The following is a 57,153-nucleotide window of genomic DNA, read 5'->3' as shown; positions in this document are numbered from 1 at the left end:
ACCCGATCCCGATGCGCCAGAAGGAAGTGGAGGCCATGCTGGCCCAGGTGGGCGACAAATCCGAAGGCGCCGTGCCCAAGATCGCCTTCAGCCTCGGCGACACGGTGCGTGTGGCCGATGGTCCGTTCGAGAGCCAGAACGGCATCGTCGAAGAAATCGATCCGGAACGCGGCGTGCTGCGCGTGTCCGTCAACATTTTCGGACGCTCCACCCCGGTCGATCTCGAATACTGGCAGGTCGAGAAGGCATAAGCCGACCCGCCGCCCCCCCTGAATCTCAACTCAAGCAAGCAAGGAACAAAAAGACATGGCCAAGGAAATCATCAAACTCATCAAGCTCCAGATCAAAGCTGGTGCCGCCAACCCCGCACCGCCCATCGGCCCTGCTCTCGGTCAGGCCGGTGTGAACATCATGGCCTTCTGCAAGGAGTTCAACGCCGCCACCGCCAAGGCGGGTGGTGACGTCCTGCCGACCGTGATCACGGTTTACAAGGACAAGAGCTTCACCTTCATCACCAAGCAGCCCCCGGCTTCCAACATCCTCAAGAAGGTGGCGAACATCGCCAGCGGCTCCAAAGAGGCGAACAAGACCAAGGTTGCCAAGATCACCAAGGCGCAGCTGCTTGAAGCCACCAAGCTCAAGATCGCCGACCTCAACCTCAATCTGAATGTTCCCGTCATGGCGGCAGCCGCCAGATGGTCGACATCATCGACAATTCCACCTAACAGCAGAGGAGAACGTCCTGGTTCATACACTCACCACCTGCAAAGAAGCAAACGGTACAGAAAGCAGCCGAGATGGTTCCGGCAGGGGTAAAGGCATTCACGCTTGAAGAAGGGCCGAGCTCCTGCGCAAACTCCCATGTTCCGTTCAACCAGGACCGTCACCCTGTCGTTCGCGGGTGCCGATCCGAAGAAAACGACCAGATGGTCCGCGGCACCTGCCCGCTGTCTCATGGCCCGCAAGACGATTTCGCGTCGCCGTGTTCGCCCAAAGTCCACGCTGATGCCGCCAGCGCCAGCGCAGACATCGTCGGAAATGAAGACCTTACGCCAGGTGAAGGACGGCTCGACGATCGTCGCCATCGCCACTCAAAACGCGATGAATGAAGTGCGCAAGCCGGTAAACAGCTCGGACTCCGCGGTTTGATGCCCAACTCCTCGCCATACGGCACCGCGACCAGCGCCGCCGCCGCCGTCAAGGCCGTCAAGGCTGGTCATGCCCCAGACTTCAAACTCGACAAGAATCGGCAACATCGCCTCCTCCGTGGGCAAGGCTTCTCGAAGTGGCCCAGCTCGCCGAGAACACCACCTCGCTGATCAGAAGCCGTGGTGCGCGCCAAGCCCGCCTCCGTGGTCGCTGGTTGAGACCATCACCCTCGCCGCCACCATGTCGCCTGGTGTTCCGCATCGACGTGTCCAACAAACTTTAAATTCTAGAAGCACATACCATGAAAACTCAAAACATTGCTCATTGATGACCTGCTGAAGGGTCAACGCCTGTTCCTGTTCGTCGTCGACTACACCGGCCTGAAGGTGGACAAGTTTGCCGAACTGCGCAAGCGCCTCTCCGGCATCGGTGCGGAGATCCACGTCTTCAAGAACAACCTGGTGAAGAAGGCCGCTGAAAAGGCCGGCTATCCGGGTGAACTCGGCGACCACCTCACAGGCCAGAGCGCCTTCGTGACGGGTGCCAAGGACGTTTTCGGCACCGCCAAGATCCTCAAGAATTTCCAGGCCGAATTCGAAAAGCCGGTGATGAAAGTTGGCGTCCTTGACGGCAACCTGCTGGACACAGCGGCCATCAAAGTTCTGGCCGATCTGCCTTCCCGCGAAGTGCTCTATCCCAGCTCCTCGGTGTGCTCCAGGCTCCGGCTTCCGCCCTCGCCCGCGTGCTCAAGGCCAAGGCCGACAAGGAAGGCGCTCCTGCCGAAGAAGCCGCTCCGGCTGCTCCTGCGGAACAACCCGCATAACCCATTTGATCAGATGGCCCGTCACACGGCCTGAATACCCCAACACTCAATGGTCCCTCTCCGGGGCGAAAGCTTTCGCTCTTAAATCATCCGATGCTTCGGATCGCGGCGACACCGACAAAATAATATGGCTGACCTGAATAAAATCGTTGAAGAACTGAGCACACTTACCGTCCTGGAAGTTGCCGAACTTGTGAAATCCCTCGAAACGAAGTGGGGCGTTAGCGCCGCTGCTCCTGTTGATGCCGCCGGTGCTGGTGGTGGTGGTGCTGCTCCTGCAGCCGCCGCTGAGGAGAAGACCGAGTTCGACGTCATCCTGACCGACGCTGGTGCCAACAAGATCGGCGTCATCAAAGAAGTCCGCGGCGTTGTTCCCGGCCTTGGCCTTGCAGAAGCGAAGAAGCTTGTCGAAAGCGCTCCGCAGACTCTCAAGGAAGGCTGCAAAAAGGAAGAAGCCGAAGAGATCAAGAAGAAGATGGAGGCCGCTGGCGCCAAAGTCACGATCAAGTAGTCTCTCGTTCCTCCCGCTCCTTTTCCGCGTGGCGTCTGCCGTCAAACCGCAGCGCCGCGCGGTCAGGAGTCTTAAGCTAGTGTCCGTTTCAATCCCCCGTTCGTTACGTTCCATCGCATGCCCGCAACCGCCCGTGATCCCCGCCTGAACCTCCGCAGCAAGAGCTACGGTTCCGGGGCGGTAGAGGCGTAGCATTCCATTTTCATGGCCTGAATTCTGGCTCGCTCCAGGGTTCCGGCTGCTTCGTTTTCGCGACAAGCGTATGCATTGTTGGGCTGGCGCTGTTTGCTGGTTGCTTCGCGGAATTTCCACTGCATCGATGCCACCGCCCATCGCCCTAACCGCCTCATCGCTGCCTTATGTCCCAGCGCACCAACTTTGGCAGCACGAAGTCGCCAAGCCCGCCAAATCTCATTGAGATCCAGCTCCGCTCATACGAGTTTCTCCAGAAAACATCCTGCCTCGAAGCGCAAGGACCTTGGCCTTCAGGCCGTGTTCGGGAAGTATTCTCGATCACCAGCTATGAGAAGATGACGCTGGATTTCGTCATGTATGAAATCGGCAAGCCAGTGCTCAGCTCCCCGAAGCCATCCGCTGGCCGAGGACCTACAGCGCACCGCTTTACGTGACCTATGAGCTCAAACAGCAGGGCGCCAAGCAGGAGCGCGTGTATATGGGGCGAAATCCCCTCATGACGGTGCGCGGCACCTTCGTGGATCAACAGCACTTCAAGCGCGTGGTCGTCTCCCAGCTGCGCTCGCATCTGCTGCCACCAGCACCAATCGCTCCCGGCATCATCCCTGCTTGGAAGTGAAACCACCCTGGCTACGTTTACCTCGACCGCCGCCGCCGCCGCCGCGATTCTGGCCACCGCATGCGCGTGATCGGAGCACATCCTCAAGCTCTTCCGCCTGAAGCTGCGCACGTACCAGATTCTCTTCAAGGACATCCTCGATGGCGAACTCATCGTCGCTCGTGCTTACGAGCCGCTGACCTCCGGCGTGGTGCGCCAGCTCATCCAGCTGGGCCACAAGTCCATCAAAGGTCATTTCTCAGACGATCTCATCACCTCCTGCGCAGGACACTGCCAGATGAAGACGAGGCGCTCTCACGAAATCTACCGTCGTCTGCGTCCGGGAGATCCTCCCCACCACGCCAAACGCACGTGCTCTAGTGAAGCGCCTGTTCTTTGATCCCAAGCGCTATGACGTCACCCGCGTGGGCCGCTACAAGATCAATCAGAAGCTCGGCCTCAAGATCGACACCGAGATGCGCATCCTCACTGCAGAGGACGTGATCTCCGCTCTGCGCTACCTCTTCCACCTGCGTGAAGGGCAGGGCATCCTCGACGATATCGACCATCTCGGCAGCCGCCGCGTGCGCGCCGTGGGCGAACTCCTCGCCAATCAGTGCCGCGTGGGCCTGTCCCGCACCGAGCGTCTGGTGAAGGAGCGCATGACCCTGTTCGACGTGAACATGGACACCATGACTCCCGCCAAGCTCGTCAATCCGAAGGCGCTCTCCGCCGTCGTGCGCGACTTCTTCGGCCGAAGTTCATGGACCAGATCAATCCTCTGGCTGAACTGACCCACAAGGCACTCGGCCCAGGCGGTCTGAACCGTGACCGGCAGGCTTCGGTGCGTGACGTTCATCCGTCCCACTACGGCCGCATCTGCCCGATTGAGACCGAAGGTCCGAACATCGGTCTGATCAATTCCCTTGGCTCCTATGCCCGCATCAACGAGTTCATCGAAACGCTCCGTAAGGATTGCGTGGTCGCCGCGACAAGACTCACCGCTTCGACCAGGAAGATCGACGAAAACGGCCGCTTCAAGGCGCCAAGATCACCGTGCGTTACCGTGGCGACTTCAGTCGAGCCGAGCATCGTCACGCTCATGGACGTGTCTCCCACGCAGCTCGTTTCCGTGGCTGCCGCGCTGATTCCGTTCCTCGAACACGATGACGCCAACCGCGCTCTGATGGGTTCCAACATGCAGCGCCAGGGCGTGCCTCTCCTTGAAGGTGAGTCTCCGCTTGTCGGCACCGGCATGGAAGGCAAGGCCGCACGCGACTCCAGCTCCGTGATCGTCGCTGACGCCAACGGCACCGTCGCCGCTGCGACAGCCGACGTGATCATCATCTCCAAGGACGGCAACCTTCCTGTGAAGGATGACAAGTTCCTGGAAAACCCGCTCAAGTCCGTGCAGACGGACGAAGACAAGGGCATTCACGTGTATCCGCTGCGCAAGTTTGGCCGCTCCAACGCCGGCACCTGCATCAACCAGAAGCCTCGGTGAAGCGCGCAGAAGATCAAGAAGGGCGACGTCATCGCCGACGGTCCTTGCACCGACCAGGGCGAACCTACACGGCAAGAACATGCTCGTGGCCTATGCCATGGAACGGTTGGCATTGAAGACGCCATCACCATCAGCCGCCGTGGTGAAGGAAGACATCTACACCTCCATTCACATCGAACTTTGAAGTCATCGCTCGTGACACGAAGCTGGGGCCAGAAGAAATCACGCGCGACATCCCGAACGCTGAAGAATCTCGACGCAGTGTCGTGCGCATCAAGTGTAGCTCCGCTTTATCCTCGTTGGCAAGATCACGCCGGTCCGAGACCGAACTCGCCCCTGAAGAGCGCCTTCTGCGCGCCATCTTCGGTGAGAAGGCTGCTGACGGAAGGATGCCTCCCTGCGAGTGCTTCCGGCTGCACCGGCATCATCATGGACGTTCGTATCGCCCAGCGTGGTTCTTGCCCGACTCGAGAAGGAGAAGCTTTCCGCCGCCGAGCGCAAGAAGCACATCAAGCAGATCGAAGAAGACTACCGTGAAGACCTGACCGAGCAGCTCACCGAGCGCGCAGACATCCTTCTCAACGAGAAGATCCGCTCGACATCGTGAACAGTCAGACTGGCGAGCCGCTCCGTAAGGAGCGCGAACAAGAAGATCAACAAAACGATGCTGCGCCACGTGGCCGAAAGCTACGACACCATTCCAACACCCGAGCCCGATCAAGATCTTCGACATCATCCAGACCTTCGAACAGAAGTTCAGCGATGCCGACATGGAACGTGAGCGCAACCTCGACAAGATCGAGTCCAGCGAAGACACCGCCGACAGCGGCGTGGTCAAGCAGGTGCGCGTCTTCCTTGCCTCAAGCGCAAGCCAGTCCGTGAAACCAGATAAACCCGACATCGCAGCCGCCGAGGGCATCGTCGCCAGCATCGTCGAAGACATGCCGTTCGCAAAGCGGCTGCTGGTGGACATCGTGCTCAATCCTCTCGCTGATACCTTGATGAACGTCGATCCGGTGCGAACCCTTGGCGCCTCGCCGCCAAGGCTCTCGAGACGAAGATCGCTACCCGGTGTTCGACGGTATCCCACAGACCAAGATCAGCAGACCATCCAGGACGCCAAAGAAGTTCCAGGTTACCGTGGACCTGGACCTCAACGGCAAGTCAAACTGCTACGACGGCCGCGCGGTAGGCGCTGCTTCGCCCTCGATGTCGTCGTCGGCTACTTACGTAACGAGCTGTTCTGCGCCATGGCGGACAAGATCCACGCCCGTGCGGTCAGGACCTTGCTCGCTCATCACGCAGCAACCTCTGGGTAGGCAAGCCAATACGGCGGCCAGCGCTTCGAAATCGTGTGGGCGCTCGAAGCTAAGCGCCGCCTTCCTGCTGCAGGAACTCCTCACCGTCAAGTCGGCGACGTGCAGGGCCGCACGCGCATCTATGAGCAGATCGTCAAAGGCGACCACGCTCTGGAAGCCGGCACGCCTGAGTCCTTCAACGTGCTTATCAAGGAAATGCAGTCCTCGGTCTGGACGTCAACGCGCCGGCGCCAATGCCGATGCGGAAGCTCTCGACGGCTTCGTCTCCACGGTGGGGTAACCTGCCTTCCCCTAGAAACCCAGCGCATAACCTGCCACGCCATTTCCACATCATGAATGCTGACGCGAGCGAAGAAATCTTCGAGGAACTCAACACGGCGAGGAGTTCGACTATGTGTCGGTCTGCATGCTCGGCGGACCGCACCCGCTCTGGTCCTCCGGCGAAGCAAGAATCCAGAAAACCATCAACTACCAGGGTCAAGCCGAAGGGCGGCCTTTCTGCGAGCGTATCTTCGACCCGGACCACCAGACTGGGAGTGCGCATGGCCCAAGCGCATCAAGCACAAGGGTGTGGTGTGCGACCGCTGCGGCGTCGAAGTGACTTCCGCGTCCGTCGCGAGCGCATGGGCCACATCGAGCTCGCCGTGCCGGTGACGCACATCTGGTTCTACAAGTGCATGCCTTCCCGCATCTGGCGTCTATGCTCGAGCGATCGCCTGCCCGCTGGCGCGTGACTACTGGCGAGGACTACATCATCGATCCAGGCAGCACCAAGCTTCAGCGCGGCCAGCTTCTGGACCGAAGTCGACCTTCGTGAAGCCGAAGAGCAGCATGGCGCAGACGCCTTCATGTCGGCATGGGTGCTCATCCGTGACATCTTCGCCCAGCTCAATCTGGCCGAAGTGACCAAGGAGCTCGAAGAAGCGATGACCAAGACGCGCTCCAAGCAGATCCGCAAGAAGTCGCCAAGCGCCTCAAGCTCTGCCAGGGCTTTGCCGAAAGCCACAGCCGATCCTGGAATGATCCCGGCCATCCCAGACCTCTCTCGTTCCCTCTTTGCCACCTGACTTGAACGACTGTCGCGTCATCAACCGCAACAACCGTCTCAAGAATCTCCTCCGCTGCGCACGCCGGATGTCATCATCCGCAACGAAAAGCGCATGCTGCAGGAAGCTGTGGACGCCCTCTTCGACAACGGCCGCCATGGCCGCCCGGTGACCGGCGCAGGCAACCGCCCGCTGAAGTCCATGTCCGACATGTCGCGCAAGGGCAAGTCTGGCCGCTTCCGTCAGAACCTTCTCGGCAAGCGCGTCGACTACTCCGGCCGTTCTGTCATCGTTATCGGTCCTGACCTCAATCTGAACCAGTGCGGTCTTCCCAAGAAGATGGCGCTCGTGCTGTTCGAACCCTTCATCATCCGCCGTCTCAAGGAGATGGGCCTGGTGCACACTGTGCGTTCGGCGAAGAAGATGATCGAACGCCGCACGCCGGAAGTGTGGGACATCCTGGACGAAGTGACCAAAGGTCACCCAGTGCTCCTCAACCGCGCTCCGACGCTCCATCGTCTTTCCATCCAGGCTTTCGAACCGAAGCTGATCGAAGGTGAGGCCATCCGCGTGCATCCCCTCGTTTGTACGGCCTACAACGCCGACTTCGACGGTGACCAGATGGCCGTGCACGTGAAGCACAGATGGACAGCTCGCTTGGTCGCTTGCGCCGAACAACCTGTTCAGCCTGCCAGCGGCAAGCCGGTGATGAACCCCTCCCAGGACATTCCTCTGGGCTGCTACTTCCTCACCTACCTGCGCGAATTCCCGGGACACGAGAAAGGCAAGAAGGGCGATGTGGACGGCCGCGTGCCTCTCTTCAACGACGCTTCCGAAGTCGAGTTCGCCATCTCCGAAGGCGGCCTGACGGTGAACGACAAGGTGCGCTTCCGTAATCCTGACCACAACCATGGCGGGCCAAAGCGTCCTTATGGAGATCCTTCCAAGGCGGTGATCGAAACCACCGCGGGTCGTATCCTCTTCAACGAAATCTGGCCTGAAGGCCTCGGCTTCATCAACACCACTGTTGGCAAGAAGCAGGTGTCCGACATCATCTGGCGCTGCTTCCAGACCTTTGGTCAGAAGGAGACCGTTTACGCGCTGGACCGCCTCAAGCAGCTCGGCTTCCGCGAAGCGACCCGCCCCGGTTGCTCCATCGGTATCACGGACATGGTCATCCCGACCGCCAAGGCCGGTGGTCTTGAGAACGCCTACAAGCAGATCGAGGAAATCGAGAAGCAGTATCGCCGTGGTATCATCACCAATGGTGAGCGCTATCAGAAGATCGTCGACATCTGGACGGTGGTGGCACCGCCGCCGACGAACTTTCCGCACCTGGAATACAACGAGGGCAAGAAGCACCACAACCCGCTCTACGTGATGGTGAACTCGGGCGCCCGAGGCAACCGTACGCAGATCAAGCAGCTTGCTGGTATGCGCGGTCTGATGGCCAAGCCTTCCGGTGAGATCATCGAACGTCCGATCACCTCGAACTTCCGTGAAGGTCTGAGCGTGCTCGAGTACTTCATCTCCACGCACGGTGCTCGTAAGGGCCTTGCGGATACCGCTCTGAAGACCGCTGACTCCGGTTACATGACCCGCAAGCTTGTGGACGTGTCCCAGGACGTCATCGTCACCGAGGAAGACTGCGGCACCGTCAACGGCATCACGCTGTCCTCCATCTACCAGGGCGACGAAGAAATCGTCGATCTCAAGACCCGCGTCTATGGCCGCGTGTCCTGCGAAACCATCCATGACCCCGTGGACAAGAGCGTCATCATCAAGGCTGGCCAGCTTGCTTCTGAGAAGGAAGCCGCGCACCTCGCCAAGATCGGTGTGGAGCGTCTCAAGATCCGCTCCGTGCTCACTTGCGAAAGCAAGCGCGGCTGCTGCTCGAAGTGCTACGGCCTGCATCTGGCCACGCACCGCATGGCCCGCATCGGCGAGGCCGTCGGCATCGTCGCCGCACAGTCCATCGGTGAACCCGGAACGCAGCTCACCATGCGTACCTTCCACGTGGGTGGTGCTGCTACGAGCCACTTCAAGCAGCCCTTCATCAACGTCAAAAACGCTGGTACCGTCAAATACACCGACATGCGTGCGGTGCAGACCACGGAAGGCACTTGGATCGCCCTCACCAAGAACGGCGTCCTCTCCATCCATGACGACGACGGTCGCGAACTCGAAAGCCATAAGCTGGTCACGGGTGCCGTTATCGCTGTCGAAGACGGTGGCAAGGTCAAGAAGGGCCAGCAGGTCGTCACCTGGGATCCGTATAACGTGCCGATCATCACCGAGAAGGCCGGTAAACTGGAGTTCCGCGACATGATCTCCGGCATCACCATCACCAAGGAAGTCAACCAGAGCACCGGCAACGAAGAAACCGTCGTTATCGAGCACAAGGAAGACCTCCATCCGCAGGTGGTCGTGGTGAACCCGAAGACCCACGAAGTCCTCGCCAGCTACACCATTCCAGCCGGCGCTCACTTGAGCGTGAAGAACAACGAGAAGGTCGAAGCTGGTACCACCATCGCCAAGACGCCTCGCAAGGCCTCCAAGACGAAGGACATCACCGGTGGTCTTCCCCGTGTGGCCGAACTCTTCGAAGCCCGCAAGCCGAAGGATGCCTGCGAAATCGCCCGTATCGACGGTGTGGTTGAAATTGGCGGCCTCGTCCGTGGCAAGCGCCGCGTGATCGTGACCGACAACAAGACCGGCCAGCAGGAGGAGCACCTCATCCCCCGCAGCAAGCACATCCTGCTGTTCAATGGCGACCACGTCAGCAAAGGCGACCAGATCACCGAAGGCCCCGTCGTGCCGCATGACCTCCTGGAAATTCTTGGCCCGCAGGCGCTCCGCGAGCACCTCGTCAATGAAGTGCAGGAAGTGTACCGCGCCCAGGGTGTGGAAATCAACGACAAGCACGTTGAGATCATCATCCGCCAGATGCTGCGCAAGGTGAAGGTCACCGACACCGGCGACACCGAGTTCCTCTGGGGCGACCAGATCGACCGCGGCGAGTTCGAGAAGGAAAACGCCCGCGTGTCCGAAGAGGGTGGCAAGCCTGCGGAAGCAGAGCCTGTGCTCCTCGGCATCACGAAGGCCTCCATCGAGACCGAATCCTTCATCTCGGCTGCTTCCTTCCAGGACACCACCCGTGTGCTCACCGAAGCTGCCACCCTTGCCAAGTCCGACCTTCTGCGCGGCTTCAAGGAAAACGTCATCATGGGCCATCTCATCCCGGCCGGCACCGGCTTCATCAGCAACCGCAACTTCGAACTCCACGAAACCGAGCGTCCTGCTCTCCCTTCCGTGGACGAAGACGCCGCCTAAGCCAGCGCTGTATAGCAATCCTCACCCCGCCTCCTTCGGTGCAAGCCGTCGGAGGCGGTTTTGCGTACGGGCACGGCATGAGCAGCTTCTTTAGAGCGTTTTAAATAATACTATAGCCACAAGAGGCAAACCAGCCCGCGGCGTCTTTTTCTGTGATTTTTGAGAATGCCTGACTGATCGCCGCATCGAGCTCGGGTGGCGTGCGCGCCTCCGCAGTGCGCAGCAGCGCTTTGATCTTGCTCCACATCTTCTCAATTGGGTTGAGGTCGGGCGAGTAGGCCGGCAGAAATCTCACCTCCGCTCCTGCACCTGCCACCAAGCGCTGCACTTCCGGGCTCTTGTGCACCGCGAGATTGTCCATCACCACGATGTCGCCCTGTTTCAGCGTGGGACAGAGCACCTGACCGATGTAGGCCACAAAGGCTGCTGTGTCCGCTGCTCCTGAGAGGTGCATGCAGGCCGTGGTGCCATCAAGCCGGATGGAGGAGATCATCGTGGTGCTCTGCCAGCGGCCGCAGGGAGCGGCGGCGTGCAGTCGCTTCCCGCGCGGCGCTCTGCCACGCAGGCGCGTCATGTTGGTCTTGGCGCCGCTTTCATCGAGAAAGACCAGCCGCCAGGGCTCTAATCCTCCTTGCTTGCGCTTCCAGCTGCGGCGTGCTTTGCGGACGTCCTCCCGGTCCTGCTCGGCGGCGCGGAGCGTCTTTTTTTATATGTCAGCCCCATGTCCGCAAGCACGTAGTGGATCGCCGGCAGCGTGCACTTCACCCCCAGGGCCTCGCGCAGTTCGGCCAGCGTCATGTCAGGCTTGCCCTTGAGATGCCGGCGCATGGCGATGCGATGCTCTGCCACGATGGTCTTCTTGCGTCCTGCAAGATGATGCCGGGACTTGATGCAGCCAGTCTTGCTGCGCTGCTGAAGCAGCTTTTTGACCATGCCCAGGGAGACGCGAAAGCGCCGCGCGATCTCATCACGGGTGCCTTCGCCTTTGTCATAGGCACTGACAATCCGTTCACGTAAATCCAGAGAGAGTGTTGCCATGCCGTTTGATAGCATGCCTTGATCCCCATGGCTATATAATTATTTAAATTGCTCTAGCCAACCTTCAGGCATCCGCCTCATGGGGTGGAATCGAAAATACTTTGGTTAACTTAACAATCCCTGACCATGAACACCATCTTACTCCGAGGCGACTGGAACATCCTCAAAGGCAAGCTCAAGCAGGCTTGGGCGCTTCTCACCCGGGACGAAACAGAGTACCACGAAGGAAAGGCGGCCGAATATCTCGGCCGCGTTCAGAGAAAGACCGGCGAAAAGCGCGCGGCCTTGAAGAAAGCCAGGCGTGAGTGTGATGAACTGCGCATGCAGATTGATCAGTTCCCGAAATCGACTTCGCAGTGCGACCAGCCTCGCAAGCCATGGAGCATGGAGCGGAAGATGTCTGACTGCAAAAAACTGCCCGGTTGCTGGCACATGCAGCCCTCCATCACCATCTGAACCTCATTTTGCAGGGCTGAGGCTCTCCAAATCTTTCTCCAGCATGCTGCGCTCTTCAGCATCGGAGACTTGGGGGACGAGCGCCTGCGCTTCGTTGTGATGGCGCAGCATGCGTTCTTCATCGCCTGAAATCATCGCTGCCCGTGCAGCAGCCTCATGGGCATACGCGAGAAAGAATGGCGGTTCCTGCATGCTCACACGGAGGCAGCTTTCCGCAAAACGCCGCGCATTTTCAGCTTGCCCCGAACAGCGTACACACGTGAGACCTGCCAGTAGCCGATGGACCGGTGGCGCAGCGTGCAGTCTTCACGCTGCGTCCAATGCCAGAGTGACGCCATGGCGAGCAGGAGCATCTGTTCATCGTCTTCAGCGGTGCGGTCAGGCTTCTCAAGCAGCTGCCATGTCCGGTTGAAGCAATCGGCAGAGAAAGCCCGGTGGAGGGATGCTGAGTCAGCGGTCATGGGGACGAATGATGAGAGATGAATTCCGCGAGGCCAATCCAAAACAGCAATTCATCCAACTTCTGGAGGATCAAAGACGACTCCCGGTCCGTGCTATCGCGGCACGATGCCGATGTAATTCCTCACCGTGCTCCAGCCTGGGTGCGCATGCTCGTGGCCGTCCGATGTGCGGTAGTAGAGGGCGGAGGAGTGGCCGCCGTCGAGATTGAGGGCGCGGTGGATGCGGAAGCCGTCGGGGAAGGGGGCGCTGGCGAGCGCGTCGGCGAGTTCGCCGAGACTGGTCGAGTGGGCGATTCCCATGATCCAGCGGTGGCCGCCATCGGTGGCAATGAAGGTGCGGGTGGTCTGCTTGCGGCGCTCCAGATTTGGCACGGCGTGGCCGGCATCGACGAGGCGTGGGCCGGCTTGGATGAGATGCTGCGCATCGCTGTTACCCTGCACCTCGGCATTCCAGAGAAGCCGGGGCTGATGGTGGACGACGACAGCGCCGGAGAGCAGTTTGTTGGACTGCCAGGCGCCAATCTTGTGACTGCTGGCAATCATGAGGCCCATGGGGGCAAACTGCGGCGTGAAGAAGCCGCCATTCACACCAGCTGCGGCATTCACGCTGCGCATGCATTCGCTGATTTTTCCACCCCCGGACCAGTCGACGGGCTGGTCGATGACCTGCAGGGCGTAGCTGCGGCTGTCGAAAAGAACATACTGCACCGCGATGCTGCGGCCGTTGAGATGCAGCGTTTCATCGATCAATGAGGCGCCGCCGACGAGTTCTTTTCCGTGGCTGCTGGATTCAGGCGACGCTGCCAGGGGCTGCGCATGTGCACGCACTTCATCCCACGAAGGGTAGCGTGGCGCGAGGTCCGGCTGCTGCGGCTGTGCCTGCGGACTCTGGGACGCGAGATCGTCCTGTGGCTGCGGATGATGTGGCGCAGGCGGTTGCGCGCAGCTGGCGAGTGCGAGTGCCGCGATGAACGCAAGATGGCGCATGTGGATCAGGCCAGCGAGGCGAGTTGGGCTTTCATGGCTTCCAAGGCGCGGGCGCGATGGCTGAGGCCGTTCTTCGTTTCAGGGGAAAGCACGCCGAAGGAATCGCTGAAGCCTTCGGGAACAAACAGCGCATCGTAGCCAAAGCCACCCGAGCCTTGCTCCTGCGTGAGCAGATGGCCTTCGACGCTGGCCTGAGTGATCTGCAGCACCACGCCATCGCGTGCGAGTACCATGCAGCACTGAAAGCGTCCGCTGAAAGGAGCGGTTTGCTCCAGCTTGCCGAGTTCGGCCTTGAGTTTCGCACGGTTGTCGGCGGCGTTCGCAGTCTCCCCGGCATAGCGCGCGCTGCGCACGCCGGGGTGGCCGTCCAGCGCATCCACTTCCAGGCCGGAATCATCTGCCAGCACCAGCATGCCGGGCACGCCGCGGCTGCCGCTCACGGCTTTGATGATTGCGTTCGCTTCAAAGGTGTCGCCGGTTTCTTCATCGAGCGTGACGCCAGGATGTGCGCGCAGATCCTCCACCTCCCATGCGCTGCCCAGAATGGCGGCGACTTCTTCGGTTTTGTGAGGGTTGGAGGTGGCGAAGACGAGCTTGGGCATGGGGAAGGGGAAGTTTACGGTGGTTGACCGTTGTTTACAGTGGTTGACGGTTGTTCCGATCCACTGTCAACAACAGTCAACCATCGTCAACAACCGTAAACTCAGACGCCTTTTTCACCGCATCAGCGGCTCCAGCAGCCTCTCCTCGGTGATCAGCCCGACGGGCTGTTGGCGTTCATCCAGCACGATGGCGAGGCGGCGGCCGGATTTGCGCAGGCGCTGGAGGGTGTGCAGGGCGGAGAGGCTGGCGGGCATGGCATCCAGAGTGCGCATGTGGTGGCGCACGAGGCGGTCAGGAGGAAGCGTGGCGGGGAGATCGGTGGTGTCGAGCAGGCCGATGAAGCTGCCATTGTCTCCCAGCACGGGCAGCAGGGTGCAGTTCTGATCGCGCGCGACGATGAGTGCGGTGCTCAGCGGGATCTCCGCCGCCAGAGCCATGCTGCGCGCCAGCGGCTGCATCACGTCTGAGGTGCGCAGCTTCTTATAGTCCAGCACACGCTCGATGAGGTGCGTGGCATTGGGCGAAAGCTGGTGCTGCCTGGCCAGCTCCTGCGCGAGGGCTTTGAGGTCATCGCGTCCGCGTGTCTGGCGCGCCTCGCTGGGCGCCTCTCCGGCATCCGCCTTTTTTTTGCCCGCCATCACGCGGAAGAGCGGACGTGCCAGACCCACGAGGTGGACGAGGGGGGAGACGCTGCGCAGTGAGCGGAAGGGATAGCTGCGAAAGATCTTCTTGGGCAGAACTTCCAGGCCGATGAGAAACACCGGCAGCGCCAGAGCAAAGGCCAGCACGTAACCCCACAGGCTGGCATGACGGATGACGGGAAAAGCAACCAGGAGAAACGCGGTCAGATTGGTGAGGTGATTGGCCACGGTGATGCAGCCGATCAGCGCATCGCGATCTTCCAGCAGGGGCAGCAGGCTGCGAGCGCGGCGGTCTCCCTCGCTGGCGGCGTGGCGCACGCGGACACGGCTTACGGCCATGACGGCGCTTTCCAATCCGGAGAGCATGAAGGAAAGCGCAAGGCAGAGAATGAGCAGGAGCCAGGTCATGCGGGTGGTCGGGGGTTAGGCGTCTGCGGCGTCTTCATCGGGCTTGGGTTTGAGGCGGAGCTCCACCTCCTGAATGCGGGCGCGCACGATGCGGCGCACCTTGATGTCCGCATCGTTGATGCTGATGCGCTCGCCGGGCTTGGGCACATGACCGAGTTGGTTGAAAACGAGTCCGCCGATGGTGTCGATGCCGCCGACGTCCAGATCGAGGTTGAGGTCGAGCGCGAGTTCTTCTCTGAGATGATCCAGACGTGTGCCGCCATCGAGGAGGTAGCGGCCGTTGCCGAGGTCGCGAATTTCTGAAGTTTCACCGTGCCAGGGGGCGGCTTCGTAAAGCAGCCAGTCGGCGATCTCGCGGCGGGTGATCATGCCTTCGAGTCCGCCGTATTCATCGGCGATCAGCACCGGCTGGTCACTGCCCTGCAGGTGATGCTCCAGCACCTCGAGCACGGGCATGGTTTCCGGCACAAAGGCGGGCGCGTGCATGAGGGTGCGCCACTCGGGGCGGTTGGCCAGCTTCCAGGCGGCGGTGTCCAGCACGCCTTCCACAGAGTCGGGGGTCTCCCCGTAAACGATGACGAAGCGGCTGGCGGATTTTTCCAAAATGGCGGCGGCTTTCTGCGGCGCGTCCTCGCTGCTCATGAGGGCGAGATCCACCCGCGGGATCATGCAGTCGCGCACGGTGAGGGCCTCGATGTCGAGCGCCTCGTGGATCATGGCGCTCTCGTCGCTGTCCAGCAGGCCCTGCTCCTGGCGCATTTCCACCAGGGTTTCAAATTCATCCCGCGTCACCGGCATGCGCGTCTTGATGTGGCGGGTGACGAGTTTTTGCAGCAGGAAGTCGGTGGTGCGATCGACGAGGGAGGCCAGGGGGTCGAGCACGTTGCGCAGCGGGTGCAGCAAACGCAGGCTGCCGAGCAGAACCACGGAGGGATTGCGTGCGGCGAAAAATTTGGGGGCCATGTCTCCTAGCAGGACGGTTGCCAAGAATAGGACGGATGATGTGAGCCAGGCATTCCACCCCAAAGCGCGCAGCGGACCGGTGACGATCCACAGGCCCAGCGCTGCGAGCGCGAGGTTCAGCGCTGCCGAGAGCAGCAGGGTGTGGTGGAGCTGCGCAAAGGGATTGGCGGTGATGGCCCGCAGTTTTTTGGCCACCGCCCCCTCGCCGGCGGCGAGCAGCTGGGCCTCCATGTCCCGCGCGCTGTGGATGGCGGTCTCCGTGGCGGAAATAACCGCGAGCAGCAGAAGCAGCGCCAGGTAGAGGAGGGAGGAAACAAGCAGGGACATCTAAGGGGGGAGACAGCTCAGTGAGGGAGTAGCACAGCCGGGGGTCAAGGTGAATTACATACCTGCACATGGGTTCGTTCTTGCCAAAACTGCCCCCGCCTGATAGCAACGGGCCTTCCAACCATGCGCTCTCTCTTCCTTGCCCTCCTCGTTTGTGCAGTCACCAGCCTGCAGGCCGCCGACAAACTGAAAGTCCTCATCGTGGACGGCCAGAACAACCACAAGTGGGACATCACCACGCCGGTGCTGCGCAATGCGCTGGAGACCAGCAGCGCCTTTACAGTGGATGTGAGCACCACGCCGCCCAAGGGGTCGCCCAAGGAGGCCTGGCACGCGTGGAAGCCCATGTTCAGCGACTACGCGGCGGTGGTGAGCAACTACAACGGCGAACCCTGGCCGCAGAACGTGCGCGACGCGTTTGTGAAATACGTGGCGGATGGCGGTGGCTTTGTTTCGGTGCATGCGGCAAACAATTCCTTTCCGGACTGGAAGGAATACAATGAAATGATCGGCGTGGGCGGCTGGGGTGGTCGCAATGAAAAGTCCGGCCCCTGGCTTTATGTGAAGGACGGCAAGCTCTTCCGCGACACCGTGGCGGGCAATGGCGGCGCGCACGGGGCGCAGCATGAGTTTGTGGTGGAGACGCGCAATCCGGACCATCCCATCACCAAGGGGCTGCCCCAGCGCTGGATGCATGCAAAGGACGAGCTGTACAGCAAGCTGCGCGGCCCGGCGGAGAACGTGGACATCCTCACCTCCTCCGTGTCCGACCTCACTGCGGTGAGCGAGCCGAACAACATGGTGCTCAACTTCCAGAAGGGCCGCGTGTTTCACACCACGCTGGGCCACGCGGACTACTCCATGCTGGACCGCGGCTTCTACACCTTCCTGCAGCGCGGCACCGAGTGGGTTGCCACCGGTAAAGCGGAGCGCACGGCCGCAGTGCCGGCGGATTTCCCGACCGAAGCGGCGGTGAGCGTGGTGAAGCTGGAAGGCTACCCCAAGCAGGAAGCGCCAAAGCCGAAGAAGCCGTGAGCTGAGTTCCGGATTTAAAGTTTCAGGTTTTAAGTTCCAAGTTGCGCTGTGTCTGCTTGGCAGACTTGGGCTGGCGGCAGCGCGGTTTCTCATGCCGTTGCATACAGGCATAATTATTGGAACTAAAGGGGTGTGATATAACAAGATCCCTGTAATTTTTTTCTTCCCGGAAGGTCAAGAAGGGCTTATTATCAAGGAATTAAGGCCGGAGCACGGCCGCCATCTTGTCACTACCAGCGCATGCCGCCCCTTGCCCAACAGGAACGCACCCCAGTCCGTAAGAATGACTTTGCGCCGTTGATCGAATGCGATGCCGTGCTGCGCGATCTGATTGCCAGCGGGGGGCCCGTTCCGAGCGACTACGCGCATGTCAACCGCACGCTGCGCCACTTGGGAGACGCGGTGCGTGCCAAGGTGATCGCGAGGGAAGACGTGCTTGCTTACGCGCACGACGTTACAAATCGCTATCTGGCCGGGACCATGCAGGCACGGGCGCTCGGGAAAAAATACGGCTATAGCGGCGACTTTGAGATCATCGAGGCCATCTATACCCTGCAGACCGCCCAGGAGCCGCACCTGCGGCGCTGGGATCTGTATTTCCACTCGCAGGCGGCACCGAATGCCGTGCGCAATCGCAAGGCCTACTTTCACCAACTGCTGCATTCCCATTCCGCCGAGCGCACCAAGGCCCCGCTGAGCGTGCTGAACGTGGCCAGCGGCCCGGCACGGGATGTGCGGGAATGGGTGCTCGACAATCCCGAGCGCGAGGTGTTTTTCGATTGCGTGGACGCCGAAATCCATGCCATCGAGCGTGCCAAGAAGCTTTGTGAGCCCTTTTCAAAGCGGGTGGAGTTTTACCACCGCAACGTGCTGCGTTTCCTGCCGGCCAAGGGCTACGAACTGGTGTGGTCCGCGGGACTGTTTGACTACCTGACCGACCGCACCTTTGTCTTCCTGCTCAAGGCACTGATGGCCGTGACCAAACGCGGCGGCGAGGTGGTGGTGGGGAATTTTTCCACCTACAACCCGAGCCGCGACTACATGGAGCTGCTGGGCGACTGGGTGCTGCAGCACCGCACGCAGGACCACTTGCGCGATCTGGCATTGCAAGCCGGAGCGCTCGCAGATTCCATCGAAGTCAACTGGGAGCCGGAGGGCGTGAACCTGTTTCTGCACATCCGCCGGTAGGAAGGGAAGCCAGGAGGGAAACGGGGCTTCGTGGGAGCGCTCGAGCGCGTAGAATCTCAAGACTTGAGATTCTTCGTCTTCTCCTCTTCTTCGTCGGCTTCTTCGAGTTCGCGTTCGAGGCGTTCTTCCTCGCCCTGCTGAACCGCGAGGCGTTCTTCTTCCGCTTCGTCGGCGCCTTCTTCGGCCAGCACTTCCGGGAACTCGGCTTCGTCTTCGGCGGCTTGCGGGGGGACCCGATAGCCGGACTCCCCGGCAGGAGCGTCCCAGGTTTCGAGTTCGGCGAGACGAGGGGATACGATTTCCGGCGGCAGGGGCAGGTTTCCCAAGGGATCTTCGGCCAGCAGGATCCTGGCCTCTGTGTCTTCAAGGACTGTGGGCTGCGGGGTTTCAGAGTCCAACGCGGTGGCGGGCCGGTCCGCCGCAGGTGCGGAGGAGGTGTCCGCAGATTCCTCTGAGCGGGATGAGCGAGATGTTTTCATGCGAGTTCCTTTTTCAATGGCATCGCGTCCAAGGCACCCCGTGCGTTTATCTTTTTGCGGAGACGGGCATCCCTGAAACCGCACCCTGTTCAGGAGGCTTCAACGCAGCGGGTAGGCCTTGAGATCGGCCAGGGTGAACTCAAAACGTTGCTCAGGAGTGAAGGCGTAGTATTTCTCAAAGGCCCTCTCATCCATGACGACACGTTTCCAGTTCCATGACAGGAACGCGTCCAAATTCGGACCCAGTCCGTGAACGAGCTGTTCGACTTCCGCTTTGCGCACCCGGGAGCGAAAGCCTTCGGGAGCGAGGGTGTGGGCAAAGGTCAGCATGATCCCCGCCTTGTAGTACTCTCCTGCGGCCAGCTTGCTGCGCCACTGGGACTCCACCTCGTCCAGCAGCACAGCTTCAGAGTACCGCCCGCGGAGGATCTGAAGCATTTCTCCTCCGCTTCTCTTGAAGCAACGAGAGGCCGCCACTTCGACAAGGCTGGCTTTGCGCAGAAAGGGGATGTTGATGACAGTCTTGACCGCCGCGGCTCTCTGCGACGGCTGCCCGCTGCCGCAATAGAGTTCAGCCAGGTCACCGGACCACCAGTAGATGACCGCCAGCAGCAGGGACACCATGAGCAGCAGAAAGAGGAAGAGGGGATGGCGTCTCTTCTTGATCATGGGGCCGGTGTTTCGGGGGAATGAGCGGAAGCGGTCACGTCGGAAGCATGACTCACTGACGTGACAGAAGTCAATCCTCAAAGGTCGCGGCTGTCTCTGCCGGAAAGCTGACTGCTATGCGATGGGGGCTTCGAAGGGGCTGAGTGGCCCCCACCCGGCCGTGCGCCAGTCCAGGTACTCCGTGCTGCGAAACTGCTTTTTGTAATCATACACGCTCGGTTCCCGGGTGGCGTACCCAGTGTAGAGCCAGCGGAGGCCTGCATTTTGGCAGTGCTGGATTTCCAGGAGGAGCGTGTAGGTGCCGAGGCTGCGTTTGGAGCACTCGGGTTCAAAGAAGGCATACACGCTGGAGGCGGAGTGCTGGCCCACGTCGAAAAAGCTGGCGGCGATGAGGCGGTCGTTTTCGAAGACACGGAGCATGCGGCATTCACAGGGGCCTTTGGCGGGATCGGGGCCGAGGAAGGTTTCGAGGGTTTCGGGGATGTTGTGGGTGAAGCGGCGCTTGTGGCGCTGGAAGAGGGCGCGCAGATCTCCGTCGAGGGCGGCGGGGGAGATCTCGGTGCGCAGACCGGTGTTTTTGTTCAGCACGCGGCGCTGGCTTTTGCTGAAGGTGCAGGTGGCGAGCTGGATGCGCAGCGGCGTGATGGTCTGCAGCCCCCCGCAGCCGGCCTGCTGCAGGCTGTAGCGAAAGAAATGCCTGCCGAAATGCCGCCAGCCTGCGGCCCAGACCTGGTCCATGACTTCCGCGGGAACGGAATCGCAAATGAATGCATCGTCGAGGACTGGCGTCATAGGAGGGGCCTTATTAATCCATTCCCGCTGATTGACAATCCCGCGCCTGCCCGCACACTCACCGAACGGCAGCCCTTACGCCCATGAATCTTCTACAACGCATTGAACGCGTTTTTTTCTGGCTCTCCGCAGCCTCTTCCGACAACCTCGACGCCTGCCCTGCCTGGGAACGGCGTAAATACGTGGCCTTTGGCGCCACGGTGCTGGTGCCCTCCACCTTTGCCATCATCGCCTGCGCGTATGCGCTGAGCACGCTGACGGACAACTGGTATGTCATTGCACCGGTGTCGCTGGTGTGGTCGTTCATCATCCTCACGGTGGACCGTGCGCTGCTGGCCACGTACCGCGCCTACCAGTCATTTTTTCGCAAGCTCTCGCAGTTCTCTCTGCGCATGGTGGTGGCGGCGCTGATGGGGATCACGATTTCCCACCCGCTGACGCTGCTGCTGTTCAAGGACACGATCACCTCCGTCATTGAAAAGCACCGGCAGGATGAGATCGAAGGCGCACGCGAGACTTCCAAGCAACAGAAGGTGGCCGTGGAGGCGCGCCTGGTGCCGCTGGAGGAGGAGATCGCCAAGCAGCGCGAGAATTGGAACGCGACCTTCAACGCCAAATTTCTGGACGACAACGGCAAGCCGATCGAGAAGCCGCTGACCGATGACGAAAAGGCTGCGAAGGCTGCGCGCGAAGGCAAGGTCGCCGAAGCGGTGGCCCCGGGCAAAGAGCGCCTGGCCAAGCTGGACGCGGAGATGGCCACGCTGAGCAAGGATTACCAAAAGATCGCCGAGGAGCTGAACCACTGGCAGTCCGAGTTTGAGCGTGAGGTGAACGGCCAGCGCAGCGGCATCATTGGCCTGGGGCCGCGTGCCAAGAGCATCCAGGAAGACCAGCTCACCTGGCGGCGTGCGGAGTCTGCACGCCTCAGCGGCGTGCTGGACACGATGACGAAAAACCGGGTGGCCGTGGTGGCGGAGATCAAGGCCGCCGAGGACGGCGTGAATGCCGAGCTGGACGCCAGGGCCGCCGAAGACGCCGCCCGCGACAAAGCCGAGCGCGAACGCGTGGCCGCGCTGAAGCAGAAGGTGCAGACGGAGCAGGCGGACCAGTTTGTGGGCCAGCAGAACGCCATCCGCGAGACGCTGAAGACGCAGATCGACGGCCTGCTGCTGCAGCAGAAAAACATGAACGAGGAGATCGCCCAGCTCGGCCAGGACGAGGAGCTGCGCATCGCCAAAATCCGCGCCGAACCGCGCCGGGACATCCTGAAGCAGACGCTGGCGCTGCATGAGCTGTTTGAGCAGGGAGCGCAGGGCGGCACCTTTGCGCTGGTGGCGTATCTGGTGCTGACCATGCTCTTCATGCTGGTGGACACCATTCCGCTGATCATGAAATTCTTCTCCAAGCCCGGACCGTACGACACCATGGTGGACCGTGAGGAAATGGGATTTGACGGCGAGCGCAAGGCCTTCATGGAGGGCTTCAGCCTGCAGATGAAGGAGCTGGCGGGGAGCAAGATGCTGAACCTGACGCGCAACAAGACCATGGAGCGCTCCCTCGTCACCAGTGTGGACGGCGCGCGCTCGGCGAAGGAATTCCTCGTTTATCTCATGGATCTGGAGCGTGAATTTGAAGAGCGCAGCCGCGTGGCGCGCGAGCTGGCGGCGAAGAGCGGTGTGAGCCACACGGCGGAGGCCATCGAAGAAATGTCCCGCAACTTCTACGCCGACTTGCGGGAGCGCATGGAAAAATACTTCCACGACGACCGCCACCGCACTCCGGCAACGGGGCGTGCGTGAGGTTGTCTTGATTCAGGACGCTTGTGAAGACCTACCATCATTCACCAATCGTGCATTTGCTGTGCGGCGGTTTCCCGGTGTTTATGGGCTGGATGATTTATCGGGTGAGTGGTGAGCCAGTTTTTCGGGGCGGCACGGTGGGACGAATTGCTTTCACCGCTGTTTGTCTCGTGCTCGCATTTTTGGTCGCGTGGCTCTACTGGGCCAGCGCCCTCAATCGTTATGAAGTGACCGATGAAGGACTCGTCGTCTCACGATTGCGCTCCAGCAAGGTGATCCCATGGACGGAGATTGAGGAGATGGCATGGAGCCGTGTGGCCCACTGTGTTTTCATCAAGGCGAAGGGGAAGACCCTCGTTTTCACCTCCACGGATTTTTTCGATTCGCTCCCCGACTTAATGGATGAGATCTGGCAGCGGTCTCAGTGCAAGCTCAACGCCAATCTGGAGGGAGTGCTGAAGCCACGCTGAATGGCGTTGTGCAAACAGAGTGCGGACGAGGCGGCGCGTTGGCAAACCAAGGGACACAACGGGGGCAGGGACAGCATGCCGACTCCCCGGCGGTCGTTGAAGGAGCTCTCTCTCTATCGAGAGGAGGGATATTCGAGAAGACTGCACCTCTCGGATCAGCGCCTGCCGAAGCACGCCGACGCTCAAGGAATCCGAGAGGATGGATGGTGAGGGCGCACGCTACTTCTTCGCGGATTTTGGCGCTGAGGTGTCGCGGATCAAAAGCTCGGAATTTTTGACGGTTCCGAGTGCGTGGCCCTGGCCGGCCTTCACCTCCTTGAACGCCTGTTCGGGAGTTTCTGCGGCGACTTCGATGAGGGTCTGCTTGGTCTCTACTCGTTCTACGGTAATGATGGATGACATGGCTTTGAACTGGGTTTCGACCTGAGATCGCGTGCAACACCGATTTCGCGTGCGTGCATCTAAAGGATTTCCGATTTCTGAACGGCCGTGTTTGGAGGTGAAATGGGGTGCGCAGGGGCCGTCCTATTTGCGCTCTACAGACGCCTATTGGTTGTCGGCTTTAGCGCCACCTCAGACTAAAGACGATTTGTGCCGCCCACTGCCATATCCAAGCGTATAAAGCACCCGAATGACGTTACCGGAGCCACGTTCACTTTCAGACATCGAAAAAATGGGGCAGTCTCTGATGGCGAACAGCGATCGGATCGAGGCCGCATGCGCCGCCGCGTTTGCCAGTGCGAGCACGGAGCGCGTTCGCGCGGCCCAGCTGGATGCAGTGCCGGGCAATCTTCCTCTTCTGCTGAATGAACTGATAACGCTGCTCCCCCGGGTGATGGCGGGGAAGGAAGCCGTGCCCGCTGCGGGCGCGGAAAGCCTGAAGTGCCTGGCGGAACTGCGGCTGGATGTGGTCATCAAGGCGCTTGCTGGTGTCAGCGAGGTGGTCGTTTTGGAGCTGAAACGGCTCAAGGGATCGGTGGCGGAGACTTTCTTGGAGGAAGCCTGCCGGGAGACGAGGCTTTTCTTTGACCAGAAGGTTGCGCATTTTTGCCTGGACTTTGTGGCGGCTCAGGAGGCGGAGCTTTCCTTGCGCACTAGGCAGATCGAGCATGCAAGCGAGAGACTGGCTGCGGACTCCGGGAGCGCCGGCACTGCCGCGCACTCACGCGTCCAGCTGCTGCAGGGAGTCATTCACGAACTGCGAAACACCCTGCAGTCGGTGGTTCTGCATGCGACGTCCCTGGTGGAATTTCCGCGGGAGGCGGGGGCGTCCGATGTCATGCAGCGGCTCTCGGCAAACGGGATCCGCCTGCAGGAACTGCTGGACCGGATGCACAGCTATGCGCCGCTGCTGGCGGGTGAATGCCCCGAACGGCTTGAGACGGTCGATCTCGGCCGATTTCTTCAAGATCTGGAACTGCGCCATCGCAGCCTGGCCCGGACCAGCCGCACGCAGGTGACCTGCCGGCAGAGCAGCGGCCCGGCGATGGTCCTCGCCGACCCCGGCAAGCTCAGTGTCATTGCGGACAATCTATTGAGCAATGCCATCCATGCCGCCAAGTCCGGACTCGTGCAGGTGGAGGTTTCTGAGGCTGGCCCGGAGCGCATGCTGCTGACGGTGACGGACAATGGCCACGGCATCCGCCTGGCGGAGGCCCGCCAGATGTTTCGGGTGATCCATCACCTGGAGGGTTCCACCTTCTCAGGACTCAGGCTGGGGCTGCTGGCCTCACGGCATCTGGCGCATCTGATGGGCGGGGAAATCACCTTTGAATCGGAGGAGGGCAGTGGAGCCACCTTCCAGTTGTCGCTGCCCCGGCTGCTGCGCTGAGGCAGGGCGGCTGGTGCGCCAGTTACGCTGGCAGCAAGAGGCGGCTGTTCCGGCCCGTATGCTGCTATGTGAAAGCCATGCCTGCCATGCCCCCCTTCAGCCGCCGTGAGATGCTGCGCAGTTCCTGCGCGGGTTTTGGCTATCTGGCCTTGCAAGGGGTGCTGGGCCTGGAGTCCGCCAAAGCGGCGGTGATCGATCCGCTGGCGCCGAAGCAGCCGCATTTTCCGGCCAGGGCCAAGCGTGTGATCTTTCTGCTGATGAAGGGCGGCCCCTCTCAGGTGGACACCTTTGACCCAAAACCCCTGCTGGAGCGCGACAACGGCAAGCCGCCGCCCTTTGCGCTGCCACGCGTCAAGTTCGCGGAGACGGGCAATCTGCTGAAGTCTCCCTGGAAGTTCCGCCATTACGGCCAGAGCGGCCTGCCGGTGAGCGATCTCTTTCCGCATGTGGCCAAGCATGTGGATGACCTCTGCATCATCCGCTCCATGCACGGCACCAATCCGGCGCATGGGGGGGCCTTGCTGAAACTGCACACGGGGAGCGATACTTTCGTGAGGCCAAGCCTTGGCTCCTGGGTCAGCTACGGTCTGGGCACGGAGAACTCCGACCTGCCCGCCTTTGTCACGATCTGTCCCACGCTGGCGCATGGCGGCGTGAACAACTGGGGCTCCGCCTTTCTGCCGGCGCACTGCCAGGGCACGCCGCTGGGAAATGCCAGCATCCCCGCGGACCAGGCGGTGGTGCGGCACATTCACAACAAAAAGCTTTCGCCGGAAATGCAGCGTGCGCAGCTGGATCTGGTGTCCCAGATGAACCACTCGCACCTGGATGTGGCGGGTGCCAATGCGGCGCTGGAGGCACGCATCAATTCCTTTGAACTGGCCTATCGCATGCAGTCCACCATGCCGGAGCTGCAGGACATCTCAGGCGAGTCGGAAGCCACGCGCAAGATGTACGGCCTGGACGATCCGGTGACCGCCAATTTCGGCCGCCAGTGCCTCATGGCGCGGCGTTTTGCGGAAAGCGGCGTGCGCTTCGTGCAGGTGACACACAGCGACGGCTTTGTGCAGTGGGACCAGCACAGCGATCTGCTCAAGGGCCACACCAAAAACGCGGCGGAGGTGGACAAACCCATCGCCGGTCTCCTCGCAGACCTCAAATCGCGCGGTCTGCTGGATGACACGCTGGTGGTGTGGGGCGGCGAATTTGGCCGCACCCCGGTGGCCCAGGGCAGCGATGGCCGCGACCACAATCCGCATGGCTTCACCATGTGGCTGGCCGGTGGCGGCAGCAAGCCGGGCACTGCGTACGGTGCCACGGACGACTACGGCTACTACGCCGCCGTGGACAAGGTGCACATCCACGATCTGCACGCCACCATCCTGCACCTCCTGGGCCTGGACCACCTGAGGCTCACCTACCGCTACGCCGGACGCGACTTCCGTCTCACGGACATCGCCGGAGAAGTGGTGAAGGGTGTGATTGCGTAGAGGTTTGGAATGGAGCGGCTGCGTCCCGCAGGCTGTGTTTCGCGCCTCGCGGAAAACCGTCCCATGACGGACGATTCCTCCTGGGTGATTATCAGCTCAGGATTGCCTTCAGTTTTATGTGAACGAGGCACGCTGTGTGATCCTGGAGTCTGCATCCGGCGGGACGCCGGATGCAGCACGCGGGACGCGTGCGGTCCCTCACTGAATGAAGAAGAACTGCCGCGTGTTCAGCACGGTCCAGAGGACATCGCCGCGGTCGGTGCCGTCGGCGTTGTCGGCGATGGGTTTGAGCAGGTCTTTTTCCTCGGCGGTGGCCTTGCGGCTGAGGAGGCTGAGGTACACCGTGTCGATGACCGCTTCGGGGCCGTCTTTTTTGGCGCGGTCCATCGCGCGGGCAATGACGGTGTAGCGGTTCATGAGATTGTTGAAGACCTTGCCATTCAGCAGGGTGAGCGCCTGGCTGACGCTGGCTTCATCATTGGCGTTTTCCACGAGTTCGCGGTCGCTCTGACCGAACTCGCGCAGGAAGTGGCCGTTGGGGGCAGGGCTGCGGAGGTCTGCGGCGCGCAGCATGTACGTGTCGCGGAAGTTTTCCCAGGCGACGAGGGAAGCTTTTTCATTTTTGTCGTCCGCTTCAAAGCGTTCGGCATCGGTGGCGAAGCGGGCCTTGGCCTGTGCGCTGAGCGTGGCGCGGCGCTGCTTGGCCAGAATGGAGAGAGCTTCATCCATGCTGAGGTCTTCGCCGTTTTTCTTGAGCTTGATCGCTGCGGCGACTTCCTTGGCGAAGTCTTCGTCCTTGGTGAACTCGTCAAGCTTGCCTTCGCGGGCGAGTTCAGCAAAGCGCTTGAATCCGGCGTCATAGACCACGGCGTCCACGGCTTCGTCGATGTGCTTGCGCTGGTTTTTGATGACCTCGCGTGCCTTGCGGATGGCGGCTTCGTCCTTGGCCTTGGTGGCGGCATCCATCTGCTCCTGCGCGGCGCGCACTTCGGAGGCCAGCTCCTTCTGCTTCTGCGCGACTTTGATGGTGCAGGCCTGGAGTTCCTTGGGGGAGAGGCTGTTCAGGGCGCGGTCGAGCCACTCGATGCGGCGCAGGGCGATCTCGCCGTCCACCTTGGTGGAGATGCTGGGCTGGTCAGCGCCGGGCTTGTAGAGGGCGACCATGCTGTCCCAGATCTGCTCGGCGCTCATGCGGCGGAGAAGGGGGCCGGGGAAGTTGTAGATTTCGCCGAGTTCGACGTCCTTGGTGTAGGCTTCGCGCTGGTAGGCCTGGGAGTTCAGGATGGCACGCAGCACGGCCTTCATGTCGTAGTTGGAGGACTTCATCGTCTCCTCCAGGAAGGTCATGAGCTGAGGATTGCTCGGTACGGTGCTGTCGGTGATTTCATCGACGGGTTCGATGATGCCCTGGCCCATGAGCTTCTTCCACAGGCGGTTGGCGATGACGGTGGTGAAGCGCGGATTTTCCTTGCTGGTCATCCAGCCGGCGTAGGAGACGATGGGCTTGACACCGTCTTTGACGATCTTGCCATCCTTGCTGAAGGAGGCTGGGATGACAGGCTCGACCTTTTGCTTGGGCTTGCCGTCTTTGTACTGGTAATCATGCGGCAGCACGAGGGGCTTCTTGTCCGTCTGGTCCAGCACCGTATTGTAGCGCAGCGGGCGGAGGATTTCGGTCATGGCGCGGCCGACGTCCTTGCGCTCAATGCCTTCGGGAAGGTCAAATTTGGAGACGGCGCCGCCGTAGCGGTTGCTCTTGTTTTTGGGCGTGCCGCCACCGTAGATCGCCTGGGCGAGGAGCGGGTTGGTCAGGCCGTTGCTGCCGGTCATGCCATAGGTGTGGGCCGCCATCTCGTAATAGTCCATCTGCGTCCACTTGTCGAAGGGGTGGTTATGGCACTGTGCGCAGACCATGCTGGTGCCCAGAAAGATCTGGGTGGTCACCGCCATGTTGTCCAAAGGCATGTTATAGTCGCGGATGTAAAAGCCGATCGCGCCGTCCTCGTAGCTCTTGCCGCTGGCGGTGACGACTTCGCGGACCATCTGGTCGTAAGGCTTGTTTTCCCGCAGGCTTTCCTTCAGCCACTTGGAGTAGCCGTAAAAAGCAGGCAGGCTCTGGCCGCCGCCGACCATCTGGCTTTTCATGCGTAGAATGTCAGCCCAGTAGTTGTAGAAATTCTGCACGTACCCGTCGCTGGCCAGAAGCTTGTTGATCAGCTTGGAGCGCTTGTCGGCGTCGGTGCTCTTGAGGAAATCGGTGGTTTCGGTCAGGGTGGGAATGCGCCCCACGACATCGAGATACACGCGGCGGACGAAGACTTCATCGCTGGCGGGTTTGTTGGGCTGGATTTTCTCCCTGACCAGCTTGGCGTTGACGAGTTCGTCAATCTTGGCGGCGGTGGCCTGGAGATCGGGCGCGGCCTGGGATATCAGGGCCGATGCGGCGAACGATGCGAGAAGGACGCAGAGTGGAGACAGCTTCATGGGATTCTTTGGGGTAGGCGCGATAACGCAGCGCCGACGATGGTCTTTCGGAAGATGTAAAAAGCAGAACCGCAAAGGCCTTGCAGCACGAAAAAGACCATTGAAACCGCAATAAGCCGATTTTAGCTTTGACAATCGATGCTCCTTTCCGACAGAATCACTTTATTATCTATGAAATTGCTCCTGCCCCTTGTTCTCCTCTCGACCCTCGCCTCCTGCACCAGCATGAAGGAAAATCTGGCGAACAATCCCCGCCCGACTTCTGTGCTGCCCTGCCGTGACGCGGGTCTCGTGAACAAAGGACTGGGCTACGCCAGCCAGGGCATCGGTTTTGGCACCAACCACGTGGTGGATGTGGTGGATGACAGCAGCAACTTCGTCGGCAAGGTCGGAGACCAGCAGGCACGTGATTATACCAACCTCGCTGAAAACGTCGCCTTCCGCACCGACGACATCGCTTTCCGCGAGACGAACCGCTACACCGACTACGTGATGGACACCGTGGATGACGGCGCCAGCTTTGGCGTGCGTGCCATCCGCCGCTGGCCCGGGGTGGCCACGGGCATCATGCAGCGTGGCATGGTTTCCACCAAGCGCGTGTACCAGTCCGCGCTGTACACCTATGGCGAAACCGTGAGCCGCGGCCTCTTTGGCGCAGTGGACATCATCACTCCGCCGGAGCCCAAGTCCTACATGGTGGGCAGCCTGAACGACCTCAATGCTGGCTACATGCTCCCTGGCTCCGGCAGGCACTGCAAGCTGCCGATGCTTCCGCCAGAGCCTGAGCAGGAAGTGACTTACGGCAAGAATCCGAAGAATCCGGTCACTTACTCCAAGTAAACCCTTTCTCTCTTCCACACGGGAGCGGCTGCAAAGTCGCTCCCGTTTTTTGTTTACCAGCACGGCCATGCCGCTCCAAGCCCTGTTTTTCGACGCCGCAGGAACCCTGATCCGTCCTGCGGAGCCTGTGGGGGCCACCTATGCGCAGGTGGCCCGGCGTCACGGACTCACCGTGGATCCGGCCGCTCTCATGCAGGCCTTTCGCACGGCGTGGAAGGAGACTGCGCCGCCGCTGCATCCGGAAGGGCGGAGCTCCGAAGATGATGATCGCGGCTGGTGGCGCACTTTGGTGGGACTGGTTTTTAGCCGTGTGCTGGGGGCTTCTGTCGAAGAGGCCGCGCTGGAAGATCTCTTCAGCGAACTCTATCTCTACTACGCCCGGCCCCAGGCCTGGAGCGTTTTTGAAGATGTGGTGCCAGCGCTGACCGACCTGGCCCGCGATCACCGTCTGCTGGTGCTGTCCAATTTTGACCGCCGACTCCGCAGCATTCTGGCCGGGCACGATCTTCTGCGCTGGTTTGAGGAGGTGATCATCTCCAGCGAGGTCGGAGCGGCCAAACCGCACGCACGCATGTTTCAGGCCGCACTGGCTGCCATCGGCTGCCAGCCCCATGAGGCGCTGCACATCGGCGATGACGCCACCTGTGATCTGACAGGCGCGCAAAACTGCGGAATCCACGCCTATCACGTAAGGCGACCCGAAAGCGGTCTGGCTGATCTGGTGCAGAAAGTCCGCTCCGGTGCATATTCCGGCTTGCGCAGCGCCAAGATGTGAATACATACCCGCCCCCGTTTCGGGAATGCGCAGGTAGCTCAGCGGTAGAGCAGTTGGCTTTTAACCAATTGGTCGAGGGTTCGATCCCCTCCCTGCGTACCATTTCACCTGAGAGACTGATCAGGGCAGGGTGGTGAAACTAGCGGCCAAGTGAGGCCGTTAAACGCTGCACATGAAAAACACCCTTGCTGCTGCGCACGTTCTTTTGCTTGCCTCCACCGTCTGGTCTGCGGACTGGAATCAATGGCGTGGGCCGGACCGCAATGGGATTTCTCAGGACACGAGCCCGATCGCGAACACCTTTCCGGGCGAGGGGCTGAAAAAGGTGTGGGAGAGCGAATTCATCCCCAGCAACGAATACGGCGGTCATGGCAGCCCGGTGGTGAGCGGAGAAAAGGTGTTTATGAGCGTGGTGTGGCATGAGCGCGTGGCCTCGGAGTCGCGTGAGATCGACACCGAGGTGATGCAGTCGCTGAACTACCGCGGCACTTCGCCTGAGCTTGAGAAGAAGCTGGAGGAAACCCGCCTGAACCTGCCGAAGCTGCGGGGCGAGAAGTTTGACGAATGGATCGTGCAATGGCGCAAAGACAACCTGAGCGAGAAGGAGGACATCACCCTCGGCTCGTGGGTGACGAGCCGCTTCAAGGCCGGGAAGAACGCGATCGCGCTGGAATGGCTGGGCAAGATGAGCAGCCGGCAGGGGAAACCTTTCGCCAGTGCTGGGGAATTCAGCAAGTGGCTGGATGACGAGGGCTTTCCGCCGGAGGTGAAGGAGAAGATGATCGCCCTGGTGCCGAACACGGTGAAGATCGCGCAGGATGTGATCCTGTGCCTGGATCTTGCCACGGGAAAGCAGATCTGGAAATACGCGCAGCCAGGCAAGCCCAGCGGCCGGCAGTCCTCCAGCACCTGTGCGGTGGTGGATGGCAAGGTGTATGCGGCGTGCAGTTCAGAACTGCTGTGTGTGAACGAGGCGGATGGCAAGCTCATGTGGTCCGCGCCGCTTTCCACCAAGGGGCCGGCGGCTTCTCCCCTTGTGCTGGGAGACCGTGTGTACATGGCCGCAGGTGTGGCATGCGCCTTCTCAAAGGCCGATGGCAAACTGCTGTGGGAGCAGAAGGAAGCGAAGGGCGTGATCGCCAGCCCCACATGGTGGTCCCCTGCCAGCGGCAAGCCGGTGCTCGTGATCAATGGCAACAACGCGCTGTATGGACTCGATCCTGAAACGGGTGCGGTGAAGTGGAAGGCCGAGGGCGGCAGCCAGAGCACGCCGGTGACGAGTGGTGACTGGCTGGTGCTTTACAGCGGCACTCAGGGTGTGGGACTGCGTGCGTATAAAATGCAGGCGGATGGCACGCCGAAGGCCGCGTGGTCGCATTTCTGGGTGACGCTGCGCTACACAGGCAGCCCGATCATTTACGAGGGCAATGTGTATCACTGCTGCGGTGGCAAGCATCAGTGCGTCGATCTGGAAACTGGCGCGGTGAAGTGGGTGGTGAACGAGGTCAACAGCACGATCACGTCCCCGCTGCTGGCGGATGGCAAGCTGCTCGTGTATGAAAACAACGGCACGCACGTGCGCATGGTGAAGGCCTCCAACGCCGCCTACGAGCAGCTGGGCCGTGCCAAGACGGACGCCATGGGCTGCTCCTCACCCGCGATCGCAAACGGCAGGCTGCTGGTGCGGCAGAAGGACAAGCTGGTGTGCTTTGACCTGAGGCCGACGAATTGAGAGTGGTGGCTGGAATGGCTCAGAAGTGATGCGGCCCGCTGGAAAATGACCGATGGCATTGGCTAGAGTCTGTTCTCGCCGCCAAGACGAGCGTGCTTCAGGAGCGTTGGTCACGAACGAGCTGCCGCCACGTCCATTCTACGTTCCCGCATGAATCGTTGTGCCAGACGTTCAGCCTGGAAAACAGACCGATTGGTTTAATCTCGTTTTCAACCTTGCGCAGCCTTATTGAGCGTTGACCCGGACGCGGAAGAAGCGGGCCTCCTGGCCATTGACCTGCGCGGGGAAAGGGACGGTCACGGCTTCGATTTCTCCATCATTGCCGAGGGAGGTGGGAATGTCGGTGGCCGTCTTCCATGAGGAGAAATCGGCGCTGAACTCCACGCTGTAGGTCAGGCCGGCGGTGAGGTAGTCCATGCGTCGTCCAAAGACCGCCAGCCGGGTGTTGCCGGAGATCAGGACCCCGGGCGTGCCGCGCCTGGTGAGCGCCCCTCCCACGACATTGAGAATGCCTGCGGAGTTTTGGGTCGGATCGCCACCGAAAGCCCATTCGAGGAGATTCGGTATGCCATCGCCATCGCTGTCCTGAAGAGCACCCGAGGCGCCAGTCGCAACTCCACTGGTCAGCACCCAGTCTTGGAAACGAGTCCGGCGGGTGACTGCGAGGGTGTACGTCTTGGTGGTGATGCCATCCTGCGCGGTCACCAGTATGGAAACGATGTTGCTGCCCAGGTTCAGGGGAATCGTCGTGCTGACGGAACCATTGAGCGTGATGCTGGCATGCGCCTCGGCCAGAACAGGGACGAGAGTGATGCTGGCGGTGGCGTTGGAAACTTCCGAGGCATAACTGGTGGTGCCGGAAGAGAATGCAGGCGTCAAAGTCCCTCCCGCAAAACTCAATGCGGCAAGATCGGCGTTGATGCTGGGCGTGGAGAAGGTGAGGTCCCCGCCATTGGTGGTGCCAAGCGAATTAGCCGCGGCCGCCTGGAAGTGATACGTGGTGCCAGGAGTGAGCCCCGTGAGCATGGTGGTCATGTTTTGCGGAACGACATCGTGGTCGCCATTGAGCGCGAATGTCACGTTGGTGCCGTAGTTTGTATCGGCGCCATATTTGAACTGCGCGGTGCTTGTGCTGCCGTTGGGATTGACCACGGCGTTCAGTGTGGCGGTGGTGGCTCCCACCTGGGTGGCCGCGAGTGTGGCCACGCCTGGAGCCGTGGCATTGATGAGGGCATGGCCGATGTCCGAGGACTGCCAAACGGCGTCTCCCTGCTGATAGGCGATGACACAGACCGTGCCCGCCGAATTGATGGTAAGCTGATCTCCCACCAGCGTGGCGGGTCCGGTGACGATGTAGCTGGACGGCATGGCGCTGCCGGCAGTCGTGCTCAGGGTGATGGTGCTGCCGACAGTCACGGTGGAAGGCGCAGTGAAGCTCTGGCTTTGGAGCGATCCCAATGCCGGCACGGCGAGGTTGGGCACCCAGAAATTGCGCCCTGCAAATGCGCTCTGTCCCGAGGAGTTCTGGCCCGCGGTCCAGAGCGTGCGGTCAATGGCAAAGATCAGGCTGTGGGTGGCGTGTGTCTGCACGGGCAGCGTGCTCCACAGGCTGCCGGTGCCCGTGCGGGTTGGAGTTGTATTGGTGCTGAGCGTGGCATTGCCAAACTGACCCAGCGCATTGCTTCCCCAGGCGTACAAGCTGCCATCGCCGGCGGTCGCCAGGGAATGCGCTGTCCCGGCGGCGATGCTGCTCCAGTTGCTGGCGCTGCCGATTTGAATCGGCGAAGTGCGCTGGGTGGTGGTTCCATCGCCCAGCTGACTGGAGCTGTTCAAACCCCATGCCCAAAGGGTGCGGTTCGTTTTCAAAGCGATGACGTGAGTGTTGCCCGTGGCAAGCGTGGCCCAGTCCGTGGCGGTGCCCACCTGGGTGGGGCGCACGACGGTGGTGGTGGTGCCGTTGCCGAGCTGTCCGTTGGAGTTGCTGCCCCAGGTGAACAGGGAGCCGTCTGTCTTCAAGCCTGCGGCGAAGGTGGTGGAGGAACTCGCGGAACCCGCCACCATGCGCCAGTTGGTGTCCGTGCCGATCTGGATGGGGAAATTGCGCTGCGTGGTGGTGCCGTCGCCAAGCTGGTTGCTGGAGTTGGCGCCCCAGGCCCAGAGCGTTCCGTTGGTTTTAATCGCGTAGGTGGAGTTGTTGGCGTCAAAGATGTAGTTCCAGTCAGCATCGGTGCCGATCTGGACGAGCACCGCGCGAGACGTGGTGGTGCCATCACCGAGCTGGCCGCTGCCATTGTTGCCGCAGGCCCAGAGCGTGTGGTCGCTGCGAATGGCGTGCATGGAGCTGTTGGCAGAGGAAACACTGAGCCAGGTGAAGCCCACGCCCATCTGCAGAGGCACGGGATGCTGGCTGGAATCCGTCGCGCCGAGAGCCAGCTGCCCTGAGCCGTTCCCGCCGAGGCCCCAGAGGCTGCCGTCCGGTTTGATGAAGTAGGAGTTGTTGGTGCTGCCCACAGCGCTGCTGACCGCGCCGAGCTGCGGCGAGAGCGGCAGGAGCGAGCGCATGACCACGCCATGGACGTTGTTGGTGTTGGTGCCCCAGCTGTAGAGCGCGCCATCCGTGGTGATGCCATGCGAGACACCCACTCCGCCTGCGAGGGCAGACCAGGTGGTCAGACTGCCAAGCTGGAGCGGGGTATTGGCGCGGGCGGTGACGTCTGCAAAACCTTGGCCGAGCTGACCCAGCGCATTGCCGCCCCAGGTCCAGAGGGTTCCATTGGTTTTTCTGACCATGCAGTGGAGGGCACCGCCTGCGAGCGTGGCTCCTGCCCAGTCGGAGGTGGCACCGATCACCACCGGAGCGGCGCGCGTGGAAAGCGTGTTGTCTCCCACCTGTCCGCTGGTATTGACTCCCCAGGCATTGAGCGTGCCGGTGGTCATGGTGGCAAAGCCGCCATTCAAATGGGCTGCGACGCTCTGCCAGGTGGTGGCGCTGCCGATCTGCACCGGTGCGAGCCGCGTGGTGGTGGAGCCATCGCCCAGCTGACTGCTGGTGTTGATGCCCCAGGCCCAAAGCTTGCCGAGTGTGTCGATGGCAAAGGTGAAGTCCCCGCCTGCGCTCAGTGTCTGGCCGCTGACGGACCAGGTGGTGGCGGTGCCGATGCGGGTGGGCGTGGAGTAGGTGGCAGTCAGTGTGCTGCTCTGGCCCACCTGACCGTTGGTGTTGCCACCCCAGGCCCAGAGGCTGCCATCGTTTGCCACCGCCACGCAGTGGGTGGCTCCGGCTGCCACGAGAGACCAGACTTTCGTCACACCGAGCTGCGCCAGCGTACCAATCTGAACCGGGCTGGTGCGTTGAGTCAGGGTTGAGTCACCGACCTGACCACTCGAGTTCAAGCCCCAGGCGTACATCGTGCCATCGCTGCGCAAGGCCACGGCGTGGGAGGTGCCGCAACTCACGCTGGACCAGTTTGTCGCCGTGCCGACCTGCACAGGCGTCCGCCGGGATGTGGTGCTGGCGTCTCCCAGCTGTCCGTTGCCATTGACCCCCCAGGCCCAGAGCGTGCCGTCACTACGTATGCCGAGGGAGAAATCACTGGCCTTGCTGCTGCTGACCTGCACAAAGCCCGCTGCGGCCTGGACGACAAAAGACTGATACACTGGCAGCGCCGCACCGATGCTGCCGCCGTTGCCCGTCTGGGTGGCCTTGAGGGTGACCACGCCCGGGGTGCCCGTCAGGGTGACCGTATTGCCAGACAACGTGGCCGCAGATCCGCCGGCCACGATTTGATACGTGACGGACAGACCACTGGTGGAAGTGGCGCCGAGATTGAATGCCGCGTCCGTTGTGCGTTTCAGTCCCACGCTGGGGAATGCGATGACCTGCGTCGTGGCCGTCAGCGTGATGTCATTGCCGTCGCCGCCCGCATAGCTGATCTGAAAGAGGTAGGACTGCGCGTTAAACGTTGCCGTCACGCCACTGCCTTCCGGCAGGCTGGCGAAGGTGCCGCTGACCGGGCTGCTGCCGGTGTTGCTGACGAGTTTCAAAACAGTGCCGTTTGCCGGGGCGAAGCCAAGATTGACGGTGAGCGGCAGACCGCCCGCATTGAAGCTTTCGATGGTGACCGGTACATCCGCGGCAGTGTTAAACGTGGCGACGTTGGCGGTCGAGAACGCACGGTCCGGCCCGGGGAATGTTCCGTCCGGAGTCACCGCAACGAGGCGGTAGTGATAGGTGAGGAATGGCTGGACCGCGATGCCGGCGGTCCTGCTGACCTGGGTGTTTCCAGCGCTGAATGCCTGGGAACCGGTGGTCCTGCCGTAGCTGGTGGTCAGGCCGTATTCGAAGTAGGTGGTGCCGGAGTAGGCTTCTCCGACAATGGAGCCGTTCAAGGTGGCGCTGCTTGCCTGCACGTTGATGGCTGGCAGGGCCATGGCGGCGGGGGTGGGATGGACGCGGAAAATGCCGGCGCTGGTCTGGCCGTAGAGATAGCCATCCGTGGCATTGAGCAGGCCGTTTGCTGACGCGATGCCATCGTCACGGCCGGTGAAGGAATACAGGTTTTGCACACTGCCATCGGTGCCGACCCGGAAGAGAGTGCCCTGATTGTAAAGGCCGCCGCTGGATGTCACGCCATAAAAATGACCGTCGGGTCCGGTGAAAAGACCATTGCTCGGAGTGATGCCGGGCAGGGCGCCAGAGGCACCGGTGAAACTGGCGAGATTGGTAAAGGCGCCGGCCAGAGTGACTTTAAAAACCGTGCCCTGGTTCGAAGTGCCGCCGCTGCTGGTCACACCATACAAGGCGTTGTCGGGCCCCTGAACGAGGGCACCCAGAGGGGCGCTTCCCAGAATGCCGCCGATGACATTGTTAAAGCTGACCAGGCTGGTGAACACGCCTGCCGGAGTTATTTTGAAGACTGTGCCCAGTCCTCCTCCGGTGCCTCCTGTGGTGGTGGTGCCGTAATAGTTGCCATCATTGGCCAGCAGCAGAGGGCTCTGCGGATTGGAGCCGAGCACGGAACCGGTGGTTCCGGTGAAGACAGCCACCGGGGTCATCGCTCCGAGGGACGTGATTTTGAAAATCTCGCCGAAGCCTGTGCTGCCGCCCGTGTTGGTCGTTCCCCAGAGGTTTCCGTCTGAGCCGAGGATCAGCGCCGTCTGCGGGCTGGATCCCGGAGCTGCTCCGGAGGTGCCGGTAAAACTGAGCAGCGTGGTGACCACGCCATCCTGGCTGGCTTTGAAAACGGAGCCCGAGTTGGTGGCGCCACCGGCCGAGCTGGTGCCGTAGAAAAAGCCATCGCTGCCGAGCAGCAATCCACCGCGGGAGGTGATGGCGTTGGTGCCGGAGGTCGGCGGAAGCTGGGCGAGAATGCGGGGCGCACCGCCGATGGAGGACGTGAAGTAAGTGCCAAAACCCAGCGACGTACCGCCGCCCGTGGTGGTGCCAAAGAAAGTGCCTTCGCTGCCCTGGGCCAGTTTGCTCAAGACCGGTGGCGAGGTCAGATTGACCAAAGTGGTCAGCAAGCCTGCGGTGGAAACTTTGAACAGGGTTCCCTGATTGAACAGGCCGCCACCGCTGGTGGTGCCGTAGAGCGAGCCGTCCACTCCGAGCGCCAGCGCGCCCTGGGGTCCATTGCCCGGAGCCGTGCCGGTGGTGCCGGTGAAATTGACGAGGGTGGTGAGCACACCTGCAGGGGTCATCTGGAAGAAGGTGCCATTCCCGCCCGCCGTTCCTCCTGTGGTGGTGGTGCCGTAAAAGTTTCCATCGCTCAGCTGCACCAGCGCTCCTTTGGGGCTGGAGCCCAGCGCCGGTGCCACCGTGCCAGAAAATTGCACAAGGCAGGTGAAGGTGCCTGTGGGCGTGCAGACAAAGACCGTGCCGAGGTTCAGGGTGCCGCCGGTGACGGTCGTTCCGTAAAGATTGCCATCGACCCCCTGGACAAGCGTGCAGTTTGGACCCGAGCCAAGTGCGGCACCCGTGGTGCCGGTAAAACTGACCAAGGTGGTCAGCACACCTGCGGGCGTCATCTTGAAAATGGTGCCGAGGCCGGCGGTGCCGCCCGTGTTCGTGAGTCCGTAGAAGTTGCCGTCGTTTGCCAGCATCAACCCGCGCGGGCTGGTGCCGAGGTTTGCACCTGAAGTGCCGGTGAAATTGATGAGAGTGGTGAACACCCCTGCCGGTGTCATCATGAAGACGGTGCCGTTGCCGCTGGTGGTGCCGCCGCCGGTGGTCGTGCCGTAGAAGTTGCCATCCAGCCCGAGCGTGAGCTTGGAGACTGACCCGGCGCCAAGAGCCACGCCGGTGCTGCCGGTAAAATTCACCAGCGTCGTGCGCGTGCCATCCGGCGTGATCATGAAAATCGTGCCGCTGTTGGTGGTGCCGCCCGTGTTCGTGGTGCCGTAGAGATTGCCATTGGGGCCCTGGATGAGTGCTCCCTGCGGGCCATTGCCATCGACTCCGTTGTTGGCTGTGCCGTAGAAATGGGACAGCGTTGTCATGGTGCCACCCTGGGACATCCTGAAGGCCGTGCCTGTATTGATCGATCCACCGGTGTTTGTCACCCCATAAAAGTAGCCGTCATTGGCCAGCGTGAGACCACTCTGCGGCGAAGTGCCGGCCACCACGTAGTGGAAGACAGGTTCAACGACGGCCTTGGGCTGAGGCGAGGGGGTGGTGATCACCTGATCGTCTCCATAGGTGGTGCCAAATCCATTTTGAGCCACCAAACGGATGTGGAACTCCGTGCCGGGTGTGATGCCCTCGCCAATCGTCACGGACACAGGCAGTGTGGCGACGCCGCTGGAGAGATTTTGCGGGCCGTCCGGCTCGGTCAAGGGATCGAGCGTGATCGGTACGCTTTCCATCACCTGAGGAACGGTGAAGTCATCGTAATCCGTGCTCTCGCCGTATTCGAACCAGTAGTTGGTCAGACTGCCAAGGGGATTGATGTAGCCGTCCACGGTGATGCCGTTTTGCGCGGTGCCCGTCCAAGAGCCAGTGATCACGATCGGAGGCCCTTGAGTGGCGAAAGTCTGATCCGGCGAGTAGTAAGTGCCCTGCGCCGTGATCGTCACCAGGCGGTAGTGATAGATCTGCCCGGGGATCAGCCCGGTCAGAGATGCGCTGACGTCCACAGGCGAGGTGCTTGCGGGCAGGTTTTGCACTGCCGATTGAGTGCCGTAGTTCGTCGCCAGGCCCCACTCAAAGTAAGCGGAGGCCGAATCGAGGTTCGGCACCACACTCGCAGTAAGCGTGGCGCTGGTGCTGGAACTGACGGCGGCATCGGCGAAGTCCTGCATCGCAGGCTGCTGATGCACGCGGTAGATGGCGCCGGCATTAGCACCATAAAGGTAGCCGTCCGCGCCGAGCACGAGCCGGTAGTCCAAAGACAGGCTGCTGGAAATCGTGGCCACTCCGCCGTCTGCGCCCGAACCGAATGCATACAAAGACTGCGCCATGCCGCTGGGATGGAAGCGATAGACGGTGCCCATGGAGAAAGCCGCGGACGAGCCGGTGGTGCCATAGAACCATCCATCCGGAGCCTGCAGCAGCATGGAAGAAGGTGAACTGCCTGGCATGGTCCCGGTGATGCCCGTGAACGCCACGAGTGAAGTGAAGACGCCGGCCTTGGTGCAGGTGTAGATGGTTCCCGAACTGCTGGCTCCGCCGCCGGTGGTGGTGCCGTACAAATTGCCGTCGGTGCCGAAGATCAGATTGGAGGCGGGAGTCGCACCCGGCGCTGAGCCGGCAGTGCCGGTGAAGTTCACCAAGGTCGTCAGCACACCGGCGGTGGTCAGCGAGAATACGGTGCCCGAACTCCCCGTGCCGCCACCCGTGGTGGTGCCATACAAAATTCCGTCGCTGCCCACCACCAGATTGGTATTGGGGCTGGAGCCCAGCGCTGCACCTGTCGTGCCAGTGAAACTGATCACCGAAGTCACGACACCCGTCGAGACGTTGACACGAAAAACAGTGCCGGCGCCCGCGGTGCCTCCAGTGGAGGTGGTTCCATAGAGATTGCCGTCCGGCGCGAGTACAAGGCGGGTCTGCGGTGCACTGCCGAGCAGAGCGCCTGTGGTGCCGGTGAAGGCTCCCAGAGCAGTGTAGGTGCCGCCGGGGGTGATCTTGAATACGACACCGGCGCTGCCGCTGCCACCGCCGGAGGTGACGCCGTAGTAGTTTCCGTCTCCTCCGGGAGTAAGGTGCGCGCTGGGGGCGGCGCCCGGAACGGTGCCGGTGGTCCCGCTGAAGGTGCCCAGCGTGGTCAAGGTGCCGGTGGTGGTTATCTTGAACAAGGCGCCGTTGGTGCTGATGACGCCGCCGGGATTGGTGCCGTACAAGTTATTGTCCGTGCCAACAATGAGGGTGTTGGGATTGGTGGTGCCCGAAGTGCCGGAAAAGCTGGTCAGGGTGGTGAGGGTGGAAGGGACTACAAATTTGACGACGCTGCCGTACTGGTTGGTGCCGCCCTGAGTGGTGGTGGCGTAGAGGTTGTTGTCGCTGTGTTTGACGAGATTGCGATACGTCGGGGGCATCAGCTGAAAGGAGGAGATCATGCTGAAGGTGCTGGTGCCGGGGACGAGCTTGAACACACCGCCGCGGGTGGCGCCGATGTTTGACGCATTGCCGGAGAGGGTGCCGTAGAAGTTGCCGTCCGTGCTGACCAGCGTCATGCCGCCAAGAGGCGTGGCGGGCCCGTCAGTGGTGGCAAGGGTTTTGATGTTGGTGAACACGCCGGCCGTCGTGATGCTGAAAAGAGATCCATACGTCGAGCCCGCGGATGCGGTGCCGTACAGGGTCACTCCATCGGCGGCGAAGGCCAGCGGTGCCGAGCAAACGCCGCCGATGACAGCGCCGGTGGAGCCGGTGAAGTTCTGCAGTGTGGTCAGCGCGCCTGCGGTGGTGCATTTGAAGATGGTGCCATTAGCACTCGCACCACTGGTGGATGTGGTGCCATAGAGAGTGCCATCCGAGCCTTGCACGAGCGCGCCGAGAGGAGTGGAGCCCAGTGCACCGCCCGTAGTGCCAGTGAATGCCACCAGGGTGGTGAAAGTGCCGCTGGTGGTCATTTTAAACAACGTGCCGAAACCACCGGCACCACCGCTGCCGGTGACTCCGTAGAGACTGCCATCGCTGCCCTGAATCATCGCGGCCTGGCAGTTCGAGCCGAGCACAGCCCCAGTGGTGCCGGTGAAGCTGTTCAGCACCGTGAAAACGCCCGCCGGTGTGACACGAAACAGCGTGCCATTGCTGGACGCTCCAGCGGCCGTGGTGGAGCCGTAGAGATTTCCATCGGCGGCCTGCACGAGACCCGCCCTGGGAACAGTGCCGGTGTTCGGACTGACGGTGCTCAGGCTTACCAGCGTGGTGAGAACACCCGCGGGTGTCATTTTGAAAATCGTGCCCAGGTTGTTCGCTCCCCCTGCGGTGGTGGTGCCGTAGAAGTTGCCATCGCTGCCCAGGCAGAGACCTGCCTGAGGTGCGGCACCATTCACCCCGTAAAAATTCACCAGGGTGGTGACGACACCGGCGGTGGTGATCTTGAACACGGAGCCCTGATTGTTGAGGCCTCCTGTCTGGCAGGTGCCGTAGAGCGCGCCATCAGCTCCGACGACGAGCGGGCTGAGGGGCTTGTTGCCAAGGATGTTTGCCTTGGAGCTGAGCGCTTCCACCACATTCACGATGCCGACCGTGATGGAGACCGTGGCCGCCGGACTGGTGGCCACACCATTGTTCACCGTGAAGGTGAATGAGTCCGCTCCCGTGTAGCCTGCGGCAGGTGTGTAGGTGAGATTGGGCGCGGTACCGGAAAGGGTGCCATGCGTGGGAGAGGATGTGGTGGCGAACGTGAGCGACCTGGCAGGGATGTTCGGATCCGTGCCCGTCAGCGTGATCGCGGTCGGCGTGTCGGGTGCGACGGTGACTGATCTCGGTGTCGCGACCGGAGGACCAGCGGCGACAGTCAGGCTGACGGTGGCGGGAGAGCTCGTGATGCCGTATAGATTGGTCGCGGTGAAGGTGAAGCTGTCCGATCCTGAATAGCCCAGCGCCGGTGTGTAACTCACACTGGGAGGAATGCCCGAGAGCGTGCCGTTTGCCGGCGGATTGGCGATCGCAAAGCTCAGGGGCGCGCCGGTGGGGGAATTGGTATCCGTACCGGCAAGGGTGATGGCCTGGGTGGCACCGAATGCCAGCGACTTGCTCTGAGCGGTCGCTGTGGGTGCACTGCGATTGACGTTTCCTAGAATGTCCACGTCATCGATGTTCCATCCCGAATAGGGGAGGGCGCCTGCGGCCACCTGATAACCCCAGCGCACATAGACAGCGGCCTGATGATCGGCCACGGCGGAGATGTCATAGGTCACCGGCTGCCATCCAGAGTCGGTGACTGCGCCTGTGTCGTTGGCATAGACCTGGGTCCAGGTGGAGCCGTTGTTGGAAACCTCCACGGTGGCAAATGCCAGAGGCTGCACATCCGTGTTCAACCAGCGCTGGAACTTGAGCCTGGTCTGGGTGGATGTACTGCAGTTGAATGCCGTGGAGGTGAGGTAAAACGGTCCTCCCGGAGTGGTGGAGTAGTTGCCCGAAAGATTGACGCCATAGACGTTTGTTCCAGTGCTGCCCGCTGTTGGATCCGCAAATCCATTGGGAGGGCCACCACTGCCTGCGGGCACGCCGTAAGCCCATTCGCCCTGCGTGCTCCAGCCTGGATTGGTGGACAAGGCCTGCGAGCTGACCTTTGCCTGCACCAGCAGTGACGCTGAGCGGGTGGTGTTGCCATTGCCGTTGCTGGCGTTGGTAAAGGTGATGGTGTCGCTGTAGGCACCTGCGGAGAGCGCATTGGCTGTGGCGGTGTTGATGGACGCAGTGACGATGGCGCTCGACCCTGCGGTGACGGTACCGCTGGAGGATGAAAGGGTGAGCCAGCTGGCGGTCTTTGCTGCCGTCCAGCTCAGGGTGGCTGTGCCGGGATTCTGAACATTAAAGATGGCGCTGGAGGGAGAAAAGGCCCCTCCCGCCGCACCAGTAGCCGCGAGTGAACCGGCGGTCACCGACATGGCCGGCGTGCCAGCAACAGACAGGGAGACAGCCCTCGTGGTGCTGCCGTCTCCGGTGTAGGTGTTTGTAAAGGTGACCGTGTCGGTATAGGTGCCGGTGGCGAGCGAATTGGCGTTGGTGTTCACCGTCAGCGTCACCGTTGCGGTGCCTCCTCCGGGAATCGTGCCGCTGGTGGGAGAAAGCGTGAGCCATGACTGCGTGATGGCGGCCGACCAAGTCACGCTTGAGTTGCCGGTGTTGGTGATGGTGTATGCGTTTGACGAGGGACTGAAGGGCCCGCCCGAACCGCCCGTGGGAGAGTACGTCGCAGTGGGCGTGATTGAGATCACCGCCGTGTCATCATCAACGACGATGAGATTGGCGAAGCCGGACTGATAACCTGCAGCCGAGGCCGATATGCCGATCGCCTGATTGCTCGTAACGACCGAGTCGTTGCCAGGAGTGATCAAAAACGAAGCCGTGGTGGCCCCCGCCTGCACAGTGATGGAAGATGGCACCGTCACCATGGAGGGGTTGGCCGATGTCAGCGTGACATCAAGATTGGTCGCGGCGGGCGATGGCAAGGTCACGACTCCCGTTCCGGTGGAACCATTCTCAGTGACGCTGGCGGGCAAGGTAATGGTAATGGGATTGTACGAAAACGAAACCGGGTCTGAGCTGATGCCGTTCGCGACCACCACAAGATTGTAGGTGCCGCCGGGCACGGTGGCTGGCACGGAGAACTCCGTGGTGACAGGCAGCGCCCCCGTGACCACGCCGTTGTTGTTCCAGTTGAAGCTGCGCGCGTAGTAGACCGAAGAACCCGACGTCAGCCGCACGATCGGGTAGTTTGTGGCATTTTGATTGTCGTCCCCGTAGCTCGAACCCTCTGACCATCCATTCAACTGGGTGCCGACAATGTGGAAGGTTCCGTCGCTGTTCTGGGACACCGAGGTGATCTCCGGTTTGCCCGCTGCGACCGGCGTGCCGTCCGGGGTGTAACGGTAGACGGTCGAAGAAAAGTTTGAATACAGACAGGTGCCGTCCGGAAGGATCAGCATGGTGCCATAGTACGAAGCATGGTTTTGCGAACCACCGGGGATGGGCGCGGCCGTCCAGGTATTGTTCGTGTAATCGTATTCATAAAAAGCCGTGGGAGATGGAAAGTGATCGGCCGAAGTGGGCACCGGTGACACAGCCGCGAGCACCTTGCCATTGGGCAGCATCGCGCAGGGGGCATCGGGGGTGCCTTGGGATCCGGGGATGTCTGCAGCGATCGTCCACGAGCCTTTCGCGGTGGATCCTGAAGGCGTGTAGATGGCGCAGTGTCCGAGCGAGCCGATGAAGAAGGCCTTGCCATTTGGCAGCATCATAGCGCCGCCGGTTTCCGCGCCGTAGGGATCGTAAAGTGACACGGGCACCGTCGCGTCTGAGATCCATGTGTTCGAAGAGGGGATGTAGCGCTCGGCGTTGGTGGAATTGATGTCGACCATCAGCTCGCTCTCGTCCGGCAGGCGAACCCAGGCCGATTCGTTGTTGCTGCCGAGACAGGTGGGGCCTGCCGTCCACGTATTGGTGACGGGGTCGTAAATCTTGGTGGTACGGGACACGGCCACGACGGCGTTCAGCACGCGCCCGTCGGGAATCATGGCGGAATTGGCATCGCTGAAGCGCACCCCTGGCAGCGGGGCCATGCGCCACTGATTGGTCAGGGGATTGTACACTTCCCCGGCAGAGCCGCCGGTGCCGTACTCGCCTCCCGCCACATACACCCGGCCGTCCTTCAGCACCTGGGAGGAGAAATACAGGCGGGAATTGTACATCGCTTTCAGCGTGGTCCATGTGCCTGAGGCATAACTTCCCTGGGCATTCGGCGTCAGCTTGGCAATCGCAGTCCCATTGTTGTTAAAAATGAGCAGTGAGCCGTCCGACTGAAGAATCATCAGACCCACGGTGAATGGGGCTGTGGGCAGCGCGGACCAGGTGCCGACGCCGCTGGCGCTGAATGGCAGGACCAAGGGCAAAAGCGCGGCGAGGAAGAAGAGCTTTCGCATCAGCCCGCGAAAATGGAGCCCTATGGAATCACGAAAGGGAAAAATGGCGAAATTCATGAAGTAAATGAATTCCGGAGGCTACCATTAAGGCCTGAGCACACTCAATCCTTAAATCGATCTTTCATACTCGGTGAAAAAGCAGCTCGGGGATCGGGCTGCAAACCGCTACCGAACCGGAGCGCCTCAGCAGGGCGCATGCAGCCCTGATCCTGCTGCTGGCTTTCTGGAGTTAAAGCATGTGCACAACCGGGCCGTCAGCGCAGCGTAAGCGCAATCCCCCGCGAGGGCTGCCTTGCCTGATCATGGCCAGACCGACGGTCATGCCAGTCTGCGGATGAAGGGTGGCACTGGTCACTTTGCCGACTGCTTTGTCGTTCCAAAGTTCGTCTCCCGCACTGACGGACGCTTCGGTTTCGAAGGCGGCCATTTCACGCGGCATTTTGCCGGTGGTCTTGATGCGTGAGAGCACTTCCTGACCGATGTAGCAGCCTTTGCCATAGTCCATGGCCTGTTCTTGGAGACGGGCTTCGGGTGGGAAGGTCTCGGCGTTCAGTTCGTGCGGCCAGCGCGGGACTCTTTGCAGAATGCGCCATGTTTCCAGGTCGGACTCGGTGAGGAAGGGAAGAGAGTCAAAGGTGGGGGCGGGGGCAGATGCGGGGAGCCAGAGATCGAGGCCGGGTTTGGAGAACCGTGTCGTGCGCAGGAGGTGGTGCGGGTGGTCCTGCCCGCAATGAATATTTTCATTCCAGGCACGCACCGGGTCGGAGCGGAGATCGCCAGATAATGACTGCCCGGAGGGGGTATGGAGCGACTGAATGCCCGCATCGCTCCAGAAATGCCAGAGCTGCCAGTCGTCCGTGACATCGGTCAGCTCCACATCATCCGCCACGATGTAGCGCTCCAGCCGCATGCCGAGGGATTCGCGCAGGCCTGGCTCGGCATCCAGCAGGAGATGGTCTCCCTGCGCATGTACAAAGACATCGGCGGCGATGCGGCCTTTCACATCTGTCACACAGGCGTAGAGGGTCTGAACCGTTTCCGCCCGACGTACGTCGTTGGTCACCTGACCGTTCAGGTAGCGAATGCGGTCAGCGCCGGTGAGCCGGAACTTGGCGCGGGAGGAAAGGTTAACGACGGCTCCGTGGGTGGAGATCTGCTGATACAACTCGGCGGTCATTCCGCATGAATGGACAGACGTGGCGGCATCGCAAGCTGGCAAAGTCGAGGGATTGCATTGACTCACAATGGGGGGCACGACAGAATCTGACATCCCCATGCGCGCAGGCCTTGTCATTCTCTCCGCCCTTGCCCTGATCAGTTTCCTTTCTGAGGCTGCGGGACAAGCTCCGGCGGCGACAACCTCGGGAGCCAAAATCCGCGTTGTGACCCGCGATCTTGAGCCGTTTTCCTTCGAAAAAGAAGGGCGCAGGGTGGGCTACGCGGCGGAGCTGTGGGAGCAGCTGGCACGTGAGGCCAAGCTGGACTACGAGGTCAAGGTGGTGGAAAGCGCGAAGGACATCATCGATGCGCTGAAGAACAAAACGGCGGATGTGGGCGTGGGCGCCATCAGCGTCACGTCCACGCGTGAAGAGGTCATCGACTTCTCACAGCCTTTCTATGAATCAGGCCTGCAGGTGCTCGTCTCCGGCTCCAACGGCAGCTTTGCGGACAACATCTTCGCGCTTGTGGGCAATCTTTTTAACATCGAGCTGATCGGCGCCTTTGCCTTGCTGATGGTGACGATGTTCATCATCTCGCACCTGGTGTGGCGCTACGAGCACAAGATCAACGGCGACATGTGGCCGGAAGACTACAGGAAGGGCATGTGGGAATCCTTTTGGTGGACGATCAGCACGCTGCTGGTGGGTGGTGCGGACAACAAAGGCCCGGTGGGTGTGGGCGGTCGCATCGTCGCCATCGTGTGGATGCTGCTGAGCATCGTGCTGGTATCCCTGCTCACGGCTTCCTTCACCACCACACTGACCATCAACACGCTGAAGGGAGACATCAATGGTCCGGGGGATCTGCCTGGACGCAGGGTGGCCACCGTGCAGGGCAGCACCACGGAAACGTGGCTCAACAAACGGGGGGCAAAGACGGTGCCGCTGGCAACGGTGACAGACTGCGTGCTCGCGCTCAAAAAAGGCGAGGTTGCCGCCGTGGTCTATGATGCGCCGGTGCTGCAGTATGAAGCGGGCAAGCTGAATGACGACAAACTGCAGATGGTGGGGCCGGTGTTTGACCGGCAGAACTACGCCTTCGCCCTCCAGCAGGACAGCCCGCTGCGCGAAAGGCTGAATCAGGCGCTGCTGAAACTCTCCGAGCAGGGGGTGGGCAACGAACTGCGCACGAAGTTCTTCGGCGAAGACAAATAAGCAGGCGGTGCTTCCGCTGCGATCATGGCAGACACTTCATCAAACTCCCCCGGAATTTTGGCCACCATCCTGGCGGTTTTTCGCCAGAACCGTCTGCCCTGCCTGGTGCTGAATGTCTTCGCGGTGGCGCTGGTGGTCAGCTACTACCAGGTGCCTGCGCTGGCAGGTTTTTGGGAGGCACTGGGTGCATTCAAGACGCGCTCGGCTTTCGCCTTTTCCTGCGTCTCCACCATGTTTGCCGCGGCGATCCTGCCCACAGGCATTCAGTGGATGATGGGGACACTGCCGAAGGAAGGAAATGGAAAACGCCTGCTGCTGCTGATGCTGTTCTGGGGCTACCGAGGAATGGAGATCGACCTCTTTTATCACTTCCAAACGTGGTTGTTCGGCGACCGCCAGGATGCCCTGACGCTGGTGAAAAAGGTGCTGGTGGATCAGTTCATCATGAGCCCCCTCTGGTTTGTGCCCACCTACGTCATCGCGCTGCGCTGGGTGGAGCTGGGCGGCTCGTGGAAGCGCACGCGGCCAACATTGGATCGCGAGTTCTGGACACGTACCTGCCCGACTGTGCTGGTCACCAACTGGCTGGTGTGGATCCCCGCGCTGGCGCTGGTTTACAGCCTGCCGGCGGCGCTGCAGTTTCCGCTGTTTTCAGTGGTGATGTGCTTCTTCATCCTGGTGGTGACGGTGATGACCCAGCGCAAGGGATGAGGCGGGCGCATGTGCTGACGGGAACTATTTGCGGCTGGCAGAAATGGAGTCACGGATTTCTTGCACGATCAAGGCGTCCTCGAGGCGCTGAGCCTTTGACAGTTCAGCCAGATAATTGGTGAGGGCGGTCTCATAGACGGCATAGAGGGGCTGAAGCGCGGTGCGCTCCGCCTGCTGAAAGGTCGCGAGCTGCTGCTCGTAGCCTGCACGCACGGACTCCAGAGCAGGAGGTGCGTCGAACGGCAGCGGGGTCAGCGGATCGCTGGAAAGCATCGCTTCTTTTTCCTTTTTGAATGCGAGACCTTCTTCGAGCCGCATGGTCTTGGCGGCGTCCGCGGTCCGTTTGTCGAGTTCCGCAATGTACTTCGCCTTTGCATCTTTCAGGCGCTGCGCGTGCTCTGCTCCGAGCGTGCGGGTCTTGGCGGCTTCAAACTGCTGCTGAAGCGTCTGCAGCCGGGCAGCGACGTCTTTGGCCGCACCACTTCCTACGGTCGCCAGAACGCCAGATTTTTTCGAAGGGGTGTATTTCACTGGCAGCAGCCGGATGGCATTGTCACGCGTGAACTGCCGCGGAGGAGACTGCTTCATGTCCAGGTAGTGCCCGCTGCCGATGGCGAGCCACTTGCCATCCGGGCTGAAGGCGAGGCTGGTGGCCTGACCTAGAGCGAGCTGCAGGGTTTCCTTCAAATTTCCCGTTTTTGGATCCCAGAATTCAACGAGTCCGGAGGTGCCGGCTGTGGCCACACGGCTGGAATCCGGCGCCCAGGCAACCGCCTCCAGCCTGCCGCCGGTGGAGGCGAGCTGTTTATAAACGGATTTGGCCTTGATCATGCCAACCACAGCTGTGTTTTCGATGTCATCATTGGTGCCTGCAAACATCAGCCCGTCCGGACTCGTGGCAATGTTGTTGATGGGAAGGCAGGGCAGGGTGTAGGCCGGAGTGGTCTTGCCGGGGTCAAAGACCCAGCACACGCTGGAGCCAGTGCCTCCGCCGACGATGAACTGACCGCTGGGACTGTAGGCGATGCACGCGAGAGACGCGCCAACTGGAAGCTGAGAAACTCCCAGCTCATTGCCGTTGGCAATGGAGATAAACTTCACGGCGACCTGCGCGACTTGCACCGCCACGGTCTTGCCATCCGGACTGACGTCTGCGGCAAAGCTGTTAGACTGTCCGCCTGTATTGTGGAAATTCTGCGCTGCCTGGCCTGTCGGCAGCCGACCGATGAACACGGCGTCGTTGACGCAGGAAAAGTATCGTTTGCCCTGGTCAAACACACCCAGGGAACGGACGAAGTTGAGTCCGGCTTTGAAAGTGTTGGTCTGTTTTTTACTGCCGACACTCCACACCGCCAGATTGGCCCCCCAGTCGCCGGACAAAAGTTTGCCGTCAGGGAGCCAGGCCACTCTGGTGACGGGAGACGTGTGGCCCTGCAGCACGACAAGCGATGTTGTCGGAATGACAGTGACCGCCGGGAATGCGGAGTGGGAAAAACCAGCCAGAAATAGTGCGGCAAGCATGGGCAGGCACCGACCTGTCAGGCTATTCTTGACAGGTGCTACAAAGGCCGGGCGCGAAAGGGTGCGAATAAATGCTAGGCTCATGGTAAGGAATGCGGGTAATTTTGCATCTAAGCGATCCCGCTGGATAAATACCAGAAGAAAATGGCGGCCAGGTCCTGTGCAAAAATTCGAATGGCGGAATGGCGTGTCCGTCAGTTCTTTTCAGGCAGCCAGTCTTGTTGCGCGGCTAACCAGTTTTCCAGCGTTTCTGAGTGTCGATCACGCAGACTTTCCGGGATGCGTCTTCAGGATTTCAACGAGACGCACAAGTTCCTCTTCGCTGACATCCACAAAGGAGTCCAGAGAGCGGATGGCGGCGATGATGTCTTCGTGAGTGGGGGGAGAATCGTCGGGCAGCAGGCTGGCAGGGGGCGACGGGGCAGGGATGCGGAAGGCATTCGGGTAGCGCCGCCAGGGGAAGGCGTAGTTGATGAGGATGGCCAGCAGTACCATGACGACGGCATTGGTGAGCACGGGGAACAGCACGAAGCTGAAGCCCAGCTCGCGGATGGCGCTGCCGCCCATCACGGCGGTGAAGGCGGTGGCGCCGCCGGGTGGGTGGATGCATTTGAGCTGCTGCATGGCGCCAATGGCAAGACCGACCGCACATGCCGCGGCGATGACGGGATGGGAGATGCAGCGCGCGCAGGAAACTCCGATAACCGCGGAAATGCAGTGGCCGGCGATGACGGGCCATGGCTGTGAGAGCTGGCCATGGGGGACGCCAAAAAGCAGCACCGAGCTGGCTCCCATGGATGTGATGACCGCAGTCGCGCCTCCAGCAGGAAGCGCCCAGGTGGAGATGGCTATCAAGGCCAGGATCGCCAGGCCGCCGCCCAGCGTGGAGACTGTTTTCTCGAGGGCGCTGACCTCGATGAGTTCAATGCCGAGCCAGCGGCGAAGGTTGGGCGTGGGCACGTTCAGAGAGCGGTTTATTGAGCGGTGAGATCCTTCCATTCCGCATCGGCAAATTCGGCCAGATAGCATGGCGGGCTGGCATAGCGCGAGAAGCCTGTCTCCGTCTGCTTCGGTTCTTTCCGCTGCTCTCTTTGCAAAGGCGGCACGACCGAGCCGGCGTCTTTACGCCTGGCCTGGGTCCGAGTGGCAGGGCTGGAAACCGGCCGTTTCATATAGCTGAGGTCGTGAGGGCTGCCGCTGAAAACCAACGGTGGCGGTTCCACCACAATCCCGCGACGACGGCACCTGCGGTGTAGGCTGCTACATCACAAACATCGCCGATGCCGTGGGTGATTCGGGGAATGAACCATTCGAAGAGCAGTGACCAAAAAACAAGGTGCCCGGTGATTTCTCCTGGACGCGGTGGCGCATCATCCGCTCGCAGTCCCAGGCGGCGGTGCAGCCAGAGCACGGGAGGGAGTGCGCAGGGGATGAGCCACAAGTCATTGAAGTGAAACATCATGAAACCAGGAGGCATGGCCGGCTTGATGATGCAGCGGTTGAGACCGTAGGCCAGGCAGGCGATGAGAAACATCGCATCGCGGAAGTAGCGGAAGCGTGTCATCTCAGCAGAGGTAGTAAATGAGGCCGGCCGAACTCGCGGCGATGAGAAGCTTGAGCAGCAGGGATTTGAGAAGAAAAAGCATAAGGGAAGGGGGATGCGAACTCTTCAATCCTTTCGCGCGCCTGGGCGCTTCAGGATGCCGCCGAATGCAGGCGCATGGCCGGGTGTCAGGCTGAGGTGGGCTGGCATGGGAATGGATTTAATATCGCTATGCGATATATGTCAACGTGATGGCCCTGAAAATGCTGAGAAGGTCTTCATGCCTGCCACAACCCGCAAACGCATTTCCAAGTCACAATACGAAAACCTCGCGTCCTTTCGCTACTCGCTGAGGAAGTTTTTACGCTTCAGCGAGGATGCCGCAGTAGCGGCAGGACTCACGCCGCAGCAGCACCAGGCGCTGCTGGCCATCAAGGGATTTCCGGATCGCGATCACGTGACGGTGGGAGAGCTGGCGGAGCGCCTGCAGATCAAGCACCACAGCGCCGTGGGCCTCATCGACCGGCTGGTGCTGGAGAATTTGGTGGAACGAGAGGCATGCGAAGAAGACCGGCGGAGAGTGTGCATCCGGCTGGCGGCGCGCGGTGAGGAGATGCTGGAGGAGCTTTCGGCGCTGCATCGGGAGCAGCTGCGCATCGTCGGACCGGAATTGAGCGGGCTGTTGCAGAGACTGGGGCAGGGGGAAGTGTAGCTTTAAGAACGCACTATGAGACTGACAAGACTCCGGTTTTATGAATAATCTCAGCCGATGGAGAGCAAAGCATCGCTCAATATGCCAAGAGTGCCGAAGCGTTGGGTCACACCCTTTTGGCTGGATCTGTTCTTTGTCTCAGTGGCGACCCGCCTTTTTGTTGAGGTGAATTCAGGTGAGCCGGAACCGTCACTGACAATGTTGCTGAGGGAGCCTGTGCGATGGCTCACCTTTCAGTCAGCCATCTACATCTGTCATCTCATCGGAGCCTACGTTCTGCTGCCGACTTTTCTCCGGCATGATTACCCCAAGGCGACACTCCTGTGGGGTTCCTTGATTGCGTGGTTTTTGGTCTTGATGCCGATGTCAGGCTATCGCACCTGAGTTGTCGAAGTTCTCTTTGGATGTGGAGAGGCGTTATCTGACTACTTCCAAAATTTCTCCACCGCAGCGACGAGTCCTGGAATGCTGTTCTCCTTGGCCTCGACATCCACCTTCAGCCCGCGGGCTTCGATGGCGGCGCTGGTGACGGGGCCGATGCTAGCGATCTTGATGTCCTTCGGCAGATCGACTTTGAGATTGAGGAAGTGCTCCACGGTGGAGGCGCTGGTGAAGGTGATCATGTCCGCACCTTCTTCTTTCAGGCGGGCGAGGGCTTCGAGATTGTCTTCCGTTTCGGCGATGGTGCGGTAGGCTTCGGCTTCATCGACGATGGCGCCCATGCCGCTGAGTTCATTGGCGATGACTTCGCGTGTCTCCTTGGCGCGCACCCAGAGGACCTTCACGTTTTCCATGTCCTGGTGGTCCTTGAAGGCTTTGACGAGGCCTTCGGCGACGTAGTTGCCTTTGTCGGGCATGAGATCCACCGCGAGGTGGCGGGCCTTCACCTTTTCCGCAGTGCCGGGTCCGATGCAGGCGATGCGCACGCCGCCGATGCTGCGGGCGTCGTTGTAGAGCTTGTCAAACATGGTGAAGAAAGCATCCACTCCGTTCGGGCTGGTGAAGATGATCCAGTCATAGGTGTGGCAGTCCTGCACGAGTTCGCCAAAGGAGAGCTGATCTTCCACGGGGGCAATGCGGATGGTGGGCAGTTCGATGACATCCGCGCCGAGTTGCGCGAGCTGTTTGCTGAGCGTGCTGGCCTGAGCGCGAGTGCGGGTGACGACGATTTTTTTGCCAAACAGCGGGCGCTCTTCAAACCAGTTGAGCTGCGGACGCTCGGTCACCACGTCTCCCACGACCGCGACTGCGGGTGCTTTGAAGCCTGCGGCCTTCACCTTGGCGGCGATGTCTGCGAGCGTGCCCACGAGTGTCTGCTGATGCGTGTGCGTGGCCCAGCGCACGAGGGCGACGGGCGTTTCTGGCTTGGCGCCATGCTTCAAAAATTCGCGCGTGATTTCCTCGATGCGCTCGACGCCCATGAGGAAGACTTTGGTGCCGTCTGCCTGGGCAAGCTTGGCGTAGTTGAGAGAGGTGTCGGGCTTCGTCGGATCTTCATGCCCGGTGAAGATGGTGAGCTGGGAGGCGTGCGAGCGGTGGGTGACCGGGATGCCTGCATACGCCGGACCGGCGATGGCGGAGGTGATGCCGGGAACGATCTCGAATTTCACCCCGGCTTCGCGCAGTTCGGCGGCCTCTTCCGCACCACGGCCGAAGAGCACGGGATCTCCGCCCTTCAGGCGCGTGACGGTCTTGCCTTCGGTGGTGAGCTTGACGATGAGTTTATTGATCTCCTCCTGCGAGAGCGTGTGGTCGCCCGCTTTCTTGCCGACGTAGATGCTGGCGGCGCCTTCCTTGGCGTAGCGCAAGTGTTCGGGGTTGCAGAGGTAGTCGTAAACGAGCACATCGGCGGCCTCGATGCATTCCTTCCCTTTGAGCGTGAGGAGTCCGGGATCGCCGGGACCGGCGCCGACGAGATAACAAATGCCAGGGGTGATTTTCTTGGTGGCCATGGTGGGAAGGGGGGCACAAGGTGTCGAAACCACAGCAGACCGCAAGGATGGATGAGTGTTGGTTATGAGAGGCGTTGTTTCAGGGGGCTTCGCAACTTAGTAGTATTGGCAGGTCTGCCTATATCGGAAAGCTTGGTTTGGAGGTAGATCTGCCTGTGCCCTTTTCATCCACCATGCCAAAATGTCCCATCGCCCTCAGTCTCCCAGCCGCCTGCGACCCCACCGCACCAGTGATGCTGGCAATCTCAGGAGGGCGGGATTCGGTGGCGCTGCTGCACCTGCTGCTGGATGCGGGGTTCAAACAGCTCATTCTCTGCCACCTGAATCATGGCCTGCGTGGCGACGAGTCGATCGGAGATGCGGCGTTTGTGCGGCGCCTGGCCAAGAAGCATGGGCTAAAATGTGAGATCGAGGCCGAAGACGTAGCCGCCGTGGCGGAGAAAAAGCGCCTTTCCACCGAAACGGCCGCGCGCGAGGCGCGCCACGCCTTTCTGCTGCGCATGGCGGAGAAATACGATGTCTGGGTGGTGCTGCTGGCGCACCATGCGGAAGATCAGGCGGAGACGATTTTAGCGAACCTCTGCCGTGGCAGCGGCCTGGCGGGTCTGGCGGGCATGCACGCCGTGCAGCGGATGGACACCGGGCTGCACCTGGTGCGGCCAATGCTGCATGCACGTCGTTCTGAGATCGACGCGTACCTCAAATCAAAACGGTGCAAATACCGCGAAGATTCGAGCAACACATCGCCGAAACATCGCCGCAACCGTGTGCGGCATGAGGCGCTTCCGCTGTTGAACGACATTTTCTCCCGCGATGTGGTGCCGCAGATCCTACGCCTGGGCTCGCTGGCGGAGCAGGACGACGACGCACTGCAGCGTCAGGCCATGGCGTTCCTGACCACCGAAGGTCGTGTCCTGGAAGATCGCTCGCTGGTGATTTCCCCGGAGCTGCTGGCGCTGCATCCTGCGGTGTCTTCGCGTGTGATCGGCACATGGCTGCGGGAGGCCTGGGAACTGCCTGGCATTGACTATGAGATCATCGACGCAGCGCTGGGCATGCTGGCACCGGATGGCGCGGCGAAGATCAACCTGCCGGGTGATAAACACCTGCGGCGGAAGGCGAAGAAGCTGTGGGTGGAGTAGCCCGGCGCAGGTAGGGCGGCTTGTCCCAAGCCGCCGTGCCCAGCGCGCGACATTCACGACGATAGAGCAACGATGCTCCGCTGCTGTCAGGCGTGATTTGGGCATGCATTTCCCTTGCGGCGGAGGCTGGAGGACCAGCCTCCCTACCTTGCGCTGGGGATTTCGCCTCAGCCCTCCAGCGTGTGCACAAACAAGCCGCTGCGCAGCTTGGGCTCAAACCAGGTGCTCTTCGGCGGCATGATCTGGCCGACGTCTGAGATGGCCATGAGCTGGTCCACGGTGGTGGGGTACATGGAGAAGGCGACGGTGTGCTCCTTGCCGTTCACCAGTTTCTCCAGCTCCGCGGTGCCGCGGATGCCGCCGATGAAGTCGATGCGCTTGCTGGTGCGTGGATCGTCGATGCCGAGGATCGGCTTGAGAAGGCGGTCCTGCAGGATGCTGACGTCGAGCTGGTCGATGGGGCTGGCGTCCTTGGCGGGCTCCCAGTTGAGTTCGTACCACTGGTCTTTGAGGTACATGCAGCACTGCCCCGGGCGGGTGGGAGACTTCAGCGTGGTGGGCTTGATCGTGAAGATCTCGCCGACCTTCTTGAGGAACTCCTCGCGGTCCATGCAGTTCAGGTCCTTCACCGCACGGTTGTAAGGCAGGATTTTGAGCTCGTTGCCGGGGAAAAGGACGCTGAGGAACCAGTTGTAGTTTTCTTCTCCGGTATGATTCGGATTGGCCGCACGGCGCAGCTTGCTCACACGGAAGGCGCTGGCGGCGCGGTGGTGGCCGTCTGCCACATAGGCGCAGGGGACCTGGCTTTCGAACAGGCCGGTGAGTGACACGCACAGGCCCAAGGAGAGGCGCCAGAGCTGGTGGCGCACGCCATCAGCTGCGGTGAAGTCATTGATGGGCTTCTCCGTCTTCATGAAGCTCTCAATCAGTGCGCTGATGCCGGGGCGCTGACGGTAGGTGAGGAAGATGGGGCCGGTGTTGGCGTCCAGCTTGTCCACCAGGTTGGTGCGGTCGTCTTCTTTGTCCTGCCGCGTCTTCTCGTGCTTCTTGATGATGTCCTTTTCGTAATCCTCAGTGTGGCAGACGGTGACGAGACCGGTCTGGCTGTGGCCGGAGATGACCTGGCGGTAGAGATACATGCAGGGCTTGGCCTCGCGCACCAGAATGCCATCCTTCTGCAGCCGGTCGAAGTTTTCACGCGCCTTGGCATACACGGGGGCGGAGTAAGGATCGATTTCGGGATCGAGGTCGATCTCCGCGCGATCCACGTGCAGCAGGCTGTAGGGCTTGCCCTTGGCCAGGGCGGCGGCTTCCTCCCGGTTCACCACGTCGTACGGGACGGCGGCGACTTCGGGGGCGTTTTTCTGGGTGGGGACGAGACCTTTGAATGAGCGGATGCGCATGGGGCGGGATAGAGCGCGGGGGGGCGGTTGTCAAATCCGCACTCTCGGGGAGGAATTGCTTCGTGTTTCCGAACAAAAGGGCCGGTCGAGCACGCAGTCCCTGGAGGTGGTGGCAAAATGACCGTCCTCGGCTACGGATGATGTGTGGATAAAGATCTGACGCTCTTTGATGATGAAAAGCCGCGCTATCTGCTGCCTGAGGGCTGCAAGGATCTGTATGATGTCATCCGCCAGCAGGAGCGGGCTGCGGCGGATCGGGCTGCCAGAAGGAAAGCCGGGTTGATGCATGCAGAGCTGATCACGAACTGGCTGCAAAAGCATGCGCCAGCACCTCCGTTTGAATCTCTGCCGCCGATGCCTGACTCGGTGCTCCTGCCAGACTCGCTGACGGTGGGAGATCTGGCGGCCCTGCTTCACCTCAAGAACTACAAGCTCATCTCAATCCTGATCCAAATGCAGACCTTTGCCTCCGCCAGCTCAGAGATCGGCTTTCCTCTGGCGTGTGCTGTGTGCAGGCATCTGGGGGTGGAGGTGAAGAGGATGGGAGAAGTTTAGGGCCGGGTGCGTAACATCGCCGGTAATCCGATGGCGGAGCCATCCGATCTCTCAACGCGATCTAGAGCAATTTAAATAATTATATAGCCATGGGGATCAAGGCATGCTATCAAACGGCATGGCAACACTCTCTCTGGATTTACGTGAACGGATTGTCAGTGCCTATGACAAAGGCGAAGGCACCCGTGATGAGATCGCGCG

The 57,153-nt window shown here is 61.0% G+C and carries 46 protein-coding genes, 1 tRNA gene and 2 pseudogenes (1 of these 49 only partly in view); 27 read left to right on the top strand and 22 right to left on the bottom strand.

From position 1 onward, the window contains the following. The 5 genes and pseudogenes from nusG to ACILSO_RS30980 form a co-directional block, all read left to right on the top strand. Positions 1-251 carry the final stretch of a transcription termination/antitermination protein NusG gene (gene nusG / locus ACILSO_RS31000; RefSeq protein WP_395741378.1) on the top strand. The gene continues 319 nt to the left of window position 1, outside the view, so 251 of the gene's 570 nt are visible here — the last part of the coding sequence; its start codon lies beyond the left edge, outside the window; its stop codon occupies positions 249-251. A 55-nt stretch (positions 252-306) separates the two neighbouring features. Beyond that, a pseudogene (gene rplK, locus ACILSO_RS30995) lies at positions 307-657 on the top strand (50S ribosomal protein L11); the annotation flags it as partial. 809 nt (positions 658-1,466) lie between these two features. Beyond that, positions 1,467-2,006, top strand: a complete 540-nt coding sequence (gene rplJ, locus ACILSO_RS30990; RefSeq protein WP_395741377.1) for a 50S ribosomal protein L10 — start codon at positions 1,467-1,469, stop codon at positions 2,004-2,006. A gap of 93 nt (positions 2,007-2,099) precedes the next feature. Then, a complete protein-coding gene (rplL, locus tag ACILSO_RS30985) occupies positions 2,100-2,483 on the top strand; it encodes a 50S ribosomal protein L7/L12 (RefSeq protein WP_395741376.1) in 384 nt (127 codons plus the stop codon). Positions 2,484-3,108: 625 nt separating this feature from the next. Beyond that, entirely contained in the window at positions 3,109-3,297 is a 189-nt protein-coding gene (locus ACILSO_RS30980; RefSeq protein ID WP_395741375.1) for a hypothetical protein, read from the top strand. Here ACILSO_RS30980 and ACILSO_RS30975 read toward each other — a convergent pair. Beyond that, on the bottom strand, positions 3,278-3,532 hold the full coding sequence (locus tag ACILSO_RS30975) for a hypothetical protein (RefSeq protein ID WP_395741374.1): 255 nt from the start codon (positions 3,530-3,532) through the stop codon (positions 3,278-3,280). The two genes, ACILSO_RS30980 and ACILSO_RS30975, sit on opposite strands and share 20 nt — an antisense overlap. 124 nt (positions 3,533-3,656) lie before the next feature. Here ACILSO_RS30975 and ACILSO_RS30970 point away from each other — a divergent pair, with 124 nt between their 5' ends. From ACILSO_RS30970 to ACILSO_RS30950, 6 genes are all read left to right on the top strand, one after another. Next, positions 3,657-4,070, top strand: coding sequence for a hypothetical protein (locus ACILSO_RS30970; RefSeq protein WP_395741373.1), 414 nt, complete (start codon positions 3,657-3,659; stop codon positions 4,068-4,070). After that, a complete protein-coding gene (locus tag ACILSO_RS30965) occupies positions 4,040-4,780 on the top strand; it encodes a hypothetical protein (RefSeq protein WP_395741372.1) in 741 nt (246 codons plus the stop codon). The genes ACILSO_RS30970 and ACILSO_RS30965 overlap by 31 nt, the downstream gene beginning before the upstream one ends. 451 nt (positions 4,781-5,231) lie before the next feature. Then, on the top strand, positions 5,232-5,387 hold the full coding sequence (locus ACILSO_RS30960; protein WP_395741371.1) for a hypothetical protein: 156 nt from the start codon (positions 5,232-5,234) through the stop codon (positions 5,385-5,387). A gap of 163 nt (positions 5,388-5,550) precedes the next feature. Continuing rightward, positions 5,551-6,099, top strand: coding sequence for a hypothetical protein (locus ACILSO_RS30955; protein ID WP_395741370.1), 549 nt, complete (start codon positions 5,551-5,553; stop codon positions 6,097-6,099). An 848-nt stretch (positions 6,100-6,947) separates the two neighbouring features. Further along, positions 6,948-7,166: a hypothetical protein gene (locus ACILSO_RS31650; protein ID WP_407073048.1), complete on the top strand. Its 219-nt coding sequence runs from the start codon at positions 6,948-6,950 to the stop codon at positions 7,164-7,166. Positions 7,167-7,259: 93 nt separating this feature from the next. After that, positions 7,260-10,478: a DNA-directed RNA polymerase subunit beta' gene (locus ACILSO_RS30950; RefSeq protein ID WP_407073047.1), complete on the top strand. Its 3,219-nt coding sequence runs from the start codon at positions 7,260-7,262 to the stop codon at positions 10,476-10,478. Positions 10,479-10,578: 100 nt separating this feature from the next. Here the strand turns inward: ACILSO_RS30950 and ACILSO_RS30945 are convergent. Continuing rightward, positions 10,579-11,118 (bottom strand): annotated as a pseudogene (locus ACILSO_RS30945) (IS630 family transposase); the annotation flags it as partial. After that, complete coding sequence (locus ACILSO_RS30940) at positions 11,100-11,516, bottom strand: hypothetical protein (protein ID WP_395739260.1); 417 nt, start codon at positions 11,514-11,516, stop codon at positions 11,100-11,102. The gene ACILSO_RS30940 and the pseudogene ACILSO_RS30945, both read right to left, overlap by 19 nt. Positions 11,517-11,642: 126 nt before the next feature. On the opposite strand from ACILSO_RS30940, the gene ACILSO_RS30935 reads away from it, so the two are divergent. Continuing rightward, positions 11,643-11,972: a CsbD family protein gene (locus ACILSO_RS30935; protein ID WP_395741369.1), complete on the top strand. Its 330-nt coding sequence runs from the start codon at positions 11,643-11,645 to the stop codon at positions 11,970-11,972. Between the two features lie 3 nt (positions 11,973-11,975). Here ACILSO_RS30935 and ACILSO_RS30930 read toward each other — a convergent pair whose 3' ends face one another. The 6 genes from ACILSO_RS30930 to ACILSO_RS30905 form a co-directional block, all read right to left on the bottom strand. After that, entirely contained in the window at positions 11,976-12,164 is a 189-nt protein-coding gene (locus tag ACILSO_RS30930; protein ID WP_395741368.1) for a hypothetical protein, read from the bottom strand. A gap of 2 nt (positions 12,165-12,166) precedes the next feature. Further along, on the bottom strand, positions 12,167-12,433 hold the full coding sequence (locus ACILSO_RS30925; protein ID WP_395741367.1) for a hypothetical protein: 267 nt from the start codon (positions 12,431-12,433) through the stop codon (positions 12,167-12,169). A 93-nt stretch (positions 12,434-12,526) separates the two neighbouring features. Next, positions 12,527-13,420 carry a phosphodiester glycosidase family protein gene (locus tag ACILSO_RS30920; RefSeq protein WP_395741366.1) on the bottom strand — a complete coding sequence of 298 codons (894 nt, stop codon included), beginning with the start codon at positions 13,418-13,420 and terminating at the stop codon, positions 12,527-12,529. A 5-nt stretch (positions 13,421-13,425) separates the two neighbouring features. Further along, positions 13,426-14,022, bottom strand: coding sequence for a non-canonical purine NTP pyrophosphatase (locus tag ACILSO_RS30915; RefSeq protein WP_395741365.1), 597 nt, complete (start codon positions 14,020-14,022; stop codon positions 13,426-13,428). A gap of 114 nt (positions 14,023-14,136) precedes the next feature. Then, complete coding sequence (locus ACILSO_RS30910) at positions 14,137-15,072, bottom strand: CNNM domain-containing protein (protein ID WP_395741364.1); 936 nt, start codon at positions 15,070-15,072, stop codon at positions 14,137-14,139. Between the two features lie 15 nt (positions 15,073-15,087). Next, positions 15,088-16,362, bottom strand: coding sequence for a CNNM domain-containing protein (locus ACILSO_RS30905; RefSeq protein WP_395741363.1), 1,275 nt, complete (start codon positions 16,360-16,362; stop codon positions 15,088-15,090). Between the two features lie 123 nt (positions 16,363-16,485). Between ACILSO_RS30905 and ACILSO_RS30900 the strand changes: the two genes are divergently transcribed. Both ACILSO_RS30900 and ACILSO_RS30895 read left to right on the top strand, forming a co-directional pair. Next, positions 16,486-17,397, top strand: a complete 912-nt coding sequence (locus tag ACILSO_RS30900; protein ID WP_395741362.1) for a ThuA domain-containing protein — start codon at positions 16,486-16,488, stop codon at positions 17,395-17,397. A 240-nt stretch (positions 17,398-17,637) separates the two neighbouring features. Then, on the top strand, positions 17,638-18,585 hold the full coding sequence (locus tag ACILSO_RS30895) for a class I SAM-dependent methyltransferase (protein ID WP_395741361.1): 948 nt from the start codon (positions 17,638-17,640) through the stop codon (positions 18,583-18,585). Positions 18,586-18,641: 56 nt separating this feature from the next. Here ACILSO_RS30895 and ACILSO_RS30890 read toward each other — a convergent pair whose 3' ends face one another. From ACILSO_RS30890 to ACILSO_RS30880, 3 genes are all read right to left on the bottom strand, one after another. Continuing rightward, on the bottom strand, positions 18,642-19,064 hold the full coding sequence (locus ACILSO_RS30890) for a hypothetical protein (protein WP_395741360.1): 423 nt from the start codon (positions 19,062-19,064) through the stop codon (positions 18,642-18,644). 99 nt (positions 19,065-19,163) lie between these two features. Next, the gene (locus ACILSO_RS30885; protein ID WP_395741359.1) at positions 19,164-19,733 is read right to left on the bottom strand and encodes a hypothetical protein; all 570 of its coding nucleotides are present in this window, start codon (positions 19,731-19,733) and stop codon (positions 19,164-19,166) included. A gap of 114 nt (positions 19,734-19,847) precedes the next feature. Then, a complete protein-coding gene (locus ACILSO_RS30880) occupies positions 19,848-20,525 on the bottom strand; it encodes a GNAT family N-acetyltransferase (protein WP_395741358.1) in 678 nt (225 codons plus the stop codon). An 83-nt stretch (positions 20,526-20,608) separates the two neighbouring features. Here ACILSO_RS30880 and ACILSO_RS30875 point away from each other — a divergent pair, with 83 nt between their 5' ends. Together ACILSO_RS30875 and ACILSO_RS30870 are read left to right on the top strand one after the other, a co-directional pair. After that, the gene (locus tag ACILSO_RS30875) at positions 20,609-22,324 is read left to right on the top strand and encodes a DUF4407 domain-containing protein (protein WP_395741357.1); all 1,716 of its coding nucleotides are present in this window, start codon (positions 20,609-20,611) and stop codon (positions 22,322-22,324) included. 170 nt (positions 22,325-22,494) lie between these two features. Next, the gene (locus ACILSO_RS30870) at positions 22,495-22,794 is read left to right on the top strand and encodes a hypothetical protein (RefSeq protein ID WP_395741356.1); all 300 of its coding nucleotides are present in this window, start codon (positions 22,495-22,497) and stop codon (positions 22,792-22,794) included. 219 nt (positions 22,795-23,013) lie between these two features. Here ACILSO_RS30870 and ACILSO_RS30865 read toward each other — a convergent pair whose 3' ends face one another. Continuing rightward, positions 23,014-23,196: a hypothetical protein gene (locus tag ACILSO_RS30865; protein ID WP_395741355.1), complete on the bottom strand. Its 183-nt coding sequence runs from the start codon at positions 23,194-23,196 to the stop codon at positions 23,014-23,016. A gap of 229 nt (positions 23,197-23,425) precedes the next feature. Between ACILSO_RS30865 and ACILSO_RS30860 the strand changes: the two genes are divergently transcribed. Together ACILSO_RS30860 and ACILSO_RS30855 are read left to right on the top strand one after the other, a co-directional pair. After that, positions 23,426-24,625, top strand: a complete 1,200-nt coding sequence (locus ACILSO_RS30860; protein ID WP_395741354.1) for a sensor histidine kinase — start codon at positions 23,426-23,428, stop codon at positions 24,623-24,625. Between the two features lie 77 nt (positions 24,626-24,702). Then, on the top strand, positions 24,703-26,115 hold the full coding sequence (locus ACILSO_RS30855; protein WP_395741353.1) for a DUF1501 domain-containing protein: 1,413 nt from the start codon (positions 24,703-24,705) through the stop codon (positions 26,113-26,115). Between the two features lie 198 nt (positions 26,116-26,313). Here the strand turns inward: ACILSO_RS30855 and ACILSO_RS30850 are convergent, their stop codons facing one another. After that, complete coding sequence (locus ACILSO_RS30850) at positions 26,314-28,599, bottom strand: DUF1549 domain-containing protein (RefSeq protein ID WP_395741352.1); 2,286 nt, start codon at positions 28,597-28,599, stop codon at positions 26,314-26,316. Positions 28,600-28,770: 171 nt separating this feature from the next. Between ACILSO_RS30850 and ACILSO_RS30845 the strand changes: the two genes are divergently transcribed. From ACILSO_RS30845 to ACILSO_RS30830, 4 genes are all read left to right on the top strand, one after another. Next, positions 28,771-29,439, top strand: a complete 669-nt coding sequence (locus ACILSO_RS30845) for a hypothetical protein (RefSeq protein ID WP_395741351.1) — start codon at positions 28,771-28,773, stop codon at positions 29,437-29,439. A gap of 67 nt (positions 29,440-29,506) precedes the next feature. Beyond that, entirely contained in the window at positions 29,507-30,214 is a 708-nt protein-coding gene (locus tag ACILSO_RS30840; protein WP_395741350.1) for an HAD-IA family hydrolase, read from the top strand. A gap of 27 nt (positions 30,215-30,241) precedes the next feature. Continuing rightward, positions 30,242-30,316 (top strand) — tRNA-Lys (locus ACILSO_RS30835). 70 nt (positions 30,317-30,386) lie between these two features. Then, a complete protein-coding gene (locus ACILSO_RS30830; protein ID WP_395741349.1) occupies positions 30,387-31,946 on the top strand; it encodes a PQQ-binding-like beta-propeller repeat protein in 1,560 nt (519 codons plus the stop codon). Positions 31,947-32,171: 225 nt separating this feature from the next. On the opposite strand, the gene ACILSO_RS30825 is transcribed toward ACILSO_RS30830, so the two are convergent. Both ACILSO_RS30825 and ACILSO_RS30820 read right to left on the bottom strand, forming a co-directional pair. Continuing rightward, a complete protein-coding gene (locus tag ACILSO_RS30825; protein ID WP_395741348.1) occupies positions 32,172-45,095 on the bottom strand; it encodes a choice-of-anchor tandem repeat GloVer-containing protein in 12,924 nt (4,307 codons plus the stop codon). 172 nt (positions 45,096-45,267) lie between these two features. Further along, the gene (locus tag ACILSO_RS30820; protein ID WP_395741347.1) at positions 45,268-46,215 is read right to left on the bottom strand and encodes a YgfZ/GcvT domain-containing protein; all 948 of its coding nucleotides are present in this window, start codon (positions 46,213-46,215) and stop codon (positions 45,268-45,270) included. Between the two features lie 97 nt (positions 46,216-46,312). On the opposite strand from ACILSO_RS30820, the gene ACILSO_RS30815 reads away from it, so the two are divergent. After that, positions 46,313-47,413: a transporter substrate-binding domain-containing protein gene (locus ACILSO_RS30815; protein ID WP_395741346.1), complete on the top strand. Its 1,101-nt coding sequence runs from the start codon at positions 46,313-46,315 to the stop codon at positions 47,411-47,413. Positions 47,414-47,437: 24 nt separating this feature from the next. Continuing rightward, positions 47,438-48,124: a hypothetical protein gene (locus tag ACILSO_RS30810; RefSeq protein WP_395741345.1), complete on the top strand. Its 687-nt coding sequence runs from the start codon at positions 47,438-47,440 to the stop codon at positions 48,122-48,124. Between the two features lie 24 nt (positions 48,125-48,148). On the opposite strand, the gene ACILSO_RS30805 is transcribed toward ACILSO_RS30810, so the two are convergent. The 4 genes from ACILSO_RS30805 to ACILSO_RS30790 all read right to left on the bottom strand — a co-directional run bounded on the left by ACILSO_RS30805 (position 48,149) and on the right by ACILSO_RS30790 (position 51,209). Beyond that, on the bottom strand, positions 48,149-49,645 hold the full coding sequence (locus tag ACILSO_RS30805; RefSeq protein WP_395741344.1) for a hypothetical protein: 1,497 nt from the start codon (positions 49,643-49,645) through the stop codon (positions 48,149-48,151). Positions 49,646-49,906: 261 nt separating this feature from the next. Further along, positions 49,907-50,605, bottom strand: a complete 699-nt coding sequence (locus tag ACILSO_RS30800) for an HPP family protein (RefSeq protein ID WP_395741343.1) — start codon at positions 50,603-50,605, stop codon at positions 49,907-49,909. Between the two features lie 14 nt (positions 50,606-50,619). Continuing rightward, entirely contained in the window at positions 50,620-50,817 is a 198-nt protein-coding gene (locus ACILSO_RS30795) for a hypothetical protein (RefSeq protein WP_395741342.1), read from the bottom strand. Continuing rightward, on the bottom strand, positions 50,814-51,209 hold the full coding sequence (locus ACILSO_RS30790; protein WP_395741341.1) for a hypothetical protein: 396 nt from the start codon (positions 51,207-51,209) through the stop codon (positions 50,814-50,816). The genes ACILSO_RS30795 and ACILSO_RS30790 overlap by 4 nt, the downstream gene beginning before the upstream one ends. A 259-nt stretch (positions 51,210-51,468) precedes the next feature. Here ACILSO_RS30790 and ACILSO_RS30785 point away from each other — a divergent pair, with 259 nt between their 5' ends. Continuing rightward, positions 51,469-51,900, top strand: coding sequence for a MarR family winged helix-turn-helix transcriptional regulator (locus ACILSO_RS30785; RefSeq protein ID WP_395741340.1), 432 nt, complete (start codon positions 51,469-51,471; stop codon positions 51,898-51,900). A gap of 425 nt (positions 51,901-52,325) precedes the next feature. On the opposite strand, the gene cobA is transcribed toward ACILSO_RS30785, so the two are convergent. After that, complete coding sequence (gene cobA / locus ACILSO_RS30780) at positions 52,326-53,852, bottom strand: uroporphyrinogen-III C-methyltransferase (RefSeq protein ID WP_395741339.1); 1,527 nt, start codon at positions 53,850-53,852, stop codon at positions 52,326-52,328. 173 nt (positions 53,853-54,025) lie between these two features. On the opposite strand from cobA, the gene tilS reads away from it, so the two are divergent. Then, positions 54,026-54,994 carry a tRNA lysidine(34) synthetase TilS gene (tilS, locus tag ACILSO_RS30775; protein ID WP_395741338.1) on the top strand — a complete coding sequence of 323 codons (969 nt, stop codon included), beginning with the start codon at positions 54,026-54,028 and terminating at the stop codon, positions 54,992-54,994. Positions 54,995-55,161: 167 nt separating this feature from the next. Here tilS and ACILSO_RS30770 read toward each other — a convergent pair whose 3' ends face one another. Beyond that, positions 55,162-56,397 carry a DUF1015 domain-containing protein gene (locus ACILSO_RS30770; RefSeq protein WP_395741337.1) on the bottom strand — a complete coding sequence of 412 codons (1,236 nt, stop codon included), beginning with the start codon at positions 56,395-56,397 and terminating at the stop codon, positions 55,162-55,164. A 144-nt stretch (positions 56,398-56,541) separates the two neighbouring features. Between ACILSO_RS30770 and ACILSO_RS30765 the strand changes: the two genes are divergently transcribed. Further along, on the top strand, positions 56,542-56,952 hold the full coding sequence (locus ACILSO_RS30765; protein ID WP_395741336.1) for a hypothetical protein: 411 nt from the start codon (positions 56,542-56,544) through the stop codon (positions 56,950-56,952). The last annotated feature ends 201 nt before the right edge of the window (positions 56,953-57,153 follow it).

This window comes from Prosthecobacter sp., assembly GCF_044226605.1.
Lineage (GTDB): Bacteria > Verrucomicrobiota > Verrucomicrobiia > Verrucomicrobiales > Verrucomicrobiaceae > Prosthecobacter.
The sequence above is the reverse complement of the archived record's forward strand: the minus strand, read 5'-3'. Positions and strand labels throughout refer to the sequence as shown.

What these genes read in the sequence shown, in the direction of transcription:
- rplL (WP_395741376.1), top strand. Translation starts at nt 2,100, where the DNA reads ATGGCTGACCTGAATAAAATCGTTGAAGAACTGAGCACACTTACCGTC.
- ACILSO_RS30975 (WP_395741374.1), bottom strand. Translation starts at nt 3,532, where the DNA reads ATGACCTTTGATGGACTTGTGGCCCAGCTGGATGAGCTGGCGCACCAC.
- ACILSO_RS30965 (WP_395741372.1), top strand. Translation starts at nt 4,040, where the DNA reads ATGGACCAGATCAATCCTCTGGCTGAACTGACCCACAAGGCACTCGGC.
- ACILSO_RS30955 (WP_395741370.1), top strand. Translation starts at nt 5,551, where the DNA reads ATGGAACGTGAGCGCAACCTCGACAAGATCGAGTCCAGCGAAGACACC.
- ACILSO_RS31650 (WP_407073048.1), top strand. Translation starts at nt 6,948, where the DNA reads ATGTCGGCATGGGTGCTCATCCGTGACATCTTCGCCCAGCTCAATCTG.
- ACILSO_RS30950 (WP_407073047.1), top strand. Translation starts at nt 7,260, where the DNA reads ATGCTGCAGGAAGCTGTGGACGCCCTCTTCGACAACGGCCGCCATGGC.
- ACILSO_RS30940 (WP_395739260.1), bottom strand. Translation starts at nt 11,516, where the DNA reads ATGGCAACACTCTCTCTGGATTTACGTGAACGGATTGTCAGTGCCTAT.
- ACILSO_RS30935 (WP_395741369.1), top strand. Translation starts at nt 11,643, where the DNA reads ATGAACACCATCTTACTCCGAGGCGACTGGAACATCCTCAAAGGCAAG.
- ACILSO_RS30930 (WP_395741368.1), bottom strand. Translation starts at nt 12,164, where the DNA reads ATGCAGGAACCGCCATTCTTTCTCGCGTATGCCCATGAGGCTGCTGCA.
- ACILSO_RS30925 (WP_395741367.1), bottom strand. Translation starts at nt 12,433, where the DNA reads ATGACCGCTGACTCAGCATCCCTCCACCGGGCTTTCTCTGCCGATTGC.
- ACILSO_RS30920 (WP_395741366.1), bottom strand. Translation starts at nt 13,420, where the DNA reads ATGCGCCATCTTGCGTTCATCGCGGCACTCGCACTCGCCAGCTGCGCG.
- ACILSO_RS30915 (WP_395741365.1), bottom strand. Translation starts at nt 14,022, where the DNA reads ATGCCCAAGCTCGTCTTCGCCACCTCCAACCCTCACAAAACCGAAGAA.
- ACILSO_RS30910 (WP_395741364.1), bottom strand. Translation starts at nt 15,072, where the DNA reads ATGACCTGGCTCCTGCTCATTCTCTGCCTTGCGCTTTCCTTCATGCTC.
- ACILSO_RS30905 (WP_395741363.1), bottom strand. Translation starts at nt 16,362, where the DNA reads ATGTCCCTGCTTGTTTCCTCCCTCCTCTACCTGGCGCTGCTTCTGCTG.
- ACILSO_RS30900 (WP_395741362.1), top strand. Translation starts at nt 16,486, where the DNA reads ATGCGCTCTCTCTTCCTTGCCCTCCTCGTTTGTGCAGTCACCAGCCTG.
- ACILSO_RS30895 (WP_395741361.1), top strand. Translation starts at nt 17,638, where the DNA reads ATGCCGCCCCTTGCCCAACAGGAACGCACCCCAGTCCGTAAGAATGAC.
- ACILSO_RS30890 (WP_395741360.1), bottom strand. Translation starts at nt 19,064, where the DNA reads ATGAAAACATCTCGCTCATCCCGCTCAGAGGAATCTGCGGACACCTCC.
- ACILSO_RS30885 (WP_395741359.1), bottom strand. Translation starts at nt 19,733, where the DNA reads ATGATCAAGAAGAGACGCCATCCCCTCTTCCTCTTTCTGCTGCTCATG.
- ACILSO_RS30880 (WP_395741358.1), bottom strand. Translation starts at nt 20,525, where the DNA reads ATGACGCCAGTCCTCGACGATGCATTCATTTGCGATTCCGTTCCCGCG.
- ACILSO_RS30875 (WP_395741357.1), top strand. Translation starts at nt 20,609, where the DNA reads ATGAATCTTCTACAACGCATTGAACGCGTTTTTTTCTGGCTCTCCGCA.
- ACILSO_RS30865 (WP_395741355.1), bottom strand. Translation starts at nt 23,196, where the DNA reads ATGTCATCCATCATTACCGTAGAACGAGTAGAGACCAAGCAGACCCTC.
- ACILSO_RS30860 (WP_395741354.1), top strand. Translation starts at nt 23,426, where the DNA reads ATGACGTTACCGGAGCCACGTTCACTTTCAGACATCGAAAAAATGGGG.
- ACILSO_RS30855 (WP_395741353.1), top strand. Translation starts at nt 24,703, where the DNA reads ATGCCTGCCATGCCCCCCTTCAGCCGCCGTGAGATGCTGCGCAGTTCC.
- ACILSO_RS30850 (WP_395741352.1), bottom strand. Translation starts at nt 28,599, where the DNA reads ATGAAGCTGTCTCCACTCTGCGTCCTTCTCGCATCGTTCGCCGCATCG.
- ACILSO_RS30845 (WP_395741351.1), top strand. Translation starts at nt 28,771, where the DNA reads ATGAAATTGCTCCTGCCCCTTGTTCTCCTCTCGACCCTCGCCTCCTGC.
- ACILSO_RS30840 (WP_395741350.1), top strand. Translation starts at nt 29,507, where the DNA reads ATGCCGCTCCAAGCCCTGTTTTTCGACGCCGCAGGAACCCTGATCCGT.
- ACILSO_RS30830 (WP_395741349.1), top strand. Translation starts at nt 30,387, where the DNA reads ATGAAAAACACCCTTGCTGCTGCGCACGTTCTTTTGCTTGCCTCCACC.
- ACILSO_RS30825 (WP_395741348.1), bottom strand. Translation starts at nt 45,095, where the DNA reads ATGAATTTCGCCATTTTTCCCTTTCGTGATTCCATAGGGCTCCATTTT.
- ACILSO_RS30820 (WP_395741347.1), bottom strand. Translation starts at nt 46,215, where the DNA reads ATGACCGCCGAGTTGTATCAGCAGATCTCCACCCACGGAGCCGTCGTT.
- ACILSO_RS30815 (WP_395741346.1), top strand. Translation starts at nt 46,313, where the DNA reads ATGCGCGCAGGCCTTGTCATTCTCTCCGCCCTTGCCCTGATCAGTTTC.
- ACILSO_RS30810 (WP_395741345.1), top strand. Translation starts at nt 47,438, where the DNA reads ATGGCAGACACTTCATCAAACTCCCCCGGAATTTTGGCCACCATCCTG.
- ACILSO_RS30805 (WP_395741344.1), bottom strand. Translation starts at nt 49,645, where the DNA reads ATGCTTGCCGCACTATTTCTGGCTGGTTTTTCCCACTCCGCATTCCCG.
- ACILSO_RS30795 (WP_395741342.1), bottom strand. Translation starts at nt 50,817, where the DNA reads ATGAAACGGCCGGTTTCCAGCCCTGCCACTCGGACCCAGGCCAGGCGT.
- ACILSO_RS30790 (WP_395741341.1), bottom strand. Translation starts at nt 51,209, where the DNA reads ATGACACGCTTCCGCTACTTCCGCGATGCGATGTTTCTCATCGCCTGC.
- ACILSO_RS30785 (WP_395741340.1), top strand. Translation starts at nt 51,469, where the DNA reads ATGCCTGCCACAACCCGCAAACGCATTTCCAAGTCACAATACGAAAAC.
- cobA (WP_395741339.1), bottom strand. Translation starts at nt 53,852, where the DNA reads ATGGCCACCAAGAAAATCACCCCTGGCATTTGTTATCTCGTCGGCGCC.
- tilS (WP_395741338.1), top strand. Translation starts at nt 54,026, where the DNA reads ATGCCAAAATGTCCCATCGCCCTCAGTCTCCCAGCCGCCTGCGACCCC.
- ACILSO_RS30770 (WP_395741337.1), bottom strand. Translation starts at nt 56,397, where the DNA reads ATGCGCATCCGCTCATTCAAAGGTCTCGTCCCCACCCAGAAAAACGCC.